The organism is Pseudomonas sp. BN515, assembly GCF_029873155.1.
GTDB lineage: Bacteria > Pseudomonadota > Gammaproteobacteria > Pseudomonadales > Pseudomonadaceae > Metapseudomonas.
Window position 1 is genome coordinate 42,880 of record NZ_SSOH01000087.1, and the last position, 47,144, is coordinate 90,023.

The 47,144-nt window shown below is 64.3% G+C and carries 44 protein-coding genes; 20 read left to right on the forward strand and 24 right to left on the reverse strand.

What is annotated here, in order from left to right; all coding sequences use genetic code 11:
- Window positions 1-421 precede the first annotated feature (421 nt).
- The 3 genes from E8E91_RS24440 to E8E91_RS24450 form a co-directional block, all read right to left on the reverse strand.
- On the reverse strand, window positions 422-922 hold the full coding sequence (locus E8E91_RS24440) for a DoxX family protein (protein WP_280379532.1): 501 nt from the start codon (window positions 920-922) through the stop codon (window positions 422-424).
- Window positions 923-1,048: 126 nt separating this feature from the next.
- Window positions 1,049-2,356: a HAMP domain-containing sensor histidine kinase gene (locus E8E91_RS24445; protein ID WP_280379534.1), complete on the reverse strand. Its 1,308-nt coding sequence runs from the start codon at window positions 2,354-2,356 to the stop codon at window positions 1,049-1,051.
- Window positions 2,356-3,096 (reverse strand): response regulator, encoded by a 741-nt coding sequence (locus E8E91_RS24450; protein WP_280379535.1) that lies wholly within the window; start codon window positions 3,094-3,096, stop codon window positions 2,356-2,358. The genes E8E91_RS24445 and E8E91_RS24450 overlap by 1 nt, the downstream gene beginning before the upstream one ends.
- A 275-nt stretch (window positions 3,097-3,371) precedes the next feature.
- On the opposite strand from E8E91_RS24450, the gene E8E91_RS24455 reads away from it, so the two are divergent.
- From E8E91_RS24455 to ampC, 3 genes are all read left to right on the forward strand, one after another.
- The gene (locus tag E8E91_RS24455; RefSeq protein ID WP_280379537.1) at window positions 3,372-3,635 is read left to right on the forward strand and encodes a DUF2790 domain-containing protein; all 264 of its coding nucleotides are present in this window, start codon (window positions 3,372-3,374) and stop codon (window positions 3,633-3,635) included.
- Between the two features lie 82 nt (window positions 3,636-3,717).
- Window positions 3,718-4,947, forward strand: a complete 1,230-nt coding sequence (locus E8E91_RS24460; RefSeq protein WP_280379538.1) for a redoxin family protein — start codon at window positions 3,718-3,720, stop codon at window positions 4,945-4,947.
- 90 nt (window positions 4,948-5,037) lie between these two features.
- Complete coding sequence (gene ampC, locus E8E91_RS24465) at window positions 5,038-6,216, forward strand: class C beta-lactamase (RefSeq protein ID WP_280379541.1); 1,179 nt, start codon at window positions 5,038-5,040, stop codon at window positions 6,214-6,216.
- Window positions 6,217-6,352: 136 nt separating this feature from the next.
- Here ampC and E8E91_RS24470 read toward each other — a convergent pair whose 3' ends face one another.
- Together E8E91_RS24470 and E8E91_RS24475 are read right to left on the reverse strand one after the other, a co-directional pair.
- Window positions 6,353-7,084, reverse strand: coding sequence for an SDR family NAD(P)-dependent oxidoreductase (locus E8E91_RS24470; RefSeq protein WP_280379542.1), 732 nt, complete (start codon window positions 7,082-7,084; stop codon window positions 6,353-6,355).
- A gap of 254 nt (window positions 7,085-7,338) precedes the next feature.
- Window positions 7,339-8,133 (reverse strand): SDR family oxidoreductase, encoded by a 795-nt coding sequence (locus E8E91_RS24475; protein ID WP_280379544.1) that lies wholly within the window; start codon window positions 8,131-8,133, stop codon window positions 7,339-7,341.
- A gap of 104 nt (window positions 8,134-8,237) precedes the next feature.
- Here E8E91_RS24475 and E8E91_RS24480 point away from each other — a divergent pair, with 104 nt between their 5' ends.
- The 3 genes from E8E91_RS24480 (at window position 8,238) to E8E91_RS24490 (ending at window position 10,418) form a co-directional block, all read left to right on the forward strand.
- Window positions 8,238-9,188 carry a GlxA family transcriptional regulator gene (locus E8E91_RS24480; protein WP_280379545.1) on the forward strand — a complete coding sequence of 317 codons (951 nt, stop codon included), beginning with the start codon at window positions 8,238-8,240 and terminating at the stop codon, window positions 9,186-9,188.
- Between the two features lie 205 nt (window positions 9,189-9,393).
- Window positions 9,394-9,594 carry a hypothetical protein gene (locus E8E91_RS24485; protein WP_280379547.1) on the forward strand — a complete coding sequence of 67 codons (201 nt, stop codon included), beginning with the start codon at window positions 9,394-9,396 and terminating at the stop codon, window positions 9,592-9,594.
- A gap of 92 nt (window positions 9,595-9,686) precedes the next feature.
- On the forward strand, window positions 9,687-10,418 hold the full coding sequence (locus E8E91_RS24490; protein WP_280379549.1) for a hypothetical protein: 732 nt from the start codon (window positions 9,687-9,689) through the stop codon (window positions 10,416-10,418).
- Between the two features lie 121 nt (window positions 10,419-10,539).
- Here E8E91_RS24490 and E8E91_RS24495 read toward each other — a convergent pair whose 3' ends face one another.
- The 3 genes from E8E91_RS24495 to E8E91_RS24505 form a co-directional block, all read right to left on the reverse strand.
- Window positions 10,540-11,568 (reverse strand): D-cysteine desulfhydrase family protein, encoded by a 1,029-nt coding sequence (locus E8E91_RS24495; protein WP_280379551.1) that lies wholly within the window; start codon window positions 11,566-11,568, stop codon window positions 10,540-10,542.
- A 42-nt stretch (window positions 11,569-11,610) separates the two neighbouring features.
- Window positions 11,611-12,258: a DsbA family oxidoreductase gene (locus E8E91_RS24500; RefSeq protein WP_280379552.1), complete on the reverse strand. Its 648-nt coding sequence runs from the start codon at window positions 12,256-12,258 to the stop codon at window positions 11,611-11,613.
- Window positions 12,259-12,383: 125 nt separating this feature from the next.
- A complete protein-coding gene (locus E8E91_RS24505) occupies window positions 12,384-12,590 on the reverse strand; it encodes a 4-oxalocrotonate tautomerase family protein (protein ID WP_044874485.1) in 207 nt (68 codons plus the stop codon).
- 194 nt (window positions 12,591-12,784) lie between these two features.
- On the opposite strand from E8E91_RS24505, the gene E8E91_RS24510 reads away from it, so the two are divergent.
- The 10 genes from E8E91_RS24510 (at window position 12,785) to cax (ending at window position 25,532) form a co-directional block, all read left to right on the forward strand.
- Window positions 12,785-13,705 (forward strand): LysR family transcriptional regulator, encoded by a 921-nt coding sequence (locus E8E91_RS24510; protein WP_280379554.1) that lies wholly within the window; start codon window positions 12,785-12,787, stop codon window positions 13,703-13,705.
- A 295-nt stretch (window positions 13,706-14,000) separates the two neighbouring features.
- On the forward strand, window positions 14,001-15,326 hold the full coding sequence (locus E8E91_RS24515; protein ID WP_280379556.1) for an acetamidase/formamidase family protein: 1,326 nt from the start codon (window positions 14,001-14,003) through the stop codon (window positions 15,324-15,326).
- A gap of 345 nt (window positions 15,327-15,671) precedes the next feature.
- Window positions 15,672-17,867 (forward strand): catalase/peroxidase HPI, encoded by a 2,196-nt coding sequence (gene katG, locus E8E91_RS24520; RefSeq protein ID WP_280379558.1) that lies wholly within the window; start codon window positions 15,672-15,674, stop codon window positions 17,865-17,867.
- A gap of 336 nt (window positions 17,868-18,203) precedes the next feature.
- On the forward strand, window positions 18,204-18,965 hold the full coding sequence (locus tag E8E91_RS24525) for a hypothetical protein (protein WP_280379560.1): 762 nt from the start codon (window positions 18,204-18,206) through the stop codon (window positions 18,963-18,965).
- A 208-nt stretch (window positions 18,966-19,173) separates the two neighbouring features.
- Complete coding sequence (locus E8E91_RS24530) at window positions 19,174-20,028, forward strand: DUF6502 family protein (protein ID WP_280379561.1); 855 nt, start codon at window positions 19,174-19,176, stop codon at window positions 20,026-20,028.
- Window positions 20,025-21,539: a DUF5666 domain-containing protein gene (locus E8E91_RS24535; RefSeq protein ID WP_280379563.1), complete on the forward strand. Its 1,515-nt coding sequence runs from the start codon at window positions 20,025-20,027 to the stop codon at window positions 21,537-21,539. Before E8E91_RS24530 ends, E8E91_RS24535 begins: the two co-directional genes overlap by 4 nt.
- A gap of 159 nt (window positions 21,540-21,698) precedes the next feature.
- A complete protein-coding gene (locus E8E91_RS24540; protein WP_280379565.1) occupies window positions 21,699-22,451 on the forward strand; it encodes a hypothetical protein in 753 nt (250 codons plus the stop codon).
- A gap of 179 nt (window positions 22,452-22,630) precedes the next feature.
- Window positions 22,631-23,284, forward strand: coding sequence for an oxygen-insensitive NAD(P)H nitroreductase (gene nfsB, locus E8E91_RS24545; RefSeq protein WP_280379566.1), 654 nt, complete (start codon window positions 22,631-22,633; stop codon window positions 23,282-23,284).
- A gap of 268 nt (window positions 23,285-23,552) precedes the next feature.
- Window positions 23,553-24,221 carry a TIGR04211 family SH3 domain-containing protein gene (locus E8E91_RS24550; RefSeq protein WP_280371532.1) on the forward strand — a complete coding sequence of 223 codons (669 nt, stop codon included), beginning with the start codon at window positions 23,553-23,555 and terminating at the stop codon, window positions 24,219-24,221.
- A gap of 237 nt (window positions 24,222-24,458) precedes the next feature.
- Window positions 24,459-25,532: a calcium/proton exchanger gene (gene cax, locus E8E91_RS24555; protein WP_280379567.1), complete on the forward strand. Its 1,074-nt coding sequence runs from the start codon at window positions 24,459-24,461 to the stop codon at window positions 25,530-25,532.
- Between the two features lie 45 nt (window positions 25,533-25,577).
- On the opposite strand, the gene E8E91_RS24560 is transcribed toward cax, so the two are convergent.
- The 7 genes from E8E91_RS24560 to E8E91_RS24590 all read right to left on the reverse strand — a co-directional run bounded on the left by E8E91_RS24560 (window position 25,578) and on the right by E8E91_RS24590 (window position 33,365).
- On the reverse strand, window positions 25,578-27,005 hold the full coding sequence (locus E8E91_RS24560; protein ID WP_280379568.1) for a TolC family protein: 1,428 nt from the start codon (window positions 27,003-27,005) through the stop codon (window positions 25,578-25,580).
- Between the two features lie 17 nt (window positions 27,006-27,022).
- Entirely contained in the window at window positions 27,023-28,510 is a 1,488-nt protein-coding gene (locus E8E91_RS24565) for a DHA2 family efflux MFS transporter permease subunit (protein ID WP_280379603.1), read from the reverse strand.
- A gap of 71 nt (window positions 28,511-28,581) precedes the next feature.
- Entirely contained in the window at window positions 28,582-29,706 is a 1,125-nt protein-coding gene (locus E8E91_RS24570) for an HlyD family secretion protein (RefSeq protein WP_280379570.1), read from the reverse strand.
- 411 nt (window positions 29,707-30,117) lie between these two features.
- A complete protein-coding gene (locus E8E91_RS24575; RefSeq protein WP_280379571.1) occupies window positions 30,118-30,612 on the reverse strand; it encodes a helix-turn-helix domain-containing protein in 495 nt (164 codons plus the stop codon).
- 100 nt (window positions 30,613-30,712) lie between these two features.
- Window positions 30,713-31,033: a rhodanese-like domain-containing protein gene (locus E8E91_RS24580; protein WP_280379574.1), complete on the reverse strand. Its 321-nt coding sequence runs from the start codon at window positions 31,031-31,033 to the stop codon at window positions 30,713-30,715.
- Window positions 31,034-31,063: 30 nt separating this feature from the next.
- The gene (gene chrA, locus E8E91_RS24585; RefSeq protein WP_280379576.1) at window positions 31,064-32,428 is read right to left on the reverse strand and encodes a chromate efflux transporter; all 1,365 of its coding nucleotides are present in this window, start codon (window positions 32,426-32,428) and stop codon (window positions 31,064-31,066) included.
- The gene (locus E8E91_RS24590) at window positions 32,421-33,365 is read right to left on the reverse strand and encodes a chromate resistance protein ChrB domain-containing protein (protein ID WP_280379578.1); all 945 of its coding nucleotides are present in this window, start codon (window positions 33,363-33,365) and stop codon (window positions 32,421-32,423) included. Before E8E91_RS24590 ends, chrA begins: the two co-directional genes overlap by 8 nt.
- A 142-nt stretch (window positions 33,366-33,507) precedes the next feature.
- Here E8E91_RS24590 and E8E91_RS24595 point away from each other — a divergent pair, with 142 nt between their 5' ends.
- Window positions 33,508-34,380: a CAP domain-containing protein gene (locus E8E91_RS24595; protein WP_280379580.1), complete on the forward strand. Its 873-nt coding sequence runs from the start codon at window positions 33,508-33,510 to the stop codon at window positions 34,378-34,380.
- Between the two features lie 49 nt (window positions 34,381-34,429).
- On the opposite strand, the gene E8E91_RS24600 is transcribed toward E8E91_RS24595, so the two are convergent.
- Complete coding sequence (locus tag E8E91_RS24600) at window positions 34,430-36,433, reverse strand: U32 family peptidase (RefSeq protein WP_280379582.1); 2,004 nt, start codon at window positions 36,431-36,433, stop codon at window positions 34,430-34,432.
- A 107-nt stretch (window positions 36,434-36,540) separates the two neighbouring features.
- Window positions 36,541-36,957, reverse strand: a complete 417-nt coding sequence (locus E8E91_RS24605; protein ID WP_280379584.1) for a PaaI family thioesterase — start codon at window positions 36,955-36,957, stop codon at window positions 36,541-36,543.
- A gap of 163 nt (window positions 36,958-37,120) precedes the next feature.
- Between E8E91_RS24605 and E8E91_RS24610 the strand changes: the two genes are divergently transcribed.
- Complete coding sequence (locus tag E8E91_RS24610) at window positions 37,121-37,909, forward strand: CHAD domain-containing protein (protein ID WP_280379585.1); 789 nt, start codon at window positions 37,121-37,123, stop codon at window positions 37,907-37,909.
- 4 nt (window positions 37,910-37,913) lie between these two features.
- Here E8E91_RS24610 and E8E91_RS24615 read toward each other — a convergent pair whose 3' ends face one another.
- On the reverse strand, window positions 37,914-38,528 hold the full coding sequence (locus E8E91_RS24615; protein ID WP_280379587.1) for an NAD(P)H-dependent oxidoreductase: 615 nt from the start codon (window positions 38,526-38,528) through the stop codon (window positions 37,914-37,916).
- Between the two features lie 105 nt (window positions 38,529-38,633).
- Between E8E91_RS24615 and E8E91_RS24620 the strand changes: the two genes are divergently transcribed.
- Window positions 38,634-39,245 (forward strand): TetR/AcrR family transcriptional regulator, encoded by a 612-nt coding sequence (locus E8E91_RS24620; RefSeq protein WP_280379588.1) that lies wholly within the window; start codon window positions 38,634-38,636, stop codon window positions 39,243-39,245.
- A 9-nt stretch (window positions 39,246-39,254) separates the two neighbouring features.
- On the opposite strand, the gene E8E91_RS24625 is transcribed toward E8E91_RS24620, so the two are convergent.
- The gene (locus E8E91_RS24625) at window positions 39,255-40,478 is read right to left on the reverse strand and encodes a diaminopropionate ammonia-lyase (RefSeq protein ID WP_280379590.1); all 1,224 of its coding nucleotides are present in this window, start codon (window positions 40,476-40,478) and stop codon (window positions 39,255-39,257) included.
- A gap of 35 nt (window positions 40,479-40,513) precedes the next feature.
- A complete protein-coding gene (locus E8E91_RS24630) occupies window positions 40,514-41,761 on the reverse strand; it encodes a Zn-dependent hydrolase (protein ID WP_280379592.1) in 1,248 nt (415 codons plus the stop codon).
- A 144-nt stretch (window positions 41,762-41,905) separates the two neighbouring features.
- Here E8E91_RS24630 and E8E91_RS24635 point away from each other — a divergent pair, with 144 nt between their 5' ends.
- Window positions 41,906-42,382, forward strand: coding sequence for an Lrp/AsnC family transcriptional regulator (locus tag E8E91_RS24635; protein WP_280379593.1), 477 nt, complete (start codon window positions 41,906-41,908; stop codon window positions 42,380-42,382).
- Between the two features lie 19 nt (window positions 42,383-42,401).
- On the opposite strand, the gene E8E91_RS24640 is transcribed toward E8E91_RS24635, so the two are convergent.
- From E8E91_RS24640 to E8E91_RS24655, 4 genes are all read right to left on the reverse strand, one after another.
- The gene (locus E8E91_RS24640) at window positions 42,402-43,247 is read right to left on the reverse strand and encodes an alpha/beta hydrolase (protein WP_280379595.1); all 846 of its coding nucleotides are present in this window, start codon (window positions 43,245-43,247) and stop codon (window positions 42,402-42,404) included.
- A gap of 214 nt (window positions 43,248-43,461) precedes the next feature.
- A complete protein-coding gene (gene nhaA, locus E8E91_RS24645) occupies window positions 43,462-44,814 on the reverse strand; it encodes a Na+/H+ antiporter NhaA (RefSeq protein WP_280379597.1) in 1,353 nt (450 codons plus the stop codon).
- Between the two features lie 163 nt (window positions 44,815-44,977).
- Entirely contained in the window at window positions 44,978-45,541 is a 564-nt protein-coding gene (locus E8E91_RS24650; RefSeq protein WP_280379598.1) for a GNAT family N-acetyltransferase, read from the reverse strand.
- A gap of 460 nt (window positions 45,542-46,001) precedes the next feature.
- Window positions 46,002-47,144 (reverse strand): OprD family porin (locus E8E91_RS24655; RefSeq protein ID WP_280376311.1); only part of this gene is annotated, 1,143 nt, incomplete at its 5' end.

Sequence of the window (47,144 nt, forward strand, 5' to 3'; positions counted from 1 at the left end):
GGGAGTCACCCCTCTCCCTCTGGGAGAGGGGCTGGGGGAGAGGGTGGTCACCCGCTGGCACGGTGCCTTGCCATTTTCGCGAATGAATTCGCTCCCACAGGGCAGGACTGTGTCCTGCTTGGCGATTGAAATCGCCCCTACAGGACTGTGCTGGAGGTGGACCGGGAGTCACCCCTCTCCCTCTGGGAGAGGGGCAGGGGGAGAGGGTGGTCACCCGTTGGCACGCTGCCTTGTCATTCTCGCGAATGAATTCGCTCCCACAGGGCAGGACTGTGCTGAAGGTGAGCCGGGAGTCACCCCTCTCCACTTCAGGGAGAGGGGCAGGGGAGAGGGTGGTCACAAGCTGGCACGGTGACCTGCGATACCCACAAAAAGCCCGCGCACCTCTTCAGATGCGCGGGCTTTCACTTTTCCGAACGGCTCAGGCTTTGCGGCGGAACAGCAGGTGGTCGAGGCTGAAGCGTCCAGCGCCGTTGAGCAGCAGGGGCATGGCGGCGATCAGGTAGATCAGCGGCAGCTTGTAGTTGCCGTAGCCCTTGTTGGTGATGGCGTAACCCTGGGCGAGTTCCGAGAGGCTCGACCAGTGTTCCGGCCAGTGCACGGCGGCGATGGCCACAACGGTCAGCACCATGAGCACGAAGGTGGCGAAGCGGGTACCCAGGCCCAGCAGCAGGAGCAGGGGAGCGATCAGCTCGGCCCACATCGACATCTGCCAGCTGAGATCAGCCGGAATCACATTGAACGGGAAGGGAAAGGCGGACTGAATATCGACGAACCAGTTCTGGCCGTTCCATTTCTCCAGGCCGGATTCGAAGAACTCCCAGGCGAGGAATAGGCGCAGCGGCAGATCGGCGCTCCAGGCGCCGATGCGGTCAAGCTGGTTGAAGGCAAACTTGAACGGGGAGAGGGCAAGGCTGGACATGGGCGGGCTCCTTGGGTCCGGGTGCAGCGGCGGGATGCCGTTGCTGCTCTTGCGTCCATGTTGGGGTGGGGGCTTGTCCCGGATGTGTCCCGCCGTATCCCGTTGTGTATCGCTGTGTAGGTTGTCTCAGGCGTTGGCGCCCAGTTCCAGCTGGGCGCAAAGGCCTCCGCTGTCACGGTTGGAAAGGGTCAGGCGGCCGCCCAGGGCCTGGCTCAGTTGCTGGGCGATGGCCAGCCCGAGGCCGGTACCGCCCGTGCTGCGGTTGCGCGAGCTCTCGACCCGGTAGAAGGGTTTGAACACTTCCTGCAGTTCCTCCTCGGCAATGCCCGGACCTTCATCCAGTACCTGCACCAGGACCTTGCCCTGTACATCGCGCTGAACTTCCAACTGGGCGCTGCCGCCGAATTTCAGGGCGTTGTCGATCAGGTTGCTGAGTACCCGGCGCAATGCATGAGGGCGGGTTTCCAGCAGCATGCCGCTGGAACCAGCGAGGTTCACAGCCTGGCCGCTGTCCTGGTAGTCACAGACCAGGCTGTCGAGGAAGGCGTCGAGGTCGACCCGGCACAGGGCTTCGCTGGTGCCATCCATGCTGCGGGCATAAGCGACCCCTTCGCGCACCAGGTGCTGCATTTCATTCAGGTCGCTCCACAGGCGCTCGCGTTCGACCGAAGCGTCCATCTGCTCTACACGCAATTTCATGCGGGTGATGGGGGTCTGCAGGTCGTGGGAGATGGCAGCCAGCAGTTGCATGCGTTCTTTCAGGTAGGCGCCGATGCGCCCTTGCAATGAGTTGACGGCGCGAGCGGCGTAGGCGACTTCCTGGGGACCGCGCTCATCCAGCACCGGGCCGGAAGCGTCCGGGTCGAGGTGGTCAACGGCCTGGGCCAGGCGGGTCAGCGGCCCGATGGCCATGCGTACTGCCAGCCAGGTGCAGGCCAGCAGCACCGCCAGTTGCAGGAGCAACACCACCGGCAGCCATTGCGCCACGGGAATCGGGCCGGGGGTGACGTCGACGGTCAGCGGCCTGCCGTCGCTCAGCCTCAGGTGCCCCTGGAAGTGGGGCGCAGGACCGGGGATGTTCTCGAAGCGCACCGGAAAGCGCTCGCCAATGGCCCGTTCTATGGACGCGGCGGCCATATGGGGATTGGCCATATCCATGGGGACACCCGGCTGGCCTTCATCGAGCCGGTAGCGGTAGTTGCGCCGTTCCAGCAGCGACAGCCAGGTGGCACGTTCCTCCGCCGGCAGGCGGTCGATCAGCGCCACGGCAGTGCTGACGTCGTTCTCCAGATTGCCGAGCATTACGTTGCGGCCGGTCTGGTAGCGCTCGTAGAACTGCGAAGCGAAGGACAGCCCATAAGCCAGCACCAGCCCGGTCAGGAAGATCAGCGCCAGGCGTGCGGCCAGGGTGCTCGGCCAGCGGGGCAGGGACATCACGTCGACGGCTCGATCAGCTGCACGGGCAGCGAAAAGACATAACCCTCGCTGCGCACCGTCTTGATATAGGCAGACTCGCGAGGGTCGTCCTGCAGGCGCTGACGAAGGCGGCTCACCAGCAGGTCGATGGAGCGGTCGAACACATCCGCCTCGCGGCCTTGGGTGAGGTTGAGCAACTGGTCGCGGCTGAGCACCCGCTGTGGATGGTCGAGGAAGACCCGCAGCAGGCGGTACTCGGCGCCGCTCAGGGCCACCAGGGTGCCTTCGGCGTCCAGCAGGTGGCGCGCGGTGGTGTCCAGACGCCATTTGCCGAAGCCGATCAGCCGGCTGCTTTCGCTGATCTGCAGGTTCGGGGGCAGCATCCGTGTGCGCCGCAGCACCGCATTGATGCGCGCCAGCAGCTCACGGGCGGAGAAGGGTTTGGTGAGGTAATCGTCGGCGCCCATTTCCAGGCCGATGATGCGATCGGTCTCGTCATTGCGGGCGGTCAGCATCAGCACCGGCGTCGCCTTGTGCTTGCCCACGCGCAGCTCCCGGCAAAGGCGCAGGCCATCGTCGCCGGGCATCATGATGTCGAGGACGATCAGGTCGACCGCGTTGCCTTCGAGGAACGCGCGCATCTGCCGGCCATCTGCCGCCAGGCTCACGCGCAGGCCGTTCTTCTTCAGGTAGTTGCCGACGAGTTCTCGGATTTCCCGGTCGTCGTCAACGATCAGGATGTGATCGACATGGTCCATGGACAAACCTCGTTCTGCTCGATTCGCGACCTAGTGTATCGGGCCGCGCGGCGCTTGCCCGCTGCCCTTTGTATTGCAGTGTATCCAGCGCTTTGCTGATACCTGCGATTGCACTTTGGTCGAAAGTATCTCTCTGTATCCGGAATGCTTGCAGATACCTGGCAGGGCAATCGCAGGCCGCCGTGGACACATCAGCGATACCTCCCACCGCTGGAATTGGCCCCAACGGATGCAGTGGTGCATCCGCCCCATTTCCCATTGGTGAGGAGACCTCCATGAAAATTCTGTCCCTGAGCGCCTGCCTGCTGGCAGCCACCTTCAGTTTCGCAAGCCTCGCGGCCCAGGCCTCGGGAAACGTCACGCCAGAGCCGTACCGCTACGGCATGCACCTGGATATCAACAAAGTGGTGTCCATTCACGAAGAACCGTCCGTCTTGTGCCAGGTGGTGGATGCGCGCATGGATTACCTGGACTCAAGCGGACAGCAGCACAGTCTGTCGTATCGCAAGCTGGCCGACGCGTGCGGCAACGAAAACTGAACCACGACCCCCGTTTCCAGCGCCACTGACGGCGCGAATCGCCAGCCCGGAGCCTGCGGGCCCAATTTTCATCGAGGTGTCCATGTATCTTGTCGCCTTTCTCGGCGGGGTGCTGACGCTGTTCAGTCCCTGCGTTCTTCCTGTCCTGCCCCTGCTGTTTTCCCGCGCCGGCGGCCCGGCCTGGTCGCCCTTGCTGACCCTGGTCGGCCTGGCGTCGGGCTTTGCGGTGCTGGCGAGCCTGGCGGTGGTCTCCAGCGAGTGGGTGATCCATGCCAGCCAGTGGGGTCGCTACCTCGCCCTGGTGCTGCTGGCCGTGTCCGCGCTGGCCCTGTTGTCCAACCGTTTCGGCACCTTTGTGTCGCGCCCCTGGCTGTGGCTGGGTGACCGTTTGCACGGCGATGCCCGGCGCCTGCCGCCGACGCTTTCAGCCTGGCTGATGGGGTTTGCCGCCGGCCTGCTATGGGCGCCCTGTGCCGGCCCCATCCTGGGGCTGATCCTGTCCGGCGCCATGCTCAACGGCCCCAGCGCATCCACCAGCCTGTTGCTTCTCAGCTATGGCCTCGGCAGCGCCGTGGCGATGGGGGCGCTGATTTTCCTCGGCCGTGGCGCCTTCCAGCGCGCGAAGCTGTCGTTGGGAACCGTGGAGTGGCTGCGTCGCGGCGCCGGTGCCCTGGCCCTGTTGGCGGTGGTCGGCATCGCCAGTGGCACCACGGATCGTCTGGCTGGCGTGGGTGACTCGCGCCTGGCTTCCTCGCTGGAGCGCAAGGTGATCGACGGCGTTCCGGTGCTGCTGGAGAAACTGGTGAGCAGTGCCCGTGCCGCGGATGTCGGGCAACTGCCGGACATGGGCGCGATGCCGTCGCTCGATGGCGCCACCCAGTGGCTCAATAGCCCGCCGCTCAGCAACGAGCAGCTGCGCGGCAAGGTGGTGCTGGTGGATTTCTGGACCTTCGACTGCATCAACTGCCGGAACAGCCTGCCGTACGTGAATCAATGGGCGGAGCGTTACGCCGACAAGGGCCTGGTGGTGATCGGTGTGCACACGCCCGAATACCCCTTCGAGCGGATCATCGACAGCGTGCGCGAGGCGACCGTCCGCCTGGGCGTGAAGCACCCGGTGGCCATCGACAACCAGTACCGCATCTGGAATGCCTTCACCAACCAGTACTGGCCGGCGCACTACTTCATCGATGCCAATGGGCGTGTGCGCACCCTGCACATCGGTGAGGGCGACTATGAAGAGCAGGAGGCGATCATCCAGAAGCTGCTGCAGGAGCGAGATGCTGCCGTTAAGGGCGCCAGCGCGACCTGATTGCGCAACACCCGGTCATGGAAGGGTTTTGGAAGCACCTGCCCGAGGTGGTAGGTTCTCCCACCCATTCATGACCGAAGGACCCTTCCGATGCGCCCGACAGGAAAGTACTGCGCAGCTTCACTCCTGCTTGCGCTGGCGGTCAGCCTCGCCAGCCAGGCCATGGCCCGCGAGCTGCCGACGGATCTCGATGCCAGCGTCCAGCAGGCGGCCCGCCAGGTCATGCAGCAATACGGCATTCCCGGCCTGGCCATTGGGGTCACTGCCCAGGGCGAGCAGCGCTTCTACAACTACGGCGTGGCGTCCAAGGCGACGCAGCAAGCCGTTACCAGCGATACGCTTTTCGAAGTCGGCTCGGTCAGCAAGACCCTGACCGTCGCGCTGGCCACCTACGCCGAAACGCTCGACAAGCTCCAGCTCACTGCGAGCCCCAGCCGTTACCTGCCGGAGCTCAAGGGCAGCAAGCTCGACCAGGTGACGCTGATCAACCTGGCCACCCACACCGCCGGCGGCTTTTCACTGCAACTGCCGGATGGCGTCCGCACCCGACACCAACTGATGGACTACTACCGCGCCTGGCAGCCGCAATACGCGCCGGGCACCTACCGGACCTACGCCAATCCCAGCATCGGCCTGCTGGGTGTGGTCGCGGCCAGCAGCCTGGATAAGCCTTACGTAGCCGCCATGGAAAGCGTGCTGCTGCCTAAGCTCGGCATGGGCAATACCTTCATTGAGGTTCCGGCTGATGCGATGCCGCGTTACGCCCAGGGCTACAACAAGCACGATGCCCCGGTACGGGTGAATCCGGCGATGCTGGCCAACGAAGCCTACGGGGTGAAGACCAGCAGCAAGGACCTGCTGCATTTCGTCGAGGCCCATCTCGGCCAGGTTCCGCTGGAGGCCGGGCTGCAACGCTCTATCGACGCGACCCGGACGGGCTACTACAAGGTCGGCGCCATGACCCAGGACCTGATCTGGGAGCAATACAGCTACCCGGTGGCGCTGGAGACGCTGGTGAAAGGCAATGGCAGCCAGATGGTGCTGGAGAGCCACGCGGTCACCGCCATCGAACCGCCGCTGCCGCCGCAGAAGGCGGTCTGGGTCAACAAGACTGGAGCCACCGATGGCTTCGGCGCCTACGTAGCTTTCGTGCCGGAGAAACAACTCGGCATCGTGCTGCTGGCCAACAAGAATTACCCGAATGAGGAGCGGGTGAAGCTGGCCTATCGGATTCTTGGTGAATTGGAGGCGGGGCAGAAGACTCGCTAGTCGAGGGGCGATCGCTCCCTCGGGAAAGCCAATCGTGACCGCAGGGTGTGCTGCGCGCACCAACTGCAGGGGCGACGCCGCGCGTGGCTCAGCCCCTGGTGCGCGCGGCGCACCCTACGAATCAGCCTTCAGGACATCACCACTTGCCGGTGCTCATGCCGCCGTCCACGGCCAGGACGACGCCGGTGGTGAAGTTCGCGCCGGCCAGGTACAGGACGGCTTCGGCGATCTCCTCAACCGTGCCGACACGGCCGGCCGGCGCCAGGTTGTTGAGGAAGTCGCGGGAGGCCGGGTCGTGCATCGGGGTGTCGATGATGCCGGGGGCGACTGCGTTCACCTGGATGTTGTGCGGCGACAGTTCCAGGGCCAGGGCGCGGGTCATCTGGTTGACGCCGCCCTTGATCAGCACCGGCAGGGCAGCCGGAACGCTGATGTTGGGTTGCAGGGCCACCGAAGCGGAGATGTTGACGATGTGGCCACCGCCTTGCTGCTGCATGTGCGCGGCCGCCACCTGGGAGGTGTAGACCACGCCCTTGAGATTGGTGTCCAGCAGGGCTTCCAGGTCTTCCGGGGTGTACTCGATGAAGGGCTTGGGCAGGAAGAAACCGGCGTTGTTGACCAGCACTTCGACGCTGCCGAAGGCTTCGATCGCGGTGGCGAAGACCTTGCGGGCGGCGGCCGGGTCGGCCACGTCACCGGCGACGCCGACGAAGCTGGCCGGGTTACCCAGGCTGGCGGCGGCTTCTTGCAGGCGTTCGGCGGAGCGGGCGGTGCCGACGACGTTGTAGCCGGCGTCGAGGAAGGCCTTGGCCAGGCCCAGGCCGATACCGCTGGAAGCGCCGGTGATAACGACGGTTTTCTTGCTCATGGTGGTTTCCTCACAAATAGGCTCAGGGGGGCTTGCCGTAGCAACTGATCGAGAGGATTAGCTGCTGGTGAGGCGGACTATATTTGTGAGCGAATCGCCGATAAATCGGGTTTCCCTTACTTCAGTTGATACCTTGTGTAATCAATCGAGATCGCCTGGCAGCAGGCATTCAGCCCATGAAAACGCCGACTGCGGGGCACCACAGAAGTGGCCCCCGCATTGTTCTGCGGCTTGGGTCAAAGCGAGCAGGTGTTTCAGCGGCTGTAGCGTGCGGCCGGAGCGCTCAACGACAGGTTCGGCATCAGTTTCTGCCGCGCAGCTTCATAGGCATCCAGGTCGGCGATGTCCGGAAGGGCGGGAATGGTGACGAACTCGCCCTGGTCGAACCCGGCAAGCGCCGCGTCCACCATGTCTTCCGCCTTCATGACGATGGCACTGGGAAGGTACTCCACCGGCGTGCCGGCGATCTCCCAGAAGTCGGTCGCGGTAGCGCCGGGGAGCACGACCTGCACCCGGACGTTCTTCTCCTGCAGTTCCTTGTGCAGGGACTGGCTGAATGCGAGCACGTAGGCCTTGGAGCCCCCGTACACACCGTTGAGGACCTCCGGCGCGATGGCGACGATCGAGGCGATATTGATGATGGTGCCGCCGCCACGGGCGACGAAACCGGGTGCAGCCGCGTAGGTCAGGCGCGTCAGCACGTTCACATTGAGGGTGAGCAGGTCGTCCAGCTTGTCGATGTTCGACTCGAGAAGAGGGCGGGTCGCGCCGATGCCGGCATTGTTCACCAGCGTCGTGATGCTGGCATCGGTGCGAAGGATGTTCTCGACCCGTGCGAGGTCCTCCTTGTTGGCCAGGTCGGCGACCACGACTTCCACGTTGCGCCCGGTCTCATCGCTCAAGCGCCGGGCCAGCGCATTCAGGCGCTCGCGGTTGCGAGCCACCAGGATCAGGTCATGGCCACGGCGGGCCAGGCGGTCGGCGTAGATCGCACCGATACCGGACGAAGCGCCGGAGATGAGGGCGGTGCCGGGATGTGAGTGAGTCATGTTGTTGCTCCAGGGTGGGTGGGACTGGAGAACAGAGTGCTGCGGATTTACGATGTCTTAAATGACATTTATAGTCATGTTTCAGGACATCCCGGGAGGTACATATGCACCGAATCGGCTATCTGCTGACGGATGGTTTCCAGGTCCTTTCATTGGCCACCCAGACCGTATTCGAGTTCGCCAACCTCGTGGCCCGGGAACCCTTCTACAGCATCCAGAATTACTCGCCGGACGGCGGTCTGGTGCGCTCTTCGCTGGGGCTCGCGATCGAAACCCATGCACTCGATGCGCCTCGCCTGGCGGACACCTGGATGGTCGTCGGGGTCAACGACCCGTTGGCGGAGCCACCTCCCCAGGCCGTCCTCGACTTCGTGCGCCAGGCTGGTAGCCAGGCGCGACGTACGGCCGGTGTCTGCACCGGTGGCTTCGTGCTGGCCGAGGCAGGCTTGCTGGACGGGCGCCGTGCGACGACCCACTGGGCCTTCGCTCTCGAAATGCGCAAACGCTTTCCGGACATCGATGTCGAGGATGACCGCATCTACATCGTCGACGAGCCGATCTGGACCTCAGCCGGCATGACCGCTGGGCTCGACCTAGCCCTCGGCATGGTGGAAAAGGACCTGGGCGCGGAGGCGGCGCGTTCGGTGGCGCACAAGCTGGTGATGCACCAGCGCCGCTCCGGCGGGCAGTCCCAGCATTCGGAGATGCTTGACCTGGCGCCCAAGTCGGACCGCATCCAGAACGCGCTGAACTATGCACGCAATCACCTGAATCGCCCGCTTGGCGTTGAGGAACTGGCGGAAGTCGTGCACCTGAGCCCACGTCAGTTCACCCGGGTATTCACCGCCGAAACCGGACAGTCGCCCGCCAAGGCCATCGAGGGGCTGCGGCTGGAGGCGGCGCGGCTGATGATCGAACAGAGCCGTCATTCCCTGGATGTGGTCGCCAGGGAAACCGGGTTCCGCGACCGGCGCCACATGCGCGAGGCCTTCATACGGGGTTTTGGTGTGCCGCCCCAGGCCGTGAGACGGGATGCGCGCGGCGTGACGGTTTGAAGGGCAGGGCGCTGCTCGGTGCTCCCCGCTCGGGTTGTATCCCTCTGTATCCAGGCGTCGCCGGATACATGAGCACGCAAAACAAGCGCCGGGCGACACACGCAGGGAACCGGCCCCATGGAGACTGAGCTGGCCACCAGCGACAGCCTCGATGGCCTGGAGCTGGTTGGGCCCGATGCCCACAACCTGAGCGGAATCCAGTTCGATGAAGACCCTGAAGACCCTGAAGAGCCTGCTGACCTCCATCGCCTTTTCCCTGGCCGGTGTTGCCGTGCACAGCAACGCCGCCACCGAGAATCACCGCAACGCCAGTGGTGTCTGCTTCCAGACGACGCCGCTGGGCAGCAAGAAAGTGTCGCCGCAGTCGGTCGAGGCCGGTTCCAGCGGCGATCCATTCGATCGCTGAAAACGAACTTCCGCGCTGGTCGTCCACGGCTCCGCCGTCGGTGGGCGCGGGCTATAACTGACCACCACAACCTGCTGCCGAGGACTTCCACCATGCGTGATGGGAACTGCGAATTGCTGAAACAGGTGCTGAACGCCCACGGCGGACTGGACCGCTGGAACCGCTTCAATAGGGTGCGCGCCAGTATCGTGACCGGAGGCTCCCTGTGGGGGCTGAAGGGCCTGACCCAGGACAGCGACCCAAGGGAGATGACCGTCTGGCTGCATGAGCAGCGGGCGTCGGTCACCCCCTTTGGCGCGCCAGACAAGCGCACCGCTTACACACCTGGGCACATCGCCATCGAGACCACCGGCGGACAGTTGGTGGCCGAGCGCGCAGACCCCAGAGCGTCATTCCACGGCCACGGCGAAACCACACCCTGGAACCCGCTTCAGCGGGCCTACTTCAACGGCTACGCGCTCTGGTCCTACCTGACCATGCCATTCCTGTTCACCTGGCCAGGCGTCAGGGTCGAAGAGTTGGCGCCGTGGGAAGAGGGAGCCGAAACCTGGCGCCGGCTGCGGGTGCATTTCCCGGAGAGCGTGGCGACCCACTGCGCGGTACAGGACTTCTACTTCGGTGAGGATTTCCTGCTGCGTCGGCACGACTATCAGCTTGACGTCAGCGCAGGCTTGCCGGCCGCCCAGTACGTTTCCGACTACATCGAAGCGGAGGGCCTGCGCACGCCCGGCAAACGGCGGGCCTATCGACGTGACGAGCAAGGCCGGGCCATCGAGGCGCAATTGCTGGTGTCCATCGACATCAGCCAGCTCCGCTATGAATGAGCTGCCGGGATGGCGGCCGATTGGGCGTTGAGAGCAGGAAAAGGGGAGGCGTTGCCTCCCTTTTCCATTCAGGCCATACCACTTGCCGGTACTTTGGCCTCCAGGATGCAGGGCCGGCGGCTCAGCTGTAGGCGCTGCGGTAGGCGAAGATGCCCGGCAGCCCACCCGTCATCACGAACAGCAGGTTGCTGCCGGGCGGAAACCCACCATTGCGAGCGGCAGCCAGCAATCCCGCGAATGCCTTGCCGCCGTAAACGGGGTCGATCAGCAGCCCCTCGTGGGAGGCGAGCAGACGGGTTGCTTCCAGCATCGCCTGGGTGGGGGCGCCATAGGCTTCGCCACGCTGTGTGCCATCCACCTTGACCGCGCTTTCGTCCAGGGACGTGGATGGAGCGAGTAATTGGAGTGTCTGCCGGGTCTTTTCCACGGTCGTTGCGAGCGTCTGCTCGGCGGTTCCCAGTACGGAGTAACCCGTGATTCCAGTTGGGGAACCGGCCAGTGCAACCCCGGCCAGCAGGCCTGCCTGGGTTCCGCTGCTCCCGTTGGGCACGATGATCTGTTGGAACTGCACGCCGACTGCGTCCGCCTGTTGCAGGATCTCGGCCGCGCAAGCGGCGTAGCCCAGCGCGCCGGTCGGGCTGGAACCGCCGAGCGGCATGACGAAGGGCTTCCTGCCCAGGCGTGTGAGACGGTCCACCTGTTCGGCGGCATAGGCGTCCGGGGCCGCTCCGAGGGGCAGGCGATGGATGGTCGCACCGAACAGGGCGTCCAGCAGGACATTGCCGTTGAGCTGATAGTCATCGTCCGTGCGCACGCCGGACTGGGTGAGGATCAACTCGCAGGCCAGGCCGTGGCGCGCGGCCACCGCAGCGGTCAGGCGGGCGTGATTGGACTGCAGGCCGCCCCAGGTCACCAGGGTATCGGCGCCGGCTGCGAGCGCTTCGCCGAGCAGGAACTCCAGCTTTCGCAGTTTGTTCCCGCCGCCACCCAGGCTCGTGAGGTCGTCACGCTTTACGTAGAAGTTGCAGCCGTTGAATTCGACCAGCTGGCTCAGGCGAGACAGCTTCTGGATCGGCGTGGGGGTTTCCACCAGCACCACCCGGGGATGGCTGGCGAGGGCCGCCTCGAGACGGTTCAGGTCATGTGTCATTGAGGTTCCCTCCGGACATGGGAAAGGTCGTGTTGGTGTTTTTCAGCGCTCCGCGGCGACCTGCCGAAGCGCCTTCTCGTAGTAGTCCGCCGCTTGTGCGCCGCTGATCAGGTGCTTGCCGTTGAGGACGACGGCCGGAACAGCGTGCACGCCACGGCTGGTGTAGTAGTGCTCGCGCTCCTGGACTTCCTGGCTGAACTGCCCGGAGGAGAGAACTTCCAGCGCCTCGTCGCGGGCAAGGCCCACATCGCCGGCCAGGCTGGCAAGTGTCTCGCGGTCGCTGATGTTCTGGCCATCGCTGAAGTAGGCGCGGAACAGCAGGTGGGCAAGCGGCCGCTGCCGCCCCCTGGTTTCGGCCCAGCGCATCAGGCGGTGGGCATCGAAGGTGTTGTAGAAGTGCGTGCGCTTCCTGAGGTCGAAGTGGAAGCCGATCTCCAGCCCACGGGAGGTGATGTTTTCCTGGCTGCGGGCGACATCCGCGGCACTACGCCCGTACTTCTGCATGATGTGTTCGACCGCATCCTGACCGGCTGCCGGCATCTCGGGATTCAGTTCGAACGGCTGGAAGACCAGCTCGATCTCCAGTTCCGCCGGCAATCGTTCCAGGGCTTGCGCCAGTTCTTGCAGTGCAATGGCGCACCAGGGGCAGACGGGGTCCGAGATGAAGTCGATTCGGATGGGTTCACTCACGGGATGTTCTCCGTTTTCCTTCAGGTGTCAGGTGGCTGCGGACGTTGCGTTCACCCTTGCCGCCAATTCGAGGACAGGGGATTCCCGCCCGGCCGGGTGCCAGGCGGGAGGGACTGGGATGGGCGTCATCCAGGCTGGTTCTTGCGGTACTCCGTGGTCGTCATGCCGGCATAGCCCCAGTTATCGGTGTCCACTTCTTCTATGACGATGTGGGTGAGGTCCGGGCGTTTGCCCAGCACACGTTGCAGGGTTTCAGTGATTTCGGCGATGACCTGGGCCTTCTGTTCCCGGGTAACCCCGTCGCGGGTGATACGAACGCTTACGAACGGCATCTTGAGTCTCCTGGAAGGAGTTTTGGGTGGTGGCACCAGGTCAGCGCTCGGCTGTCACTTGCCGGTGGGCAGGGAAAGCCTTGGCAGTGGCCGGAAGGTGCCGGAATCGACTGCACGGGACGAACTATATTTGTGCGAATTCGGACGATAAATGTAGGCTCCGATACTTCAGTTGATACCCGGTGTAATGAATCGTGAAGCGCCACTTTGACGACATTCAGTTAGGCAGCATCGAGCTCTTCTGTCTTGCCGCGGAGGAGGGAAGTTTCACTGCGGCGGCGCTGTCGGCAGGGGTAACGCCGGCGGCGGTGAGCCGCTCGATTTCGCGCTTGGAGGAACGACTCGGCACGCGGCTGTTCGTGCGGACGACCCGTAGCATCCGGCTCACGGAAAGCGGTCGCTCCTACTTCGAACAATGCCGGCAGGCACTGACCCAGCTGGTGGAAGCAGAGCGCGAAGTGATGGGCAAGCAGCTCGAACCCACGGGCGAGTTGCGCATCAGCATTCCCACCACCTATGGCCACTACCGCATCCTGCCGCTGCTCGCGCGATTTCGCGAGCGCCACCCGGGCGTGAGGGTCGACATTCACCTGAGCAACCGCAATATCGACTTCGTGGGGGAGGGCTATGACCTGGCGATCCGCGTGCGCGCCCAGCCCGACTCGACGCTGATTGCCCGGCATCTCGAAGACGCGCGGCTGGTGGTGATCGCCACGCCGCAATACCTGGCCAAGGTGGGCACGCCCACGTCCCTGGACGATCTCGACCGGCACGACTGCATCCAGTTCGAGCTTCCCAGCAGTGGGCGGCGCATTTCCTGGCTGTTCACCGAGAATGGCAAGGAACGGGAAATCTTCGCCAATGGCAATTACTGCTGCTCGGATGACGTTCTCGGCGGGGTGACCCTGGCCAAGCACGGCGCCGGGCTGTTCCAGACCTATCGCTTCATTGTCGAGCGGGAGCTGGAGGAGGGCTCGCTGGTGGAAGTACTCCAGGAGTTCGGCGGCCGCTCCCGCCCTTACACGCTGCTGTATCCCCACGGCCGCCACGTCCCGCTGCGCCTGCGTGCCTTCGTCGACTTCCTGATGGAGTGCAAACGGGAGTGGAACGTCTAAGGGGCGTACCCGTGAGTGGTCACGCGATCTCTCTCCTGAGGTTCCCGGCCTGACGTTCACTGTCGGCGGCTGGTTTCTGTATCCGCCTGTGTCTGGGGCCATCCTCGTTACATGTGCTTGTGAATCCAGCCCCCGAGCACTACATCCCGGATACAAGCCTGGGTTGAACTGCCTCCGCCGACCGGTGCTACCAGCAGGGCACCGGACCACGGCTCTTGCCAATCATTACCCGGGAGTGGATCCATCTCGCTCTCCGGGCTTTTTTCCGCAGGCAATGCGGGCCCAGGGAGACAACATGTCGAGAAACCTGCCTGATACGAATTACGCCGTGGACCAGCTCCGGGTCCAGACCTACACCAACGGCATCATCGGTCCCAGCCTGCCCATGCTGGGACCACTGGCCGATGGCGGCACCCTGATCACGGGCACGCCGCCGGGGTGCTGGGGGCCAATGATCACGCCGGCTTTCCAGGGTGGCCACGAGGTGACACAACCGGTGGCGATCGAAGGCGCTGAAGTGGGTGACGCCGTGGCGCTGAAAATCCAGCGAATGCGCGTCACCTCGCTGGCGACGTCCTCCGGGGTGATGAAGTTCGTCGAGGGGCGCTACAACGGTGATCCCTTCGTTGCCAAATTCTGTTCGTCCTGCGGTACCGAGCACCCGGCCAGCCATGTCGAAGGCATTGGTGAAGACGCCATCCGCTGCGACCACTGCGGTGCGGAAGTCAGCGCCTTCCGCTTCAGCCACGGCTACGTGATCGTGTTCGACCAGGAAAACCAGGTCAGCCTGACGGTGAACCAGGACGTGGCCAACGGCCTGGCCGGCAACGCTCCGGAAATGTCCGCCTTGCCGGAGCTGGCCGCGCAGCATTCGATCCTTTCCCTGGCGCGCGCCGATATGCCCGGCGTGGCCGCCCACATGCGGCCGTTCCTCGGCAACATCGGCACCACGCCAGCCATCGACATGCCCGACTCGCACAACTGCGCCGATTTCGGCCAGCACCTGGTAGACGCGCCCCATCGCTATGGCCTGACCCGCGAAGCACTGCATGCGGCCAAGACCGACGGACACATGGACACCAACTCGGTGCGCGAGGGCTGCATCCTGATCTGCCCGGTGAAGGTGCCCGGCGCCGGCGTGTACATGGGCGATATGCATGCCCAGCAGGGCAATGGCGAGATCGCCGGCCACGCGACGGATGTCTCGGGGGAAACGGAGCTGACGGTGGAGGTGATCAAGCACCTGACGCTGGATGGTCCGATCCTGTTGCAGAACCTCGATGACCTTCCGCCCATGGCACGCCCCATGAGCGCCGAACAATGCCGCAAGGTCGGCGAGCTGGGCGCACGCTGGGGGCAACACGAAGTCGAGCGCAATGGCCCCATCACCTTCATCGGCAGTGGCGAGGACCTCAACGCCGCCACCAAAAATGGCCTGCAGCGTGCCGCCGATGTCACCGGACTGCCCTACGATGAGGTGCTGAACCGGGCCACCATCACCGGCTCCATCGAAATCAGCCGCCTGCCGGGGACCGTGCGCGTCACCTTGCTGTGCCCAATGGACATTCTCGACCGCATGGGGATCGGGCATCTGGTGCGGGAGAAATATCAGCTCGATTGACCGGCGGGAAAAGCAATTGCCATCGTGCGAAGGGTGGAGATCGTCCAGCGCTCTCCATCCTTTGCACATGCCTCACGATTAAATTCGCCTATGGACGAAACTTCGTTCCATCAACCCGCTGAATCTCCTCAGCACTTTGCGCGATAAACCTCAGAAGCCATTGATCTACCGCGAGATCTCGACGGGCGAGCCGTGTAGATCAAGGCTTGCAGGCGGTCGCTGCAAACGTGGGATTCACAATCCTTGTCTACTATGAATGCCATTTCCAAAACCTATTGGCTGGGACGCTACCTCGATTCCAAGCTGAATAGAGTGGTTGGCTGAAGACAAAAAGAGGAGATAAGCATGTCAAGCGAAGCAAAATGCCCTTTCTCAGGGAAGAATGTGATCGCCGGTGTAGTGCCATCGAATGCGGAGTGGTGGCCCAACCAACTTAATCTCAAGATCCTTCATCAGCACTCGGCTGAATCCAACCCGCTGGGTGGGGAATTCAACTACGCCGAAGCTTTCAAGACCCTCGACCTCAATGCGGTGATCAAGGACCTCACTGCCCTGATGACCGACTCTCAGGAATGGTGGCCGGCGGACTACGGCCATTACGGCCCTCTGTTCATCCGCATGGCCTGGCACGCCGCGGGTACCTACCGCGTTGCTGACGGGCGTGGTGGTGCCGGTACCGGCAACCAGCGTTTCGCCCCCCTCAACAGCTGGCCGGACAACGGCAACCTCGACAAGGCACGCCGCCTGTTGTGGCCGATCAAGCAGAAGTACGGCAACAAGCTGTCCTGGGGCGACCTGCTGGTCCTCACCGGTAACGTTGCGCTGGAGTCCATGGGCTTCAAGACCTTCGGCTTCGGCGGTGGTCGTGTGGACATCTACGAGCCGGAAGACGACGTGTACTGGGGCGCCGAGCATGAATGGCTGGCCACGAGCGACAAGCCCAACAGCCGCTACTCCGGCGACCGGCAATTGGAAAATCCGTTGGCCGCGGTGCAGATGGGCCTGATCTATGTGAACCCGCAAGGTCCGGACGGTAATCCCGACCCCGTGGCGTCTGGCCGCGACGTGCGCGAAACCTTCGCCCGCATGGCGATGAACGATGAAGAAACCGTGGCCCTCACCGTGGGCGGCCACACCTTCGGCAAATGCCATGGTGCAGGCGATGCGGCCAACGTTGGGCCGGAACCCGAGGCGGCGGATATCACCGAAATGGGCCTGGGCTGGAAGAACGCCTTCGGCAGCGGCAAGGCCGGCGACGCCATCACCAGCGGCCTGGAAGGTGCCTGGACGCCGACTCCCACCCAATGGGACAACAGCTATCTGGAAACCCTGTACGGCTATGAGTGGGAGCTGACCAAGAGCCCGGCAGGCGCCCATCAGTGGAAGCCCAAGGGAACGACGGGTGACGGCGTTGTGCCGGACGCACACGACCCGAGCAAGCGCCACGCACCGATGATGACCACCGCCGACATGGCGATGCGCATGGACCCGGCCTACGAGAAGATTTCCCGGCGCTTCAAGGACAACCCGAAGGAGCTGGAAGACGCCTTCGCCCGCGCCTGGTTCAAGCTGACCCACCGCGACATGGGCCCGCGCAGCCGCTACCTCGGCCCGCTGGTGCCGAAAGAAGAGCTGATCTGGCAGGACCCGGTCCCGGCTGTCGACCACCCGCTGGTAAACGACCAGGACGTGGCTGCCCTGAAGGCCAAGATCGCCGCGACCGGCCTGTCCGTTTCGCAGTTGGTCGGCACCGCCTGGGCTGCCGCCGCTTCCTTCCGTGGCAGTGACAAGCGCGGTGGCGCCAACGGTGCCCGTCTGCGCCTCGCCCCGCAGAAGGACTGGGAAGTCAACCAGCCAGCTGAGGTGGCCAAGGTCATCGCCGCACTGGAAGGCGTGCAGAAGGACTTCAATGCCTCCGGCAAGAAAGTCTCCCTCGCCGACCTGATCGTGCTGGCCGGTGGCGTCGGCATCGAAACCGCTGCGAAAAATGCTGGCGTCAGCGTGACCGTTCCCTTCGCGCCGGGTCGTACCGATGCGTCGCAGGCTCAGACCGACGTCGAGTCCTTCGCGGTGCTGGAACCGCTCGCCGATGGTTTCCGCAACTACGTGAAGAAAGGCTATGAGGGTTCGACTGCGGAAATGCTCGTGGACAAGGCGCAACTGCTCAAGCTGAGCGCCCCCGAGATGACTGTCCTGGTGGGTGGCCTGCGTGTCCTGGGTGCCAACTTCGGCAAGTCGCAGCACGGCGTCTTCACCAAGCGCCCGGAAACGCTGACCAACGACTTCTTCGTGAACCTGCTGGACATGAGCACGAAGTGGCAGCGCTCCGCCTCCAACGAGCATGTGCTGGAAGGCCGTGACCGCGCGAGCGGAAGCGTCAAGTGGACCGCCACCGTGGCTGACCTGGTCTTCGGCTCCAACTCCCAGCTCCGGGCGATTGCGGAGATCTACGCCAGCAGCGACTCGCCGCAGGCCTTCGTACGCGACTTTGTCGCCGCCTGGACCAAGGTGATGAACCTGGACCGCTACGACCTCAAGTGACTGCACACGGCAGGCCCTGACGGGCCTGCCATTCCCAGCCTCAATCCAACGCCGCCGGCAGGAGTTTCCTGCCGGCGGCGTTGTTCTTTGTGCGTGGTTTACCGGATAGCCGGTCGTTGACACCCATCCTCATAGGTCTAACCTGAGGATGTGGGAAATTTTCCCACGGCAGGTTCCGAACTGGCTTACACGGACCGCTTGATGTTGACGGTTGATCCCATTGCTGTCGGCAAATGGCAAGCCGGTTGTTCGGCCGCTTCAACCGGGCGGTCACGCAATTTCAAACCCGTGCGTTCGATAGGGAGATGACTACGCATTACCGTGTGGAGGTTCATCATGCTACTCAAGAAATGCTTGTTGGCTCTTGCAATTGGTGGCGTTCTCTCAGCGTCGACAGTCCTTCTGCCCGATTCCATCGGCAGCTTCTCCCACGTATATGCCAAGGATGGTGGCAGCGGCGGCGGTGGAGGTGGTAGCGGTGGTGGCGGCGGCGGCCATGGCGGTGGCGGCAGTGGCAGTGGGGGCGGCGGTGGCCACGGTGGTGGCGGCAGCGGCGGCGGAAGTGGTGGCGGTGGTGGTGGCGGCCACGGTGGTGGCGGCAGTGGTAGCGGCGGTGGCGGCGGTCACGGAGGTGGCGGCAGCGGTGGTGGTCACGGTGGCGATGGCGGCGGTCATTCTGGTGATGGTGGCGGCCATAGTGGATCGGGCCACGGCGGTGATCGTGGCGACAACGGCGGCAACAGTGGGCCGGGTAGCGCCAACAGCGGTCGCAACGGCGCGGACGACGGTGCCGATCACGACGTCGGTGAAGCCCATGGCGTCGGCCACGGCGCGGACGACGGGCCTGACCACGACGTCGGTGAAGCCCACGGCGTTGGCCATGGCGCGGACGACGGCGCTGACCACGACGTTGGTGAAGCCCATGGCGTTGGCCACGGTGCGGACGACGGCGCTGACCATGACGTCGGTGAAGCCCACGGCGTTGGCCAGGGTGCGGACGACGGACCTGACCACGACGTCGGTGAAGTCCATGGCGTAGGCCATGGTGCGGACGATGGTCCTGACCACGACGTCGGCGATGATCGCGGCGGAGCCTGATAGGTCCGTCCGCTTGTCCACAAGGCCCGGCGTAGCTCCGGGTTTTGTGGCATCTGTGATGACGATGGTGATGGTCGCCCGAGGGAGCCGAAGCAGGATCATTGGTCGACCGACACCGTCTAATAGAGTGGGGTGGCGCTATGGACAGCTTGCCCAGCGGCGTTCTCCCCACTTGGCTTTTGTATTCATTTCAACAGGAGTGCCTTGAATGCAAATACCCACTTTCCCGCCCTCACTATTGCCGGCGCTGCAGCACGTCATGCGCCCGATTGTGAGGTTGATGCTGCGGAAAGGGGTGACTTACAACTGCTTCGCCGACCTGCTCAAACAAATCTTCGTCGACGTCGCCGAGAGTGAATTCCGCCTCGACGACAAGAGCCCTACCGACAGCAGGATCAGCCTGCTCACCGGCGTCCATCGCAAGGACGTCAAACGGCTCCGTTCGAAGGCTGGCGGCGAGGAGAACGAGTTACCGGAAAACGTGTCCTTCGGCGCGCATCTGGTCAGCGTCTGGATGAACAACGCACCGTTCTGCGCCAAGCCTGGGAAGCCGTTGCCGCTGCCACGGCTGGCGAGCGTTGGCGGAGAAGGCTCGTTCGACGGGCTGGTGGCGAAGGTCAGCAAGGACATTCGCGCCCGCGTGGTGCTGGATGAGTGGCAACGCCTCGGCATTGTGCGGATAGACGACCAGGACCGTGTGCACCTGGAAACCATGGCTTTCATTCCGCAGCGCGGGTTCGACGAGATGGCGGCCTACTTTCGCCACAACCTCCACGACCATGCCTGTGCCGCCGTACACAACCTCACCGAGACGGCCGATCCGTTCTTCGAGCGAAGCGTCCACTACGACAGCCTTTCCCCGGCCAGCGTCGACCAGCTTCGCGAAGCGGTCAGGGCCGAAGGCATGCAGGTGCTGATCGCCTTCAACCAGTTGGCCGCTGATCTGGAAAACAAGGACATTCCTCCTCCAGAGGCTCGCCAGCGCATCACCATCGGCTTGTATTTCTACACTGAACCTAATCCCCCGGCGGTTTCCAAGCCGAAGACACCTGGATCGTCATGAACGTCGCCACGCGCATTCTGTGCACCCTGGCCGTGGTTTGTGGGCCATTGCTAGTCGCCATTCCTCCCGTGAACGCAGCACCCGCCTGCCTTGAGCCAGGTGGCATGGGCGGCACGGGGGCGGTGGCGACCGGTGGGATGGGGGGTACCGGCGCGCCAATGGAGAACGGCGGCATCGGCGGTACCGGTGCTCCGGCCGAGCATGGCGGCATTGGTGGCACTGGAGCGCCTGCCGGAGAGGGAGGCATCGGTGGCACGGGCATCGTCGGCACGATCACCGGCTTCGGCTCCATTTGCGTCAACGGCGTTGAAGTGCACTTCGACAACAAGGTTGCGCTCAGCGAAAACGGCGTGCCCGCCAGTGCCAATCGCCTGGCCATCGGACAGGTGGTCGCGGTGGAAGCTGGCACTTCGGCTCGGGGGCTGGAAGCGCGCAGCATCGCGATTCTCCATGCCTATGAAGGCCCGGTGACCCAGTCCGCGAAGGGAACCGCCGCCCTGCGGGTGATGGGGCAGCCGGTGCGTCTCGCTCCAGGGGCACGGGTGGCCGAAGGCCTGCGCATTGGCGAGCCGGTGCGGGTGAGCGGCCTGCGCAATGCGCTGGGCGAAGTGGTTGCCAGCCGCATTGACCGGGCACCGAAGCTGACCCAGGTCAGCGCCATCGGCGCCATCCAGCGACCCGGCGAGTTGCAAGGACTGGCGTTGAGCAAACCGTTGCCGCGCAGCGCCGAGGTGCTGGTCCGCGGTACCTGGAATGGCAAGGAACTGAATGTGGCCGAGACCCGTGCCGATCCGGGGCTGCCCTTTGGCGGGCGTGCCGGCAAGGCACTGATTGAAGGCCTGGTGTACTCGCAGCAAGGCAACCGCATCGAATTTGGCGGGTTCACGGCCTACGTCGGGGACGACACCGCCTTTGCCGGTGGCAAGCATGCCGACCTCGCGGTGGGTCAGCGCATCCGCGTGCGCGGCGTGTTCGACAAGGGGCGCACCATCCGCGCTGACCACATCGAGTTCCTCCGCGAACGTCAGGACGGCGCGTCCCACCAGGGTTCTGGCCATCAAGACGAGGATTCGGACAGTTCAGGCAAATCGGATGACTCGGGTGGTTCGGGTAGTTCGGATGACTCGCGTGATTCAAGCGGTCACGGCAGTGACAACTCCGGTTCTGGCAGCGGCAATGAGACCCGCGTGCGCGTCGAGAATGGCGAGACCCGGCAGCGTGTCGAGCGGCAGGTGGTATCACCCACGGGCGACCTGCAACGTCGGGAACGCATAGAAACCCGCCAGTCCGGCAACCGCGTGGAAACCCGCGAACGGATCGAGATCTTCCAGGACGGCGTTCGCGTGGAACGAATCGAACGGATAGAGCGGATCGACCGTCCCGACAAGGTCGACAAACCGGACCGGGTCGAAAAGGTTGAGCGGGTGGAAAAGGTCGAGCGGCCTGAGTCGGTGGAACGGCCGGAACCGGTCGAGCGGGCCGAACGGGTGGATCATTCCGGTCCTCATTGAGCGCGGTTTCTGCGAGGCCAGCTAAGCTGGGGAAAGCACCTTGCCCGGGCGCTTAGTCGCGGGGCAGGGTGCAATTAGCTGCCGCGCTTTGAGTGGCCCTGTCTGTCTCGGGCAATGCGCCGGCGTGAAGGTCGAAGTCCGCTCCGCAACGAGGTAGACATGAGCCCCACCCGCGCGCTTGTCCCCGGTCTGTTGCTGTTCCTGGCGCTGCCAGCCCAATCGGATGTTTTCAGCATGTCCACTGGGCTTGACTACTCGCAGGGGTCCTACGGAACTCCGAAAACCAGCGAAACCTGGTATGTCCCGGTGATCGCCAAGTACGAAACCGGGCCGATGATCTACAAGCTCACCGTTCCCTACCTGCGCATCACCAATCCCGCCGTGGGGCCGGATGGGGTGCCCGTTTCCGGCGATTGCGGCAGCGTGGAGGAGGGCGTAGGTGACACTGTGGCCAGCGCCGACTACGCGCTACTGGATGGCAGTGACGGCGGAAGCCTGCTGGTGGACCTGATCGGCAAGGTGAAGGTGCCGACGGCCGATGAAGATAAATGCCTGGGAACCGGCAAGACCGACTTCGCCGCGCAGGTAGATCTCACCAAGGGCTTCGGATCGTTCAGCGGCTTCGCCACACTCGGCTGGCGCAAGTTCGGCGATCCTTCGGACACCGACTTCCGCGATCCGATCTACACCTCGGTCGGCCTGGTTACCCGGGTGGCGCCGAACACCTCCGTGGGAGCGGCCTATGACTGGCGGCAGAAGGTGACTTCCGACGGTGACGAGATCCAGGAGTTCAGCCTGTTCCTCACGCAAAGGCTCGGGCCGGACTGGAAGGTCCAGCTGTATGCACTGGCGGGTTTCTCCGACGCCAGCCCGGAATCCGGCGGTGGTGTGCTGCTCACTCACTCTTTCTGATTCATGCCTATCATTGGCGCGAAAATAACCAGATCCACTTGTTCATTTTCGCCTTTGCTTTGAAAGTCCTTCTTCGCCTCGCGGCTGTTTGCTGCGGCGATTCCTCGGCAGACTCCCCACCCATACGCTGGCTGGGTGAGTTCGTCCCGGCTGGCCCTCACAGACAATGGAGCCCAGCCATGAACCTCGCTTCCCTCGCCAGCCAGCGTTACACCACCAAGGCCTACGATCCTGCCCGCCGCATTCCCCAGGCGACCATCGACGAATTGCTGGCGATGCTTCACCAGGCACCGTCTTCGGTGAACTCCCAGCCCTGGCACTTCGTGGTTGCCAATACCGAGGCAGGCAAGGCCCGCCTGGCCAAGGGGACCCACGGAAACTACGGCTATAACCAGCCGAAGGTGCTGGACGCCTCCCACGTCATCCTCATCTGCGCCCGCACGGATCTGACCGAAGCCCACCTGGCGCAGGTGCTCCAGCAGGAGCAGGAGGACGGGCGTTTCCGTGATGCCGAAGCGCGTGCCGCGCAGTTCCGCACCCGCCAGGGTTACGTGGACCTGCACCGTTTCGAGCGCAAGGACCTGCAGCACTGGATGGAGAAGCAGGCGTACCTGGCACTGGGCACCCTGTTGCTCGGCGCCGCTGCGCTGGGTGTGGATGCCACGCCCATGGAAGGGTTCGACGCCCTGGCCCTGGACGCTGAACTGGGCCTGCGCGAGCGTGGCTTCACTAGCGTGGTGATGGTCTCCCTCGGCCACCGCAGCGAGAAGGACTTCAACGCCGCACTGCCCAAGTCGCGCCTGCCGGCCGAGCAGGTCATCACTGCACTCTGACCCCCACTGCCGCCACAGCGCCCCGCCATTGCGGGGCGTTTTCGTATCGCACCGCCTATCCTGTCCCGTCGGGCGTAAATGAACTCATTCCGCAATCGCGCTGTCTGTCCGCTGTCGGCCCCGCGGGGAATCGGCATGGCCAGTCGCTAGCGGGCGACTGCGCTGCGCCGAATTTCACCCCGTGGTTTTCCTATCCAGAATTATTTGCCCGGCCGGCTTTTCGCGCCCGTACTTCGGGTTTCATTCCATCGCCATGTGAAGATTGCCCATGTCCCGACACTGTTCTTTCCCCGCCCGTGTTTCCCCGTTCCCACGCCGCCTGCTCGGCGCCATCCTGCTGGGTGGCCTGGCGATAGCCGGAGCATCGGCACAGGCCGAGGAACCCGCGAGCAACGCGCGCTGGGTAAGCGACAGCCTGACGACCTACGTACGCAGCGGCCCAACCGACGGCTACCGCATCGTTGGCACCCTGACCTCGGGGCAGAAGGTGGAGCTGCTGAGCACCCAGGGCGACTACAGCCAGGTGCGCAGCGAGAGCGGCAACAGCGTGTGGATTCCCAACCGCGACCTGCAGACGGTGCCCGGCCAGACCGAGCGCCTGCCGCAACTGGAACAGAAAGTAGCCGAACTGACGGCGCAGCTCGACGGCATCGACGGCACCTGGAAGAACCGCGTGCAGGGCATGCAAGAGACCCTGGACTCGCGCAAGAAGCTGATCGATGAACTCCAGGCGGCGCGATCGGCGCTGGATTCCGAACTGACCCAGGTGCGCTCCGAACTGCGGGATGCCCAGGCGCAGCTGGGGGACGAGAACAAGCAGGTGCTGATGCGCTACATGGTCTACGGCGGCAGCATCGCCGGCGCCGGGCTGCTGGCCGGCCTGATCCTGCCGACCTTGCTGCGGGTCAAGCGCAAGCGCAACGACCAGTGGGTCTGAGCCACCTCGTCGAACTGGAATCTTCATGCCGTAGGGTGCGCCATGCGCACCGGCTCCGGATTTGGCCCCGGCGCGGCTGAAATCCCTGGTGCGCGCGGCGCACCCTACGAGGAATTCGAATCATCCTGGAATTTCCGCACGGTGTCGGTGCAGGCACCACCCCCTGCAAGTGCTTAGACGAGCCTAAGTAGGCGAGCCATCCTTATTGGAGTCCGGCGCTTCGAAGGAGCCCCCTGGATGCTCAACTGGATGCTGGTTTTCGCCCCAATCGCAGTCCTCCTGGAATACGTCGCCGCGGAATATCACCTGCTGGTTTTCCTGGCGGCGGCGCTGGCCATCGTGCCCTTGGCGGGGTGGCTGGGTCGTGCCACCGAACAACTCGCAGAGCGTTCTGGAGAGGGCGTGGGCGGGCTGCTCAATGCCACATTCGGCAATGCCACGGAGTTGATCATCGCGCTCAGCGCATTGCGCGCTGGGCTGCATGATGTGGTTAAAGCCTCCATCGCCGGTTCCATAGTTGGCAATATTCTGCTGGTTCTGGGCGCCGCCATGCTGGCGGGGGGACTGCGGTATCCGGAGCAACAGTACAACGCGTCCGCTGCCCGTTCGCAGGCCACGCTACTGACACTGGCTGCCATCGCGCTGATCCTGCCCGCTGCCTACAACGCCGTTGTCTCATCGCGTGCCCCCTATGGGCTCCAGGCGCTCAGCCTATACATCTCCCTGGTCCTGCTGCTGGTGTATGGCTTGTTCCTGGTGTATTCGCTGATCACCCACAAGAAACTGTTTGCGGGTTCCCCGGATGTCCGGATCGACCCACATCAGGTTCCCCTCTGGCCGGTAGGAAAGGCCTTGGCGGTGCTCGCGGTAGCTACGGTGCTGACTGCCTGGATCAGTGAAATCCTGGTCGGCGCAATCGAACCCAGTGCCCACCAGCTCGGGCTCAGCAACCTGTTCGTCGGGGTGTTTGTCGTGGCTATTCTGGGCAATGCCGCCGAGCATGCGTCAGCAATTTCGGCGGCGATGAAGAATCGCATGGACCTGTCGCTTTCCATCGCAATCGGTTCCAGTGTCCAGGTAGCCCTGTTCGTCGCACCGGTCCTGGTGCTGGCGAGTTATGGCATCGGTGCTCACCCCATGGACCTGGCCTTCTCCGGCGGTCTGGTACTGAGCGTCCTTCTGGCTGTTCTTATTACCGGTCAGGTGGCGGGGGATGGTCGTTCGGACTGGCTCAAGGGCGTGCAGTTGCTGGCCGTCTACCTGATTCTCGGCCTGGCCTACTTCTTCACGCCTGACGCGTCGGTCGTCTGATTCATGTCGATAGCGGAGCAGAAACAGCCGGTAGCCACCTCTGTATCACCAACCCCCGCCCAGCGCTCGAAACGTGGCGACCGCCGCACGGGCATCATTAGCGGCCAATTGCGCCTGCAGGTCTCGTGCTGCCAGGAGCTGTTGATCCTCATCCAGCACCTCCCGCAGGCTCACCGCACCACCCTCATAGGCCTGCCGGGCTGCCTCGCGCGCGACATGGTGAGCCTCGATTTCCGCATCCAGCTCCTGGCGTTGGACGCTGAGATGCACCTGGGTGGTGATGGCGTTCTCCACGTCTTCGGCGGCCCGCAGCATGGTCTGCCGGTACTCGGCCAGCGCCTGGGCTTCCGAGCCCCGGGCCTGGGCGACTTCCGCATCGACCCGGCCGAAGTCGAATAACCGCCAGTGCAGGCCAATGAAGGCCTGGGGCTGGAAGGCATCGCTGCTGAACAGCCCACCGTGCAGGCTCTGGCTGCCGAGAATTCCGCCGAGCGTCACGTGCGGGTAGTACTCCGCCACGGCCACACCGATGCGTGCCGTGCTGGCCGCGAGTCGACGTTCAGCGGCGATCACGTCAGGGCGCCGGCGCAGCAGGCTGGCTGGCGAGAGGTCGGCGGTGACGCCTGGTACCTGATAGTCCTGCGGGTGTTCCAGCAGCACCTTGGCGTAGGTGCCGGGCTGCACGCCGAGCAACACATCCAGTCGATTGAGCTGCACCGCCAACTCCGTGCGCAGGGGTGGCGGGACGGTCCTCGCTTGCAGCAGCAGTGCCTTGGCCTGAGCCAGTTCGCGCTGCGTGGCCACGCCACCGTTGAAGCGATCCTGAACCAGCGCGAGGAGGTCTTGCTGGGTCTGGATCTGCTCTTGCGCCACCTGAATGCGTCGTTGCGCACCGCGGATTCGGAAGTAGGCATCGGCCGCTTCAGCCGCGATCGAAACGCGCACCCCAGCCCGGCTCGCCTCGGCCGCCTGGAGTTCCGCCAGGGCCGCTTCATCGCTGCGTTTCAGGCCGCCGGCCAGATCAGCTTCCCACGACGCTCCAACACCGAGGCTGAGAATGTCCTGATTGCGATCGAACCCTGGGGAGGAGCTTGCCAGTTGGCCCTCCGGGCTCTTCAGAGATTGCCGCTGGTGCAGGTAGCGCCCGTCGAGACTTCCCTCAGGCAGACGTGCCGCGCCCGCCAGGTTCGCCGCCGCACGGGCCTGTTCGACACGGGCCAGGGCAATCGCCATATCGAGGTTCTGATCCAGCGCGCGCTGGACAATGCCGTCGAGCACCGGATCGGCGAAGCCTTTCCACCACTGCTCAAGCGGCGGCGCCGGTGCCCGCATGGGTAACTCCGGTTTAGCGCCGCCTGCCAACGGAACACTGAGATTGCTTGCCGGGGTGTGGTAGTCGGGGCCGACCGTGCAGCCGGCGAGCTGGTACAGCATCAAGCCGATTGCAGTGGTTTTTGCGAGGTTCGAAGGCATGGCGGGTGGTCCTCGGGTCAGTGGGCGTCAGCCGACGGCTGAGAGGGCGGGGCGATCTTGTGCAGCAGGGGAATCAGCGCCACGGCGAACGCGAAGCAGACACCGATGATCAGGAACGAGTCGGCAAAGGTGAGCGTCTGTGCCTCGCGGTAAGTCAGGTTCCACAGCTGCCGCAAGGCCTGTTCGCTGTACTGCCCGGACGCGCCGAGGCTGGGGGCCAGCCAGTTGTTGAGGGCTTCGTTGCTGGCATTCAGGTGTTCAGCCAGACGCAGGAAGTGAAGATTGGTGCGGTCGTTGAGGATGGTGGCGCAGGCGGCAATGCCGATGGCGCCGCCGAGGTTGCGCATCAGGTTGAACAATCCCGAGGCGAGTTTGAGTCGTGCGGGAGGCAGCGAGCCCAGGGCCAGGGTCACGGTAGGGGCCACGGCAAATTGCTGGGCCATGCCACGCAGCGCCTGGGGCAGCAGCAGTTCGGCGGCACCCCATTCGTGGGTGATCGGTGAGAACTCCCACATCGACAGGCAAAACAGCGTCATACCCAGCGCCAGCAACCAGCGCAGGTCGAAGCGGCGCGCCAGCGCGGCGTACAGCGGAATGGTCATGACCTGGAAAATGCCGGTGGAGAACACCGCCAGGCCGATATCGAGGGCGCCGTAACCGCGCACGCGACCGAGGAACAGCGGGGTGAGGTAAATGGTGGCGAAGATGCCGATGCCGGTGATGAAGGAGAACAGGCAGCCGAGGGCGAAGTTGCGCTCACGCAGGGCGCGCAGGTCGACGATCGGATTGGCAGACGTGAGGCTGCGGGCGATGAACGCGAGCCCGCTCAGGCCGGAAATCCAGGCGGTGGCGAGGATGGTGTCGTCGCTGAACCAGTTCCAGCGCGGGCCTTCTTCCATGGTGTATTCCAGGCAGCCGAGGAACACCGCCATGAGCAGCATGGCCGGGTAGTCGGCGCCCTTTATCAATGACCAGTCCGGCTTGTCGAGGCGCACCATGATCGGCACCACGATGGTGACGAAGAGTCCCGGCAGCAGGTTCACGTAGAACAGCCAGGGCCAGGAAGCGATGTCGGTGATCCAGCCGCCGACCACCGGGCCCAGGGTCGGCGCCAGGGAGGCGATGGCGCCGATGGTGGCGGCCACCAGTACGCGCTGGCGGCCGTCGAAGTAGATGAAGCCGGTGGTGAACACCATGGGAATCATCGAGCCGCCGAGGAAGCCCTGCAGGGCGCGGAAGGCGATCATGCTCTGGATGTTCCAGGCCAGGGCACAGAGCAGGCTGGCCAGGGTGAAACCCAGGGCCGAGGCCGCAAACAGCCAGCGCGTGGACATCACCTTCGACAGCCAGCCCGACAACGGGATCACGATGATTTCGGCGATCAGGTAGCTGGTCTGTACCCAGGCGGTGTCATCCGCGCCTGCCGAGAGCCCGCCGCCGATATCACGCAAGGACGCGGACACGATCTGGATGTCGATCAGGGCGATGAACATGCCCATGCACATGCAGGCGAAGGCGAGCGTCTTCTGCCGGGTCGAGAGCTGCTCCACCGGCACCACGTCGGATGACCAGAAGTTCACGGCCGTTGCTCCAGGGCGAGCGCCTGGCCTTGCTGTTGCTCATGCGCCCTGGTGTCTACCTCGACCACCACCGAGAGCCCCGGGCGCAGCTCGCCAAGACGGTTGTCGGCGGGATCGAGATGGATGCGTACCGGGACGCGTTGAACGATCTTGGTGAAGTTGCCGGTGGCGTTTTCCGGCGGAAGGATGCTGAACTGCGCGCCGGTTGCCGGCGCCAGGCTGTCGAGGTGGCCATGGAACACCTTGCCCGGCAGCACATCGGCTTCCACCGTTACAGCCTGCCCGGCCGTCATCCCGGAAAGCTGGTCTTCCTTGAAATTGGCATCGATCCACAATCCCTGGGCGGGGACCACTGCCAGCAGTTGGGTGCCGGCGGAGACATAGCCGCCGACCCGTCCCCGGCGATTGCCGATATAGCCGTCGACCGGCGCGCGCAGTTCGGTGTAGCCGAGGTCGAGGCGGGCCAGGTCGCGCTTGGCGATGGCTTGCTCAAGGGCGGCCACGGCCTGCTCGCGCTGGCTGTGTATGACATCGAGCTGGCGCTGGGCCGCGAGCAGGGTGGCTTTGGCCTTTTCGCTGTTGGCGCGTGCGGTCTTCCAGGTGGCTTCGGCCCGCTGGGCGCTTTCCACGGAGACGGCGGCGCGCTGGACCAACGTGCGGTAGCGCTTGTCATCGTCCCGCGCCCGGTCCTCTTCGGCAGCCGTGGCGTCGATTTCCGCCTGGCCCTGGCGGATCACCGCCTGCTGCAACTGGGCCTGGGCGTCTATGTTGCCCAGCAGGGCCTGTTCGGCATGCACCTCACCTTCGGCCTTGGCCAGGGCCGCGCGGTAATCGCGATCGTCGATGCGCGCGAGCAGGTCGCCGGCATGGACGAACTGGTTGTCGCTCACCGCCAGCTCGGCGATATAGCCCGCAACCCGGGGGCTTATGACGGTGACGTCACCTCCCACGTAGGCATCGTCCGTTTCTTCCATGTAACGAGCTGTGTTCCACCAATGGGCGCCATAAAGGCCTGCGCCGACCATGACCAGGCCGGCGACGGCCAGCTTGATGAGCTTGCGGGACTTCGGCCGGGCCACAGCGGTGGCTTCGCTGACGGGGATCTGCTCGGGCTGATTCATGGCGGGCTCCGATGGGGTGGTTTCAGGTGGGCGTTGGTCCGGACAGTTCTGCAGGTTCTTCAAGGTGCCTTGCTGTGATTCGGCAGGGGATTGGCGAGGACCATGTCACATGATGCTCATCATCCAATCAGTCTGATCGAAACCTGCTTCCGCACGGTGAAAGCAACAACTGCCCGGTGTATATGATGGTCATAATCCAAACATGGTTACTTCCATCATGCAAGTGATGAAATGACGCTGGAGACGGGCGGTAGGATTCCGCGCGCGGGGAGGGCGAAAGGCAGGAAATTCGGGCTATGCCGGAGGTTCGGCAATACGGTGTGAAGCCGGCTGTGTCAGGGACGCAACCAGGCCGTCATGGGAATCAGACGCTACCAATGAGCTGCGGACGGCCACAGAAGGGCCGGTCGGTCAGCTCGGCTCGGCTTGAGGTTCGGGGAACGCGTAGGAAACAGGAGTGGCCTCATCACGGCGCTGTCGAAGCACGCGATGCCGCGAGCTGACTGGCAGTCCGGTGACACGGTCGATCAGGACGAGGTCCACCGGCCTTCCGGTAAGGCTGTCCACCAGCATGGTCCGCCTTTGGCTCAGGTTGCCGTGGCGATTTCCCCACTCAAGCAGTACGAGCATCAGCGGCCTTAGCTCCCGCGCCTTTTCGCTGAGCAGGTACTCGTATCGTGTCGGCTTTTCGCTGTACGGATGCCGCTCCAGGAGCCCACCGGCCACCAGATCCTTGAGTCGTCGGGTCAGGGTGTTGGTTGGAATCCCCAAGGTCCGAGCGAAATCATCGAAACGGGAGGCGCCATAAAAGGCTTCGCGAAGAATCAGCACGTTCCAGCTATCACCTATCACCTCCAGGGCTTGGGCGACCGGGCAGGGCATGTCCTGGAAACTGGTTCTTTTCATGGGACCTCGCGTTGCCTCCTGGAGCTGGGCGGCAGACCGTTGAATGATGATCAAAATATAATCAGGCTACTTGCATCACACAAGTGACCATCCATCACCTTCACAAGCCCTGAGTGGGACGTCCGGCTTCGCGCCAACCGGTGAAGCCGTCGATGAGATAGCGCGCATCCAGCCCCATGGCGGCCAGCGTGGCGGCGATGCCCTGGCTGATTTCGTGGCCGTGGGCGCAATAGAGCGCCACAGGCCTGTCGCGAGGTATCGAGTCCTTCCAGGTGAACACCGCTTCCGGGTCCAGCCAGCGCGCGCCGGGAATCTCGGCCGCATCCGCGTTGCGGACGGATGCGCGGCGCACGTCCAGTAGCGTGAAGCTGCGCGCCGCCGCCTGCCATTCCGCCAATTCGCAAATGCTGATGCGGTCCATGGATCACCTCCCGGCCCGATGGGGCCTTGGTCAGTTTCGCAGCAGGTGCACCGCCAGGCCGGTGACGGCGCAGGCCAGCAGCACCTGGATGACGCCACGCTTGAAACGGAACAGCGCGACGGCGGCGGCCAGGGCGATCAGCGCCGAGGGCCAGTCGAAGCGGCCTTCGAACCCAGTCGGCCAGAGCACGTGGTAGCCGAAGAACAGCGCCAGGTTGAGGATCACGCCCACTACAGCGGCGGTGATGCCGGTGAGTGGTGCGGTGAACTTCAGCTCGTTGTGGGTGGATTCCACCAGCGGCCCGCCAGCGAGGATGAACAGGAAGGAGGGCAGGAAGGTGAACCAGGTCACCAGGCTGGCGGCGACGGCGCCGGCGAGGAATGCCTGGTCGGCGCCGAACATCGGATGCACGTAGCCACCCACGAAACCCACGAAGGCAACCACCATGATCAGCGGCCCTGGCGTGGTTTCACCCAGGGCCAGGCCGTCGATCATCTGGCTCGGGGTCAGCCAGCCGTAGTGGCCCACCGCGCCCTGATAGACATATGGGAGCACCGCGTAGGCGCCGCCAAAGGTGAGCAGCGCCGCCTTGGTGAAGAACCAGCCCATCTGGGTGAGGGTGCCTTGCCAGCCGAAGACGGCGGTGAGCAGGCCCATGGGCAGCACCCAGAGCAGGGCGCCGACCACTACCAGCAGCAACAGGCGGGACCAACGGAAACGCGCGTGTTCGGGGGTTGGTGTGTGGTCATCGATCAGCGCCGGCCCGTAGCTGGCCTTGGCCGCGTTGTGTCCACCGCCGAGCGCGAATTTGTCCGGCGCTACGCGGCCACCGATATAGCCGATCACGGCCGCACCCAGCACGATCAGCGGGAAGGGCAAGTCGAGGGCGAAGATCGCCACGAAGGAGGCTGCGGCAATCCCCCACAGCCAGCCGTTCTTCAGTGCCCGTGAGCCGATGCGATGGGCCGCGTGGACCACGATGGCAGTCACCGCCGGCTTGATGCCATAGAAGAGTCCGGCCACCACCGGCACTTCGCCAAATTCGATGTAGACCCAGGACAGCAGGATCAGGATGAACAGCGAGGGCAGCACGAAAAGCGCCCCGGCGATGACGCCACCCCAGGTTCGGTGCATCAGCCAGCCGATGTAGGTCGCCAGTTGCTGGGCCTCCGGGCCGGGCAGCAACATGCAGTAGTTCAGGGCATGGAGGAAGCGCCGCTCGCTGATCCAGCGGCGCCGCTCCACCAGCTCCTGGTGCATGATCGCAATCTGCCCGGCTGGGCCGCCGAAGCTGATGAAGCCCAGCTTGAGCCAGAACAGGAACGCCTCGAACAGGCCCACGGGGGCGGCGAGGGGGCGCGACTCGCCGGTTGGGCGCAGGGTGGTTTCATCCATCGTTTTTCTCTTCTCTCGCGAAGGCTGCCAGCAGGCCATCGAAGATGGCTCCCGCTGCGGCCAGGAGTTGATTGTCATCGGTAATGCTCTCGCGCAGGCCGGCCAGGACCCGCTCGACTCCCGCGGCTTCCGCTGGCTGGACACCGCCGACGTCAAGGTAATGCACCAGGGCTGCAACCCGATGAAGGGCTGGCGCGTCCAGTTGGAAGCTGTCTTTCAGGGTCTCGAAGGTGACGCGATTGCCCACATGGCTGAAAGTCGCGCCGTCGAAATCGAAGCCCAGCGCCTCGGCCGGGCAATCCCCTGGTGACTCCAGCCAGAGGAAGCGTGCATCCGGGTCGATGAAGCGGCGGATCAGCCAGGCGCTGGCCAGTCGGTCAACCCAGGGCCGCTTGCGAGTGGCCCAGAGGCGGCCCTGATATTCGCGCTGCTCGAGTGCCCTGATCGGTTGCTGATGGCTGCTCGGTTCATCCGCCGACAGGGCGCGGCTGACCGCCGTTTCCAGTTCGTGCAAGGCGGCATCCAGCTGTTGCCGGGGCTTTCCGGGGAAGAAGTCGATTCCCGCCAATTGCGCGAATGCTTTTCGCAACTTGCGGATCTGCCGAGTGCTGGCCAAGGCGTTCCCGGCGGTCAGCTGGTTGCGGCAGGCTTCGACTTCGTCGCGCAGGGCCTGGTAATCCTCGCTTCGGTCGAACAAGGGGATGAAGCGTTCGCCTTGCGGGTCCTGTACGGGGAGAAGGTAGGCGGTGCCGTTGATGGCGAGGATGTCCCGTTCGACCTCGGAGAGGGCTTCGCGGCAGTCCGGCCTATCCGGCAGCAGGTACACACCGTCGCGAAGCACCGCCGCACCGCTGGCCTTCAAGGCGCGCCAGGCCCGCATGCGCGCAGTGGCGTTGGAGGTGGGGAGGCCAATGACCAGGGAAAGCCAGCTTTCCATGTAGCGTATCCAACAAAATATGTATAAGGCATTACAATACTCTCCGTTTTACGTACGGAAAAGCTCCATTCGCCCAGGCAACGCGGAGGGTTTGGGCGGGTCGAATATTGGGAGTGCTGCTTCGTTTGACGGAGGATTTGCCATGCCGGTACTTCATTCGTGGACAAGCACCACTGCAAACGGGCTCAAGACCCTTGGGTTGCTGCTCGGGCTTCTCGCCGGCAGCGCCCAGGCCGCGGGCTCGGACGTGCAGCTGGTCGAGGCGATCAACTCCTACCGTACCCACCCGCAGAGCTGCGCCAGGCAGCAGGCCGAAGTCCTGACGCCGCTGGTGGCGGATCCACGCCTGGTGCTTCCAGTGGAAGACAGTGGCTACTGGCAGGACCATCTGGTGCGTTCCGGTTATCAGGCGGCCAGTGCGAAGACCATCCGCCTGACTGGCCCAGTCGACGCGCAAGCGGCGTTCGCGATGCTGCAGGCGCGGCACTGCAATTCGTTGCTGGATCCCCAGTTCGTCGATATCGGTGTAAGCCAGGCCGGCAGCAGCTGGCGCATCGTGCTGGCGCGGCCGTTGCTGGATGACGGTCTCGGTGAATGGCAAGAGGAAGGGCAGGTGCTACTGGTGCTGGTCAACGCGGTGCGTACTCGCTCACGCAACTGTGGTGAGATCGCATTCTCCTCGGCGCCGCCAGTGGTCTGGAATACCGCCCTCGGCACAGCGGCCGAGCGCTACAGCCGGGCCATGGCCAACGACAACTTCTTCGCCCGCCAGTCTGGCGCTGGCCTGCAACCGGCGGACCTCGCCCGGGCCGCCGGTTACCGTGGCCAGCAGCTCGACGAGAACATCGCCGCTGGTTTTGGCAGGTCAGTGAGTGTGATCGAAGGCTGGCTGGCCACCCCGGAGTATTGCGCCAGGATGATGGACCCGAGGTTCACTGAATTGGGCGCAGGCTACGCGGTGGACCCGCAAAGCGATGCCGGAATCTACTGGACCTTGCTGCTGGGAACCCATTGACGGCCCGCCCCTGCACGCCGCATGAAGCGGCGCGAGGGGCTGGATGGGCTTAGTGCGGTGCGCGGTGGCGGATGGTTTTCAAGAGGTCATCCGGGGTGATCTGCCCGACCACGTTGCTCGCGTCGCTGCCCGGTTGCGGCAGGTCGAGGATATGGCCCTTGATCTTGCCAATCACGTGCATCTCACAAGGCTTGCAGTCGAACTTCAGGGTCAGCACCTCGTCGCCGTGCACCAGCTGCATCGGCGCGACCTTGGTGCGCACGCCGGTCACGCCCTTGGCCTGTTTGGGGCAGAGGTTGAAGGAGAAACGCAGGCAGTGCTTGGTGACCATCACCGGCACTTCGCCCGTTTCTTCATGGGCCTCGTAGGCAGCGTCGATCAGTTGCACGCCGTGGCGCTGATAGAAGTCGCGGGCCTTCTGGTTGTAAACGTTGAACAGGAAGGACAGGTGCGCATCCGGGTACACCGGCGGCGGGTTGGTCTCGGCCTTGCGGCTGCCGCGCGGGTGGGCCTTTACGCGGGCCTCGGTCAGGGCCTCGATGGCTTCGCGGCGCAGCGCCTTGAGTTGCGAGTTCGGGATGAAGAAGGCCTGCGGCGCGTCCAGCTCGATCTTCTCGGCGTGGTACTGGGTGGTACCCAGCTGGCCGAGCAGGTCGTGCAGTTGTTCCAGGGCCTGTTCAGGCTTGTTGGGGGCGCCGAAGGGGCCGTCCAGCCTGACGCTGGCACTCACGCCTTCCTCGCTGGTGGCGGTCAGCTCCAGCGCTTCTTCGCGCAGGCTGGCCTTCCAGTCGAGGCCGATCCGGCGCTCGGCGGACGTCTTCAGCAGGGCCTGCTGCCAGTTGTGATCCAGGTTGCGCGACAGCGGATGGTTCGGGCGCAGGCGGGAGAGGGCGGCCGGCATCTCGTTGGGTTCGACGCGGTAGCGCCAGCGCTTCTCGCCGTCTTCCTCGAACTCGCCCTTCAGCTCGGCGATGTTGGCGCGGAAGCCCACCACCTCGCGCTTGATCAGCACGTTGAGTCCGTCGCCGTTGGACAGCGGATCATGGGTCACGACCAGCAGGTCGCGCTTGCCAACTTTCTCCACCTGACCCACCGGCAGGCCGGTGAAGGTCGGGGTGTCGAAGGCGCCGATGTCGATCTTGCGGTCGGTGACGAAGTAGTCGGTGCTGCCACGGTGGAAGGTCTTGTCCGGATCCGGCACGAAGAAGTGGTCCGTGCGGCCGCTGGACGCGCGGGCCAGGTCCGGGCGTCCTTCGAGGATGCCGTCCAGGCGCTGGCGGTAGTAGGCGGTGATGTTCTTGACGTAGCTCGCGTCCTTGTAGCGCCCTTCGATCTTGAAGGAGCGCACGCCGGCATCCACCAGGGCGCTGAGGTTGGCGCTCTGGTTGTTGTCCTTCATCGACAGCAGGTGCTTTTCGAAGGCCACGACGCGGCCCTGGTCGTCCTTCAGGGTGTAGGGCAGGCGGCAGGCCTGGGAGCAGTCGCCCCGGTTGGCGCTGCGGCCGGTCTGGGCGTGGGAGATGTTGCACTGGCCGGAGAAGGCGACGCACAGGGCACCGTGAATGAAGAACTCGATGGCCGCGTCGGTCTCGTCGGCGATGGCACGGATCTGCTTGAGGTTCAGCTCGCGGGCCAGCACCAACTGGGAGAAGCCTGCCTGGTCGAGGAACTTGGCGCGTTCCAGGGTGCGGATGTCGGTCTGGGTGCTGGCGTGCAGCTCGATGGGCGGGATGTCCAGGTCGAGGACGCCCATGTCCTGCACGATCAACGCGTCGACGCCGGCGTCGTAGAGCTCGTGGATCAGCTTGCGCGCCGGTTCCAGCTCGTCGTCGTGGAGGATGGTGTTGATGGTGACGAACACCCGCACGTGGAAGCGGTGGGCGAACTCCACCAGCTTGGCGATTTCCACCACTTCGTTGCAGGCGTTGTGGCGGGCGCCGAAACTCGGGCCGCCGATATACACGGCGTCGGCGCCATGCAGGATGGCCTCACGGGCGATATTGACGTCGCGGGCGGGGCTGAGCAGTTCTAATTGGTTCTTGGGCAAAGACATGGCAATCACGGTCCGGCACGTATGCAGGGGGCGCATTGTACCGGGCCTGCGGCGCCCGGGCATCCATGGGGTGCCAGATGGTGGTCGGGAGGATGCGTTTCCCCGTCTCAGCGCATGTGCGCCGGCGGTATCGAGTAGGTGCCCACCACGTGGGCGACCGGTTCATCCATCCCTTCCGAATAGAGCGAAACCTCACCCACCGCGAGGGTCTTGCCGACTTTCATCAACTGGCATTCGCCGATGACGCGCTTGCTCGCTTCCGGCTTGCGCAGGAAGTTGATGGTCAGGCTGGTGGTCACGGCCAGCGGCACGATGCCGATTTCCCCAAGCAGGGCGACGTACAGCGCGACGTCCGCCAGAGCCATCAACGTGGGGCCGGAAACCGTGCCGCCGGGCCGCAGGTCGCATTCGTCCACCGCCTGGGACACCCGGGCGCTACGTTCACCCACGGCGTCGACCTCGACGCGGGTCTGGGGAAATTCCTGCTTGATGAATCGTGCGATCGCTTCTGTCTTGTCAGCCACACCGGGCTCCCTGGTTCGCCAATTTCGACCGGACGCTGACACAACCTTCGCCCCCTGTCCACGCTGGCCGAAGTACCGGCTCGTGTCGAAATTGACCTGATGCAACATCACTCTCACGTTCCTTGGCTACTCTCCTGGCACACCGTTTCGAAGGGTAGTAAGGATGTCATTCGTCGATTCGCTCATCGCTCAGGTACTGGAACTGGAAGTCAAGCTTCACCACGCCTATGCGCGGCTCGCCTGCCGCACGGATGTCGAGGCGCTGCACGATCTGCGAATCGGCTTGCGCAAGTTGCGCAGCCTGTTGCGGCCGATGCGTCGGCTGGAGCCCACAAAGGAACTGGACGCAGCGGCGGCCGATGTCGGTCGGCTGACCACGCCGGTGCGTGACCTTGAGGTGTTGATCGTCGAACTGGATCGCCAGGGATTCCACGACCAGGCGGAGCGCCGCAGGCATCTGCTGGAGTCCCGTTACGCCATCATCGAAGCCAGCGCCACGGTGCAACGCTTCATGACGGTGCTCGACGGCTGGCCGGCGCGGATGCGTGCAGCCGAGCGTGATGGCGACCTGGAAAAGCTTCGCGAGCGCGTGAAGATTCGGCTGCGGCGCCAGTTGCAGCGCTTGCGCGAGGCACTGGCCGACCCGGAGTACGACCGCCATGCGCTGCGTCTCCTGGTCAAACACATGCGCTACGTCCACGAGGCATACCCGAAGCTTTCACCAATTTCCCAGGACGCCTTCTACGCTCTGAAGGCCGTGCAGTCCGCTCTGGGCGACTGGCACGACCATTTCCAGTGGTGCCTGAAGGCCGATCAGGAAGCTGATTTGCTGGTACTCAAGGATCGCTGGGAGATTGCCGGGGAGGCGGAACTGAAGGCCGCCGAAGTCGAACTGTCGATCCTTGCCGAGCACCTCTCGGAAGCGGCGCCCAGGCAAGAGCAGGGCGCCTGAGCACTCAGACCACTTCCGCTGTTTGCTGTGCCGGTACGGTCGCGAACATGGCTTGACCAATGGAGCGCGCGGCTTCCAGGTGAGGCGTGGGATCGCGGGATTCCGATTCGAACATCAGGTGCGAGCCCCGCACACTGACGCCGCAGTAGTCGAAAATACCGTGATCGATCTGGGTCTTCATGGCCTGGTCATAACCGTGTCGCTGGAACAGACCGGCATCCCCGGCAGCCACGCCAATCAGATGCACCTGAAGATGGCGCAGTTTCTTCTGCAGTCCGCCCTCCAGGCTGTAGCCGAATGCCCAGCCATTAGAGAAGACCCGCTCGACCCAGCTTTTGAGCAGCCCGGGCAACGACCACCAGTAGACCGGGAACACCAGCACCAGGCTATCGGCTCGCTCGATGCGGGCCTGTTCGGCGAGTACATCGGCGGGCGGCGTCGCCATATGGCGGTGCACATTGAGGTCCGCGAGGCTGTAGCGCTGATCGAATCCTTCGGCGTGTAGATCGGCAAGCTCCGCGCTATGGCCGACGGCCTTCAATCCTTCGGCGACCTGATGGGCCAGATTGTGGGTGAGTGAATTGGAATCAGGATGGGCAACAACTATCAGGGCGTGCATGGCGTACTCCGGTAGCGGATTGCGGGTAGGGACCTGGCCCTATAAGCTGGGCGCAAGTTACTTTCAGTAAGTTACGATTGGTAAGTTACCTTTGGTAGGTTTTGCATGTCAACAGACGAAGACCAGGTACGTCCGCGCCGCCGTCTTTCACGGGAAGAACGGCAGCGGCAACTGCTGGATGTGGCCTGTCAGCTGATACGCGAAGAAGGCACCGACGCCCTGACCCTGGGCCGCCTGGCGGAGCAGGCAGGTGTGACCAAGCCCGTGGTCTACGACCACTTCGGCACCCGTGCGGGGCTGCTTTCGGCGCTCTACGTGGAGTTCGATGCGCGCCAGACGGCGCTGATGGTCGCCGCGCTGCAGGCCAGCGAGGCGAGCCTCGAGAGCAGGGCGGGGGTGATAGCCGCGGCCTACGTGGAGTGCGTGCTGCAGCAGGGGCGGGAGATTCCCGGCGTGAATGCTGCGCTCACCGGATCGCCTGAGCTGGAGTCGCTCAAGTGCGAGCATGAGTCGGCATTCCTCGACAAATGCCGCGATGCCCTTGAGCCATTCGCCGGCAAGGGCGGCATCAGTACAGCGGGACTGCGGGCCATGCTCGGGGCAGCGGACGGACTGTCCCATGCCGCCGCCACCGAGGAAATCACACCCGAGGAGGCGCGGGAGGAACTGCGCGCCACCATCGTCGCGATGGTCGAGCGCAGCGCCCAGCGAGCCTGAGTGCTCCCTTCAGCGCGCCTCCAGCCAGGCGCGCTGACGCTCCTGCACAGTGGCGGCCGCCTCGCCCACCAGCTCGGCATAAAGCGCCGGTGCGGTGGCGCCTTCGGTGCTGATCAGCAGCACACGGGATCGTCCATCGAACCCCAACAGGGCAGCCTTGTCGGGTGACTCCAGCAGTCGCAGTAGACCCGCCAGTCCCGCCACGGCGGACTCGCCGGCCACCAGCGGCAGGTCGTTCTCGCTGCCCTTGGCCAGTCGGTGCATGGCATCGACGGCCTCCTGGTCCTCGATGGTCATGAACGCATCGATGCAGCCTTCCAGGAACTGCCACGCGAGAGGCGAGGTTTCCCCACAGGCCAGCCCGGCCATCACCGAATCCACCGATCCACTGGCCTTCGCTGCGTGACCCTTCAGGGCGCTCTGGTAGAGGCAGTCGGCCTGGTGCGGCTCGACCACGATCATGGTCGGCCGCGCTGCGCCGTAGCGCTCCCACAGATAGCTGGCAATTCCGGCGGCCAGTCCGCCGACGCCGCCCTGGAGGAATACGTGGCTGAAGGGGCAGGCGCCGTCGTTCGCGCCAAGGGCTTCCAGCGCCTCGGCGGCGATGATCCCGTAGCCCTGCATCACATCGCGGGGGATTTCCTCGTAGCCCTCATAGGACGTGTCCGAAACCACGGTCCAGCCATTTTCCTGCGCCAGCCTGGCGGCTTCGTGGACCGAGTCGTCGTAGTTGCCTCGGATGCGGATGATTCGTGCACCAAAGGCTGCAATAGCCTGCTCACGTTCTTCGCTGACATGGGCATGGAGGACGATCACGCAGTGACAGCCGACGCTCTGTGCGGCAGCCGCCAGGGCCCGGCCGTGGTTGCCGTCGGTGGCGCTGATCACGGTGAACCCGGCCAGCTCCTGGGCATGGTTACCAGCGAGCAGGGCACTGGGTTCGAAAGCGCGTTCGGGGAAGCGCTTGAGGATCAGGCGCAGGAGCGCGATGGGGGCGCCCAGCACCTTGAAGCTGGCCAGCGGTGAGCGCACGGATTCGTCCTTGATCAGCACCTGGGCAAGGCCCAGTTCGGCAGCCAGGTCGGGCATCTCGAACAACGGCGTGACCGACCGCTCGAAGCGCTTCCAGGTGGACAGCCAGACTCGGCTTTCGGCGGCCTGCTGCATGTTCATGACGGTGCGCAGGGCTTCGGGATAGGGGCGGCGCGCGGCCTTGGAATTGACGATCAGCATCTGGGGCTCCGAACGATTGTAGGCGGGCAGGGTGGTCAGGACCGGGCGAGGCGCTGGCGAACGACGTCGAGCAGCACGTCGGCGCCGGCCAGCAGGAGTTCGTCGCTGGTGTGCTCCCGCGGGTTGTGGCTGACACCGCCCTGGCTGGGCACGAAGATCATGGCGGCCGGGGCGATGCGCGCGATCATCTGCGCATCGTGGCCGGCACCCGAGGTCATGCGCCTGTGGCTGAACCCCAGGCGGCTGGCCGAGGCGGCGATTGCGCTGGCGAGGTCGCTATCGAAAACCACGGGTTCGAAGCGCACCAGTTGCTCGCTGTGGATCTCGACGCCTTCGGTTTCGGCCAGGTGCGCAAGCAGGTCGGCCAGGCGTTTCTCTGCAGCCTGCAAACGGGCTTCGGCGGGATCGCGCAGGTCGACGGTGAAGACGGCCTTGCGCGGAATCACGTTGATCAGGTTCGGCTCAAGGCGCAGGCACCCGACGGTGGCCAGGGTGCCGTCCACGGCGATCTCGCGCAGGTGGGTGATAGCAGCGGCAGCAACTGAACCTGCGTCGCGGCGCAAGTGCATCGGCGTAGTGCCGGCATGGTTGGCGCTGCCCTTGACCGTGACCTGTTGCCAGGAAATGCCCTGGAGATTTTCCACCACGCCGATCTGTACGCCTTCGGCTTCGAGAATCGGCCCCTGCTCGATATGCAGCTCCAGGTACTCGTGGGGCACCAGCGCGCCGGGCTCCAGATCGCCGGCATAGCCGATGCGGGCCAGCTCATCGCCCAGGCGGGTGCCGTCGGTGCCCAGGGTGTCCAGTGCCACGTCAACGTCCAGACCGCCCGCATGCACCAGCGAGCCCATCATGTCCGGCTGGTAGCGCACACCTTCTTCATTGGTGAACGCCGCCACGGTGATCGGGCGGGAGGGGAGGACGGCAGCCTGGCGAAACGCCCGCACCACCGCGAGCCCGGCCAACACGCCGTAGCAGCCGTCCAGCGCACCTGCGTTGGCCACGCTGTCGATGTGCGAGCCGATCATCAGGGGCGCCTGCTGGTCACCGTCGGGACGCAAGGTGCCGAAGATGTTGCCGATCCGGTCGATCCGTACTTCCAGGTCCAGTGCCTCCATCCAGCGCAGCAACTGGTCACGGCCGGCCTTGTCGGTATCGGTCAGCGCGATGCGGGTGCGGCCGTCCTGCTCCGGCTCTGCGCCGATTTCGCCCAGCAGCCGGATCTGCAGCAGCAGGGCCGGGCCATCGAGAAGCACGGCGGAGGAAGGGGAGAGCGGACTCATCAGAGAAACTCCAGCAGGGCAGATTGAATGACTGCGTAATAATATTTCTTCGATGCAGTAACGATTTCTCTACTTAGCGAGTAGTTGCGTACTTTTATTCCGCTATCGCCCCTTCACGAACAATTTCATTGCGAGCCGCCGCCCATGAGCCTGGATGCCTTCGACCTCAAGCTGATCCACCACGTCCAGCAGGACGCCAGCCTGTCCCAGGCAGAGCTGGGCAACCGGGTGAATCTGTCCTCCGCAGCGGTCAATCGTCGGCTGAAGCGCTTGGGTGACGAGGGTGTGATCCGCAAGACGGTGGCGCTGGTCGATCCGCAACAGCTGGGCCACGGGCTGACCATCATTGCCGAGGTCGAAGTGGAGAGCGAACGGCTCGACCTGCTGGATGCGATGAAGCGAAGTTTCCTGGCCTGTCCGCAGGTGCAGCAGTGCTACTACGTCGCTGGCGAGTTCGATTTCGTGCTGGTCCTGGCCTGCAGGAGCATGGAGCAGTACACCGAACTGACCCGGCAGTTGTTCTTCGAGAGCAACAACGTCAAGCGCTTCCGTACCCTGGTGTCGATGAGCAACGTGAAAGTGGGGCTGGAGGTGCCGGTCGAACTGGCCACCGACGCCTGACGCCCCACAGCGGAATCCATCAGCCGGCAACGAAGGCCGCAATGTGCCGGGCGGCGGCCTGCGGGTACTGCATGTGCGGCCCGTGCCCCGTGCTCGGCAAAGTCACCAGGTGCAGGGTGGGCAGGGCGCGGTTGAGCGCATACCAGTTCTCCACCGGGAAGACGATGTCGTGGTCACCGCCGAGGTGCAGGACCGGTGTGCGGGTGGTGCGCAATGCATCCAGCGCCGGTTGCAGCGGGAACATCGGGTTGCGGGGACCATCTCCCAGCTGCTGGCCGGCCCACTCGTGGGGCACCTCCGGGCAGCGACCGTCCTGCCGTGCCGCAATGCGCTCAGCACAGAGAACGGCGGCTTCGCGACTGGCGGTCGACGTCGGCTCGAAGAAGAGCTTCACGAAGTCCTCGAAGTCGTTCTCGCGGCCCGCCAGCTCATAGAACAGCGGCTCACCGGTCTGTACCAGGTGACCGGGCGGGGTAGTACCGATCAGCACCAGGTGGCTGATCAGTTGCGGCGCCTGCAACATGGCCACCTGTGCCGCAATGCCACCGAGGGACCAGCCGCCCAGCACCACCCTGCTGAGTCCCAGCGCGGCGATCAGTTCGAGGGTGTCGCGGGCGAGCGAAGCGGGGTCGTAGGTGCGGGTCCCACCGGACAGGCCCAGCCCGCTGTAGTCGAACACATGCACCTTGAAGCCCAGCTCGGCGAGTTCGTCGAGAAAGGCCGGGTCCCACGAATCCATCACACCGCGAAAGCGCAGGCACAGGACCATTGGCGTCCCATCCCCGATCACGCGGTAGGCCAGGCGACGGCCATTGCATTCGACGAACTGGTTGGGGACCTGGCTGGCGGACAGGGCGTTCGGCATGGGGCTGCTCCTTCCTGGCATTGGGGCGCGGGAACAAGGTTCGCGGTTATGCCGTCATCGCGGTCCGCGACCGCAACACCGGAGAGGAAAGGGCGCCTACCCCAGTGCACGCATGCGATGCCGGCAACCATGCAGGGTAGTCCAGGCGCCTGGAGCGGGCCGGCAAGAATGCAGCCGCCAATCGGGTTGGCGGCCTGTTCAGGGTAGGAAGGACTTAGCGGCGCTTCGCTCGGGCCACCAGCACGCGGCCGTAGAGCAGCCCGATCACGCCGGCAGTTACCGAAGCCACCAGCACGCCGAGCTTGGCGGCGCTCAGCAGGTCCTGTTGGCTGAAGGCGAGGTTGGCGATGAAGATCGACATGGTGAACCCGATCCCCGCCAGGCAGCCGATCAGTCCCATCCAGGCCCAGGTCATGCCCGGTGGCAGGCTGCACCAGCCCATGCGCACCATCAGCCAGCTGCTGGTGAGAACGCCCAGCGGCTTGCCCAGCACCAGGGCCAGGGCTGCGCCGGAGAACACCATCATGGAAGCGCCTTCACCGAGGTTGACGCCGTCGAGGCTCACTCCGGCGTTGGCCAGGGCGAACAGCGGCATCACCAGGTAGGCGACCCAGGGATGCAGCGCCATCTGTACGCGCATTACCGGGGGCAGCAGTTCGCGCTGGGCGTGACGAAGCTGCTTGATGGGTTCCATGAGCTCACTGGCGCCGCTGTCGGCGGCCTGTTTGCGCTCGGCGAATTCACTGATGGCCTGCGAGGCGGTCTGCAGGGGAGGCGCCATCACCTTGACCGGGCGAACCGGCGTCATCAGGCCGAGCACCACGCCCGCCAGGGTCGGGTGGGCGCCGGTTTTAAGCAGGCCGAACCAGAGCAATGCACCCGGCAATACATAGGCATAGGCGGAACCGATGCCGATGTGCTGCAAGCCAAGCACCAGCAGGATGCCAGCACCAGCGATGGCAAAGCCCAGCGGGTCCAGGCCGCCGGAATAGAACAGCGCAATGATCAGCACCGCGACTATGTCGTCGATGATCGCCAGGGCCAGCAGGAAGACGCGCACGGAGCCGGGTACGGAGCGGCCCAGCAAGGCGAGGACGCCAACGGCGAAAGCGATGTCCGTGGCGGTCGGGACCGCCCAGCCCTGGCGCAACCCTTCAGTGTTGTTGAGGGTGAGGTAGACCAGGGCCGGCACCAGCACGCCGCCGAATGCGGCGATCATGGGCAGGGCGGCAAGCTTGAGATTGGCCAGCGCGCCTTCGTGTATCTCCCGGCGGATTTCCATGCCGACCACCAGGAAGAACACCGTCATCAGGGCGTCGTTGATCCAGAAATGCAGGGAGTTGGAGACGACGAAATCGCCGATGCCGAACGACAACGGCATGTGCCAGAGGTGCTCGTAGCTGCTGGCGTAGGGCGAGTTTGCCCAGATCAGCGCAGCGGCGGCGGCGATCAGCAGGACGATGCCGCTGACGGCTTCGATATGGAGGAATTTCTCGAACGCGGAGAATGCCTTGTCGGCAATACGCTGCGCAGCCGGCAGCGCCTTTGGGGAAGGGGCTTGGTTCATGGTCGCTAATACTCAGCAGCTGTGCGGCGGCCCGACCAACACATGAAACCTGTCGGGCCGCATGAGCGGCCCGACACCCGGCGCGTAAAGTACAGCGCCTTTTCCGATTTGACCAGCCGATTTTTCCCCGCCGCTTAACCGCGGGCGTTACAGGGGCGAGGGTTCAAAGCTCCAGGCTGTGGATCAGTTGCGAGGCTTCCCGAGGGTCTCGCCGGCAGCTGAATCCCAGTTCGCGGGCGAGGCGTTGCATCCGCACGTTCGACACCGCATCGATGGAGTACAGGCGCTTGAAACCGTTCTCGCGGGCCGAATCGATGAGGTGGCGGAGCAGGACCTCGCCCAGCCCCAGTTCGTCCCAATCATCGGCGATGGTCACCGCGAACTCGCATTCGCCGGCATCACCGACAGCGGCGTAGCGGCTGATGCCGATCTCGACCAACTCGCCATCCCGATGTACCAGGGCGACGTAGGCCATCTTTTGCTGGTAGTCGACCTCCATCAGGTGGTCGAGCAAGGTGGGGCTGACTTCCTTGACCGCGCAGAGGAAGCGGAAGTGACGGGTTTCGGGAGAGAGGTTACGGATGAATTCGACCTCGCGCTCCCGGTCTTCCGGGCGCAGGGGGCGGACCAGGACATGGCTGCCGTCCTTCAAGGGTTCGACCCAATGCTCACCGGCGAGTGCATCGGGAATGGCGGCGTGAGACCGCGAGCTCTGTAGCGTCGACATGGCTGCGTACTCCGATTGGAAATCCTGCCTTTTTTCTACGCCGAATCCGCTGCGTGGATTTGATGAGGATCAAGCGAATCGGGATGAAGCAGTGGGATCCGACGAAGCGCAGGTTTCCGCATGGAAGCACGCCAAAGCGGTTGCTTCAGATCAACGTGGGGAGGGTGGCTCACGCGCAGGCTGGCGTTATCAGCGTGAAGTCTGAAGAGGGCATAACCGTGGCCAAAATCATCCCCATTCGTCCCGATTCGGCGGTGCCGCCGAAACCCACCGGCCTGCGAGTCTGGATTGCGCGATTGCGCAACCGGCTCGATCGGCTGGTCTTCCAGATCATCAGAGTGCCGTCCCGGCAAGCGCGTGGCCCCGTGGAAGGGAGGGCTGGCAAAGAGAGAGGCAGGCACTAGACGCGCCCGCCCCGAAGAGGGGAGATCGCGCCGGCGAACCGGCGCGACCTTGTGCATCAGAGGATGCTGAGGGGGTACTCGATGAAGGCACGCACTTCGTTGAGGTCCGGCCCCACCTGGTTGTCGGCGCGGTAGATGGAGTTGCGCAGCTTGAAAGACAGGTCCTTCGCCGCGCCGTCCTGCACCACGTATTTGAATTGGTTGAACAGCTCGCGCTCGGTGCCGTCGTTCTCGCCGCCGGCGACGATGTCGGTGCCGCGCACGTAAGCGACCTTGTAGGTCAGGCCCGGTACGCCGTAGCCGCCGAAGTCCAGCTCGTAGCTGGCTTGCCAGGACTGCTCGTCTTCCAGGTTGAAGTCGGAGAAGTAGGAGTTGGCCACGTAGATGGTGCTGCCGCCGTCGCCGAAGTCGTAGGCGTAGCCTGCATCACCGGTGTTGCGTTGGTGCGCGACGATGAAGGCGTGGGCGCCGATGCTGTATTTGGCCGCCAGGCTCCAGATCGTGTTCTTGTCGTCCTGGCCATCGCCGCCGAACGCCAGCGCGGCCTCGGAGCCGTCGTCGTATTTGGTGCGGTAGGCATTGAAGTCGAAGTTCAGCGCCTGCTCGTCGCTGAACGGGATGTTGTAGTTCAGGTTGGCGTAGTACTTCCTGAACATGTCCTCCACGTCGGAGTGGTACAGCGCCATGCTGAAATCGTCGGTGAAAGCGTAACTGCCGCCGACCACGTCGATGCTCTTCAGGTGGTTGGGGTCGCGCGCCGGGTCGCCCATGGGGCTGTCGCCGGTGAAGTGGCCCGCGTTTAACTCCAGACCCGTGATTTCCTTGCTGGTGAGCAGCGTGCCGGTGAAGGCCTGAGGTAGCAGGCGGCTGTCGTCATGGGCCAGCACGGGCAGGTTGGGGAACTGGTTGCCGTATTTCAGCACGGTGTTGGACGCGCGCAGCTTGAGCACGCCACCAGCTTCAGAGAGGTCATCGACCGGGTGACCGTCGCTGTCGGTGTCGAAGAAGGCGGTGTAATTGCGCCCACGGCCGCTGTCCAGCTTCACGCCGAGCAAGCCGTAGGCGTCGACGCCGAAACCAATGGTGCCCTGAGTGAAGCCTGACTCGAAGGTGCCGATGAAGCCCTGGCCCCAGACCTTGGCGTCGGCGGCGCCGTCCTTGAAATCACGGTTGAAGTAGGCGTTGCGCAGCAGCAGGGT

Coding starts and splice junctions, on each gene's coding strand:
- E8E91_RS24440 (WP_280379532.1), bottom strand. CDS start 922: ATGTCCAGCCTTGCCCTCTCCCCGTTCAAGTTTGCCTTCAACCAGCTT.
- E8E91_RS24445 (WP_280379534.1), bottom strand. CDS start 2,356: ATGTCCCTGCCCCGCTGGCCGAGCACCCTGGCCGCACGCCTGGCGCTG.
- E8E91_RS24450 (WP_280379535.1), bottom strand. CDS start 3,096: ATGGACCATGTCGATCACATCCTGATCGTTGACGACGACCGGGAAATC.
- E8E91_RS24455 (WP_280379537.1), top strand. CDS start 3,372: ATGAAAATTCTGTCCCTGAGCGCCTGCCTGCTGGCAGCCACCTTCAGT.
- E8E91_RS24460 (WP_280379538.1), top strand. CDS start 3,718: ATGTATCTTGTCGCCTTTCTCGGCGGGGTGCTGACGCTGTTCAGTCCC.
- ampC (WP_280379541.1), top strand. CDS start 5,038: ATGCGCCCGACAGGAAAGTACTGCGCAGCTTCACTCCTGCTTGCGCTG.
- E8E91_RS24470 (WP_280379542.1), bottom strand. CDS start 7,084: ATGAGCAAGAAAACCGTCGTTATCACCGGCGCTTCCAGCGGTATCGGC.
- E8E91_RS24475 (WP_280379544.1), bottom strand. CDS start 8,133: ATGACTCACTCACATCCCGGCACCGCCCTCATCTCCGGCGCTTCGTCC.
- E8E91_RS24480 (WP_280379545.1), top strand. CDS start 8,238: ATGCACCGAATCGGCTATCTGCTGACGGATGGTTTCCAGGTCCTTTCA.
- E8E91_RS24485 (WP_280379547.1), top strand. CDS start 9,394: ATGAAGACCCTGAAGACCCTGAAGAGCCTGCTGACCTCCATCGCCTTT.
- E8E91_RS24490 (WP_280379549.1), top strand. CDS start 9,687: ATGCGTGATGGGAACTGCGAATTGCTGAAACAGGTGCTGAACGCCCAC.
- E8E91_RS24495 (WP_280379551.1), bottom strand. CDS start 11,568: ATGACACATGACCTGAACCGTCTCGAGGCGGCCCTCGCCAGCCATCCC.
- E8E91_RS24505 (WP_044874485.1), bottom strand. CDS start 12,590: ATGCCGTTCGTAAGCGTTCGTATCACCCGCGACGGGGTTACCCGGGAA.
- E8E91_RS24515 (WP_280379556.1), top strand. CDS start 14,001: ATGTCGAGAAACCTGCCTGATACGAATTACGCCGTGGACCAGCTCCGG.
- katG (WP_280379558.1), top strand. CDS start 15,672: ATGTCAAGCGAAGCAAAATGCCCTTTCTCAGGGAAGAATGTGATCGCC.
- E8E91_RS24525 (WP_280379560.1), top strand. CDS start 18,204: ATGCTACTCAAGAAATGCTTGTTGGCTCTTGCAATTGGTGGCGTTCTC.
- E8E91_RS24530 (WP_280379561.1), top strand. CDS start 19,174: ATGCAAATACCCACTTTCCCGCCCTCACTATTGCCGGCGCTGCAGCAC.
- E8E91_RS24535 (WP_280379563.1), top strand. CDS start 20,025: ATGAACGTCGCCACGCGCATTCTGTGCACCCTGGCCGTGGTTTGTGGG.
- E8E91_RS24540 (WP_280379565.1), top strand. CDS start 21,699: ATGAGCCCCACCCGCGCGCTTGTCCCCGGTCTGTTGCTGTTCCTGGCG.
- nfsB (WP_280379566.1), top strand. CDS start 22,631: ATGAACCTCGCTTCCCTCGCCAGCCAGCGTTACACCACCAAGGCCTAC.
- E8E91_RS24550 (WP_280371532.1), top strand. CDS start 23,553: ATGTCCCGACACTGTTCTTTCCCCGCCCGTGTTTCCCCGTTCCCACGC.
- cax (WP_280379567.1), top strand. CDS start 24,459: ATGCTCAACTGGATGCTGGTTTTCGCCCCAATCGCAGTCCTCCTGGAA.
- E8E91_RS24560 (WP_280379568.1), bottom strand. CDS start 27,005: ATGCCTTCGAACCTCGCAAAAACCACTGCAATCGGCTTGATGCTGTAC.
- E8E91_RS24565 (WP_280379603.1), bottom strand. CDS start 28,510: ATGTGCATGGGCATGTTCATCGCCCTGATCGACATCCAGATCGTGTCC.
- E8E91_RS24570 (WP_280379570.1), bottom strand. CDS start 29,706: ATGAATCAGCCCGAGCAGATCCCCGTCAGCGAAGCCACCGCTGTGGCC.
- E8E91_RS24575 (WP_280379571.1), bottom strand. CDS start 30,612: ATGAAAAGAACCAGTTTCCAGGACATGCCCTGCCCGGTCGCCCAAGCC.
- E8E91_RS24580 (WP_280379574.1), bottom strand. CDS start 31,033: ATGGACCGCATCAGCATTTGCGAATTGGCGGAATGGCAGGCGGCGGCG.
- chrA (WP_280379576.1), bottom strand. CDS start 32,428: ATGGATGAAACCACCCTGCGCCCAACCGGCGAGTCGCGCCCCCTCGCC.
- E8E91_RS24590 (WP_280379578.1), bottom strand. CDS start 33,365: ATGGAAAGCTGGCTTTCCCTGGTCATTGGCCTCCCCACCTCCAACGCC.
- E8E91_RS24595 (WP_280379580.1), top strand. CDS start 33,508: ATGCCGGTACTTCATTCGTGGACAAGCACCACTGCAAACGGGCTCAAG.
- E8E91_RS24600 (WP_280379582.1), bottom strand. CDS start 36,433: ATGTCTTTGCCCAAGAACCAATTAGAACTGCTCAGCCCCGCCCGCGAC.
- E8E91_RS24610 (WP_280379585.1), top strand. CDS start 37,121: ATGTCATTCGTCGATTCGCTCATCGCTCAGGTACTGGAACTGGAAGTC.
- E8E91_RS24615 (WP_280379587.1), bottom strand. CDS start 38,528: ATGCACGCCCTGATAGTTGTTGCCCATCCTGATTCCAATTCACTCACC.
- E8E91_RS24620 (WP_280379588.1), top strand. CDS start 38,634: ATGTCAACAGACGAAGACCAGGTACGTCCGCGCCGCCGTCTTTCACGG.
- E8E91_RS24625 (WP_280379590.1), bottom strand. CDS start 40,478: ATGCTGATCGTCAATTCCAAGGCCGCGCGCCGCCCCTATCCCGAAGCC.
- E8E91_RS24630 (WP_280379592.1), bottom strand. CDS start 41,761: ATGAGTCCGCTCTCCCCTTCCTCCGCCGTGCTTCTCGATGGCCCGGCC.
- E8E91_RS24635 (WP_280379593.1), top strand. CDS start 41,906: ATGAGCCTGGATGCCTTCGACCTCAAGCTGATCCACCACGTCCAGCAG.
- E8E91_RS24640 (WP_280379595.1), bottom strand. CDS start 43,247: ATGCCGAACGCCCTGTCCGCCAGCCAGGTCCCCAACCAGTTCGTCGAA.
- nhaA (WP_280379597.1), bottom strand. CDS start 44,814: ATGAACCAAGCCCCTTCCCCAAAGGCGCTGCCGGCTGCGCAGCGTATT.
- E8E91_RS24650 (WP_280379598.1), bottom strand. CDS start 45,541: ATGTCGACGCTACAGAGCTCGCGGTCTCACGCCGCCATTCCCGATGCA.